This window comes from Actinomadura terrae (assembly GCF_022751215.1).
Classification (GTDB): domain Bacteria; phylum Actinomycetota; class Actinomycetes; order Streptosporangiales; family Streptosporangiaceae; genus Spirillospora; species Spirillospora terrae.
Genome location: NZ_JAICDG010000002.1, coordinates 2,108,288 through 2,162,430 on the forward strand (window position 1 = coordinate 2,108,288; position 54,143 = coordinate 2,162,430).

General features: G+C 72.7%; 46 protein-coding genes, 2 tRNA genes and 1 rRNA gene (1 of these 49 cut by a window edge). 35 read left to right on the top strand and 14 right to left on the bottom strand.

What is annotated here, in order from left to right:
- On the bottom strand, positions 1 to 71 hold the 5' end (the start) of the coding sequence (locus K2F47_RS19630; RefSeq protein WP_242905789.1) for a MarR family winged helix-turn-helix transcriptional regulator. 415 nt of this gene lie to the left of the window's left edge; the window shows 71 of its 486 coding nt (coding positions 1-71); the start codon lies at positions 69 to 71; its stop codon lies off the left edge, out of view.
- A 61-nt stretch (positions 72 to 132) separates the two neighbouring features.
- Between K2F47_RS19630 and K2F47_RS19635 the strand changes: the two genes are divergently transcribed.
- Positions 133 to 552: a cupin domain-containing protein gene (locus K2F47_RS19635; protein ID WP_242905790.1), complete on the top strand. Its 420-nt coding sequence runs from the start codon at positions 133 to 135 to the stop codon at positions 550 to 552.
- 7 nt (positions 553 to 559) lie between these two features.
- On the opposite strand, the gene K2F47_RS19640 is transcribed toward K2F47_RS19635, so the two are convergent.
- Both K2F47_RS19640 and K2F47_RS19645 read right to left on the bottom strand, forming a co-directional pair.
- Positions 560 to 1,204 carry a response regulator transcription factor gene (locus tag K2F47_RS19640; RefSeq protein ID WP_242905792.1) on the bottom strand — a complete coding sequence of 215 codons (645 nt, stop codon included), beginning with the start codon at positions 1,202 to 1,204 and terminating at the stop codon, positions 560 to 562.
- The gene (locus tag K2F47_RS19645) at positions 1,156 to 2,457 is read right to left on the bottom strand and encodes a sensor histidine kinase (RefSeq protein ID WP_242905795.1); all 1,302 of its coding nucleotides are present in this window, start codon (positions 2,455 to 2,457) and stop codon (positions 1,156 to 1,158) included. The genes K2F47_RS19640 and K2F47_RS19645 overlap by 49 nt, the downstream gene beginning before the upstream one ends.
- A gap of 336 nt (positions 2,458 to 2,793) precedes the next feature.
- Between K2F47_RS19645 and K2F47_RS19650 the strand changes: the two genes are divergently transcribed.
- From K2F47_RS19650 to clpX, 5 genes are all read left to right on the top strand, one after another.
- Positions 2,794 to 5,316 carry a Tex family protein gene (locus K2F47_RS19650; RefSeq protein ID WP_308198432.1) on the top strand — a complete coding sequence of 841 codons (2,523 nt, stop codon included), beginning with the start codon at positions 2,794 to 2,796 and terminating at the stop codon, positions 5,314 to 5,316.
- A gap of 265 nt (positions 5,317 to 5,581) precedes the next feature.
- Positions 5,582 to 7,090, top strand: coding sequence for a trigger factor (gene tig, locus K2F47_RS19655; RefSeq protein WP_242905799.1), 1,509 nt, complete (start codon positions 5,582 to 5,584; stop codon positions 7,088 to 7,090).
- 312 nt (positions 7,091 to 7,402) lie between these two features.
- Positions 7,403 to 8,035 (top strand): ClpP family protease, encoded by a 633-nt coding sequence (locus tag K2F47_RS19660; RefSeq protein WP_067461358.1) that lies wholly within the window; start codon positions 7,403 to 7,405, stop codon positions 8,033 to 8,035.
- Positions 8,036 to 8,112: 77 nt separating this feature from the next.
- Positions 8,113 to 8,760: an ATP-dependent Clp protease proteolytic subunit gene (locus tag K2F47_RS19665; protein ID WP_242906018.1), complete on the top strand. Its 648-nt coding sequence runs from the start codon at positions 8,113 to 8,115 to the stop codon at positions 8,758 to 8,760.
- Positions 8,761 to 8,935: 175 nt separating this feature from the next.
- Positions 8,936 to 10,210, top strand: a complete 1,275-nt coding sequence (gene clpX / locus K2F47_RS19670) for an ATP-dependent Clp protease ATP-binding subunit ClpX (protein WP_214620631.1) — start codon at positions 8,936 to 8,938, stop codon at positions 10,208 to 10,210.
- Between the two features lie 235 nt (positions 10,211 to 10,445).
- Here clpX and K2F47_RS19675 read toward each other — a convergent pair whose 3' ends face one another.
- Positions 10,446 to 11,105: a response regulator gene (locus K2F47_RS19675; protein ID WP_214620632.1), complete on the bottom strand. Its 660-nt coding sequence runs from the start codon at positions 11,103 to 11,105 to the stop codon at positions 10,446 to 10,448.
- The gene (locus K2F47_RS19680; protein ID WP_242905803.1) at positions 11,095 to 11,940 is read right to left on the bottom strand and encodes a sensor histidine kinase; all 846 of its coding nucleotides are present in this window, start codon (positions 11,938 to 11,940) and stop codon (positions 11,095 to 11,097) included. Before K2F47_RS19680 ends, K2F47_RS19675 begins: the two co-directional genes overlap by 11 nt.
- Before the next feature lie 192 nt (positions 11,941 to 12,132).
- On the opposite strand from K2F47_RS19680, the gene K2F47_RS19685 reads away from it, so the two are divergent.
- Both K2F47_RS19685 and K2F47_RS19690 read left to right on the top strand, forming a co-directional pair.
- A complete protein-coding gene (locus K2F47_RS19685; protein WP_242905806.1) occupies positions 12,133 to 14,754 on the top strand; it encodes a valine--tRNA ligase in 2,622 nt (873 codons plus the stop codon).
- A gap of 75 nt (positions 14,755 to 14,829) precedes the next feature.
- On the top strand, positions 14,830 to 15,834 hold the full coding sequence (locus K2F47_RS19690; RefSeq protein WP_242905808.1) for a hypothetical protein: 1,005 nt from the start codon (positions 14,830 to 14,832) through the stop codon (positions 15,832 to 15,834).
- On the opposite strand, the gene K2F47_RS19695 is transcribed toward K2F47_RS19690, so the two are convergent.
- Positions 15,779 to 17,017 (bottom strand): folylpolyglutamate synthase/dihydrofolate synthase family protein, encoded by a 1,239-nt coding sequence (locus K2F47_RS19695; RefSeq protein WP_242905810.1) that lies wholly within the window; start codon positions 17,015 to 17,017, stop codon positions 15,779 to 15,781. The two genes, K2F47_RS19690 and K2F47_RS19695, sit on opposite strands and share 56 nt — an antisense overlap.
- 142 nt (positions 17,018 to 17,159) lie before the next feature.
- Here K2F47_RS19695 and K2F47_RS19700 point away from each other — a divergent pair, with 142 nt between their 5' ends.
- From K2F47_RS19700 to K2F47_RS19780, 17 genes are all read left to right on the top strand, one after another.
- Positions 17,160 to 18,527 (top strand): bifunctional folylpolyglutamate synthase/dihydrofolate synthase, encoded by a 1,368-nt coding sequence (locus tag K2F47_RS19700; protein ID WP_242906020.1) that lies wholly within the window; start codon positions 17,160 to 17,162, stop codon positions 18,525 to 18,527.
- A 5-nt stretch (positions 18,528 to 18,532) separates the two neighbouring features.
- Complete coding sequence (locus K2F47_RS19705; protein WP_242905811.1) at positions 18,533 to 18,940, top strand: DUF4233 domain-containing protein; 408 nt, start codon at positions 18,533 to 18,535, stop codon at positions 18,938 to 18,940.
- Positions 18,941 to 19,060: 120 nt separating this feature from the next.
- The gene (locus K2F47_RS19710; protein ID WP_242905813.1) at positions 19,061 to 20,629 is read left to right on the top strand and encodes a hypothetical protein; all 1,569 of its coding nucleotides are present in this window, start codon (positions 19,061 to 19,063) and stop codon (positions 20,627 to 20,629) included.
- 107 nt (positions 20,630 to 20,736) lie between these two features.
- The gene (gene ndk, locus K2F47_RS19715) at positions 20,737 to 21,147 is read left to right on the top strand and encodes a nucleoside-diphosphate kinase (protein WP_242905815.1); all 411 of its coding nucleotides are present in this window, start codon (positions 20,737 to 20,739) and stop codon (positions 21,145 to 21,147) included.
- 205 nt (positions 21,148 to 21,352) lie between these two features.
- Entirely contained in the window at positions 21,353 to 22,387 is a 1,035-nt protein-coding gene (locus K2F47_RS19720) for a rod shape-determining protein (RefSeq protein ID WP_067461266.1), read from the top strand.
- A gap of 37 nt (positions 22,388 to 22,424) precedes the next feature.
- Positions 22,425 to 23,444 carry a rod shape-determining protein MreC gene (mreC, locus tag K2F47_RS19725; protein WP_242905817.1) on the top strand — a complete coding sequence of 340 codons (1,020 nt, stop codon included), beginning with the start codon at positions 22,425 to 22,427 and terminating at the stop codon, positions 23,442 to 23,444.
- Position 23,445: 1 nt separating this feature from the next.
- Positions 23,446 to 24,045: a rod shape-determining protein MreD gene (gene mreD, locus K2F47_RS19730; protein ID WP_242905819.1), complete on the top strand. Its 600-nt coding sequence runs from the start codon at positions 23,446 to 23,448 to the stop codon at positions 24,043 to 24,045.
- A complete protein-coding gene (gene mrdA, locus K2F47_RS19735; protein ID WP_242905820.1) occupies positions 24,042 to 26,114 on the top strand; it encodes a penicillin-binding protein 2 in 2,073 nt (690 codons plus the stop codon). The genes mreD and mrdA overlap by 4 nt, the downstream gene beginning before the upstream one ends.
- Positions 26,111 to 27,292, top strand: coding sequence for a rod shape-determining protein RodA (gene rodA, locus K2F47_RS19740; protein WP_242905822.1), 1,182 nt, complete (start codon positions 26,111 to 26,113; stop codon positions 27,290 to 27,292). Before mrdA ends, rodA begins: the two co-directional genes overlap by 4 nt.
- 80 nt (positions 27,293 to 27,372) lie before the next feature.
- Positions 27,373 to 29,295: a TIGR03960 family B12-binding radical SAM protein gene (locus K2F47_RS19745; protein ID WP_242905824.1), complete on the top strand. Its 1,923-nt coding sequence runs from the start codon at positions 27,373 to 27,375 to the stop codon at positions 29,293 to 29,295.
- A 222-nt stretch (positions 29,296 to 29,517) separates the two neighbouring features.
- Positions 29,518 to 30,393 carry a TIGR03936 family radical SAM-associated protein gene (locus K2F47_RS19750; RefSeq protein ID WP_242905827.1) on the top strand — a complete coding sequence of 292 codons (876 nt, stop codon included), beginning with the start codon at positions 29,518 to 29,520 and terminating at the stop codon, positions 30,391 to 30,393.
- A 206-nt stretch (positions 30,394 to 30,599) separates the two neighbouring features.
- A complete protein-coding gene (locus K2F47_RS19755; RefSeq protein WP_242905828.1) occupies positions 30,600 to 33,842 on the top strand; it encodes an Rne/Rng family ribonuclease in 3,243 nt (1,080 codons plus the stop codon).
- A gap of 307 nt (positions 33,843 to 34,149) precedes the next feature.
- Positions 34,150 to 34,464, top strand: a complete 315-nt coding sequence (gene rplU / locus K2F47_RS19760; RefSeq protein ID WP_214620644.1) for a 50S ribosomal protein L21 — start codon at positions 34,150 to 34,152, stop codon at positions 34,462 to 34,464.
- Positions 34,465 to 34,476: 12 nt separating this feature from the next.
- Entirely contained in the window at positions 34,477 to 34,734 is a 258-nt protein-coding gene (gene rpmA, locus K2F47_RS19765; RefSeq protein WP_242905838.1) for a 50S ribosomal protein L27, read from the top strand.
- Positions 34,735 to 34,836: 102 nt separating this feature from the next.
- On the top strand, positions 34,837 to 36,234 hold the full coding sequence (gene obgE, locus K2F47_RS19770) for a GTPase ObgE (protein WP_242905840.1): 1,398 nt from the start codon (positions 34,837 to 34,839) through the stop codon (positions 36,232 to 36,234).
- A gap of 20 nt (positions 36,235 to 36,254) precedes the next feature.
- Positions 36,255 to 37,382: a glutamate 5-kinase gene (gene proB, locus K2F47_RS19775; protein ID WP_242905842.1), complete on the top strand. Its 1,128-nt coding sequence runs from the start codon at positions 36,255 to 36,257 to the stop codon at positions 37,380 to 37,382.
- Entirely contained in the window at positions 37,375 to 38,631 is a 1,257-nt protein-coding gene (locus K2F47_RS19780; protein WP_242905849.1) for a glutamate-5-semialdehyde dehydrogenase, read from the top strand. Before proB ends, K2F47_RS19780 begins: the two co-directional genes overlap by 8 nt.
- A gap of 196 nt (positions 38,632 to 38,827) precedes the next feature.
- On the opposite strand, the gene K2F47_RS19785 is transcribed toward K2F47_RS19780, so the two are convergent.
- Positions 38,828 to 39,865: a M48 family metallopeptidase gene (locus K2F47_RS19785; protein ID WP_242905850.1), complete on the bottom strand. Its 1,038-nt coding sequence runs from the start codon at positions 39,863 to 39,865 to the stop codon at positions 38,828 to 38,830.
- Between the two features lie 183 nt (positions 39,866 to 40,048).
- Here K2F47_RS19785 and K2F47_RS19790 point away from each other — a divergent pair, with 183 nt between their 5' ends.
- The 5 genes from K2F47_RS19790 (at position 40,049) to K2F47_RS19810 (ending at position 43,392) form a co-directional block, all read left to right on the top strand.
- Positions 40,049 to 41,338: a phenylacetate--CoA ligase family protein gene (locus K2F47_RS19790; RefSeq protein ID WP_242905851.1), complete on the top strand. Its 1,290-nt coding sequence runs from the start codon at positions 40,049 to 40,051 to the stop codon at positions 41,336 to 41,338.
- A 60-nt stretch (positions 41,339 to 41,398) separates the two neighbouring features.
- Complete coding sequence (gene nadD, locus K2F47_RS19795; RefSeq protein ID WP_242905852.1) at positions 41,399 to 42,001, top strand: nicotinate-nucleotide adenylyltransferase; 603 nt, start codon at positions 41,399 to 41,401, stop codon at positions 41,999 to 42,001.
- A 168-nt stretch (positions 42,002 to 42,169) separates the two neighbouring features.
- Positions 42,170 to 42,583 carry a ribosome silencing factor gene (gene rsfS / locus K2F47_RS19800; protein WP_242905853.1) on the top strand — a complete coding sequence of 138 codons (414 nt, stop codon included), beginning with the start codon at positions 42,170 to 42,172 and terminating at the stop codon, positions 42,581 to 42,583.
- Positions 42,576 to 43,238, top strand: a complete 663-nt coding sequence (locus tag K2F47_RS19805; protein ID WP_242905854.1) for a histidine phosphatase family protein — start codon at positions 42,576 to 42,578, stop codon at positions 43,236 to 43,238. The genes rsfS and K2F47_RS19805 overlap by 8 nt, the downstream gene beginning before the upstream one ends.
- Positions 43,239 to 43,319: 81 nt before the next feature.
- Positions 43,320 to 43,392: transfer RNA gene (locus K2F47_RS19810), tRNA-Ala, on the top strand.
- 183 nt (positions 43,393 to 43,575) lie between these two features.
- Here the strand turns inward: K2F47_RS19810 and K2F47_RS19815 are convergent.
- Entirely contained in the window at positions 43,576 to 44,151 is a 576-nt protein-coding gene (locus K2F47_RS19815; RefSeq protein WP_242905855.1) for a peptidoglycan-binding domain-containing protein, read from the bottom strand.
- Between the two features lie 210 nt (positions 44,152 to 44,361).
- Here K2F47_RS19815 and K2F47_RS19820 point away from each other — a divergent pair, with 210 nt between their 5' ends.
- From K2F47_RS19820 to K2F47_RS19830, 3 genes are all read left to right on the top strand, one after another.
- Positions 44,362 to 44,592 (top strand): hypothetical protein, encoded by a 231-nt coding sequence (locus K2F47_RS19820; protein WP_242905856.1) that lies wholly within the window; start codon positions 44,362 to 44,364, stop codon positions 44,590 to 44,592.
- Between the two features lie 111 nt (positions 44,593 to 44,703).
- On the top strand, positions 44,704 to 45,087 hold the full coding sequence (locus K2F47_RS19825) for a hypothetical protein (protein ID WP_242905858.1): 384 nt from the start codon (positions 44,704 to 44,706) through the stop codon (positions 45,085 to 45,087).
- Positions 45,088 to 45,176: 89 nt separating this feature from the next.
- Positions 45,177 to 45,249 (top strand) — tRNA-Ala (locus K2F47_RS19830).
- A 45-nt stretch (positions 45,250 to 45,294) separates the two neighbouring features.
- Here the strand turns inward: K2F47_RS19830 and K2F47_RS19835 are convergent.
- From K2F47_RS19835 to K2F47_RS19850, 4 genes are read right to left on the bottom strand one after another with little or no spacing between them, the layout of a single operon-like run.
- Entirely contained in the window at positions 45,295 to 46,392 is a 1,098-nt protein-coding gene (locus K2F47_RS19835; protein ID WP_242905860.1) for a baeRF2 domain-containing protein, read from the bottom strand.
- 57 nt (positions 46,393 to 46,449) lie between these two features.
- A complete protein-coding gene (locus tag K2F47_RS19840; RefSeq protein WP_242905862.1) occupies positions 46,450 to 46,797 on the bottom strand; it encodes a VOC family protein in 348 nt (115 codons plus the stop codon).
- Positions 46,797 to 47,054: a DUF7218 family protein gene (locus K2F47_RS19845; RefSeq protein ID WP_242905864.1), complete on the bottom strand. Its 258-nt coding sequence runs from the start codon at positions 47,052 to 47,054 to the stop codon at positions 46,797 to 46,799. The genes K2F47_RS19840 and K2F47_RS19845 overlap by 1 nt, the downstream gene beginning before the upstream one ends.
- Before the next feature lie 9 nt (positions 47,055 to 47,063).
- Complete coding sequence (locus tag K2F47_RS19850; RefSeq protein ID WP_242905865.1) at positions 47,064 to 47,888, bottom strand: MBL fold metallo-hydrolase; 825 nt, start codon at positions 47,886 to 47,888, stop codon at positions 47,064 to 47,066.
- Positions 47,889 to 47,947: 59 nt separating this feature from the next.
- Between K2F47_RS19850 and K2F47_RS19855 the strand changes: the two genes are divergently transcribed.
- On the top strand, positions 47,948 to 51,172 hold the full coding sequence (locus tag K2F47_RS19855) for an AfsR/SARP family transcriptional regulator (RefSeq protein ID WP_242905866.1): 3,225 nt from the start codon (positions 47,948 to 47,950) through the stop codon (positions 51,170 to 51,172).
- A gap of 327 nt (positions 51,173 to 51,499) precedes the next feature.
- Here the strand turns inward: K2F47_RS19855 and K2F47_RS19860 are convergent, their stop codons facing one another.
- Both K2F47_RS19860 and K2F47_RS19865 read right to left on the bottom strand, forming a co-directional pair.
- On the bottom strand, positions 51,500 to 52,318 hold the full coding sequence (locus tag K2F47_RS19860) for an ABC transporter permease (RefSeq protein WP_242905867.1): 819 nt from the start codon (positions 52,316 to 52,318) through the stop codon (positions 51,500 to 51,502).
- Positions 52,315 to 53,292 (bottom strand): ATP-binding cassette domain-containing protein, encoded by a 978-nt coding sequence (locus K2F47_RS19865; RefSeq protein WP_242905869.1) that lies wholly within the window; start codon positions 53,290 to 53,292, stop codon positions 52,315 to 52,317. The genes K2F47_RS19860 and K2F47_RS19865 overlap by 4 nt, the downstream gene beginning before the upstream one ends.
- A 760-nt stretch (positions 53,293 to 54,052) precedes the next feature.
- Between K2F47_RS19865 and K2F47_RS19870 the strand changes: the two genes are divergently transcribed.
- Positions 54,053 to 54,143 (top strand): 16S ribosomal RNA (locus K2F47_RS19870); the annotation flags it as partial.

A 54,143-nucleotide genomic window follows, 5' to 3' on the forward strand; every position in this document is an offset into this window, starting at 1 on the left:
CGGAACGCCAGGAAGAGCCGGAGCGGCAGCTCGAAGCCGGGCGGGTCATCGCCGGAGGGATCACTTGACATGAAAGACAACCTCATTGACTATATGGACAACCACATTGTCTAACTTAGGGGATTGAGAGCCATGACACTCGTCCGCGCCGCCGAGAGCCGCCGCACCGACACGCCGAACGGGACCATGACCACCTTCGCCACGCCGACCCAGGGCGGCGCGTCCGGCCTCGCCGTCTGGCGGGTCGACATGCTCGCGGGCAGGACGGGACCCCGGCACGCGTTCGACACCGAGCAGGTGTGGACTTTCCTGGAGGGCACCGCGACCATCGACCTGGACGGCCGCACGCTGGAGGCCGGGCCCGGCGACACCGTCGTGCTGCCCGCCGGCGCGCCGCGCCAGATGACCTCCCGGCCCGACGCCGGATTCACCGCCGTCGTCTCCGCGCCCGCCGGATGCCTCGCCTACGACCCCGACGCCGTCGTCGACCCGGACAAGTGCGACCTCGCGCCGCAGGGCGCCGAGCAGATCGTTCCACTCTGGGCGCGGTAGCGGTCGGTCAGGTGCCGAGGTAGGCGAGCACGGCCAGCACCCGGCGGTTGTCGTCCTCGGACGGGGGCAGTCCGAGCTTGCCGAAGATGCTGTTGGTGTGCTTGCTGATCGCCTTCTCGGTGACGAACAGCTGCCCGGCGATCGCGGCGTTCGAGCGGCCCTCGGCCATCAGCCCGAGCACCTCGCGCTCGCGGGGGGTCAGCGCCTGGAGCGGCTCCTCGCGGGCGTGCCGGGTGAGCAGCTGGGACACCACGTCCGGGTCGAGGGCCGTGCCGCCGCCCGCGACCCGGCGCACCGCGTCGACGAACTGCGCGACGTCGGACACGCGGTCCTTCAGCAGGTAGCCGATGCCGCCCGAGCTGTCGGACAGCAGCTCGCGCGCGTAGAGCTGCTCGACGTGCTGCGAGAGCACCAGCACCGGCAGCCCCGGCACCTGCTTGCGCGCCTCCAGCGCGGCGCGCAGGCCCTCGTCGGTGAAGGTCGGCGGGAGCCGGACGTCCACGACCGCGACGTCCGGACGGTGCGTGGTGAGCGCCCGCAGCAGCGACGGCCCGTTGTCCACGGCCTCGACGACCTCGAACCCGAACGCGCCCAGCAGGCGGATCAGCCCGTCTCGGAGGAGGGCAAGGTCTTCGGCGATGACAACGCGCACGGCAGCTCCATGGTCACGATGGTCGGCCCGCCAACGGGACTCGTGACCGCCATCGTCCCATCGAACGCCCCCAGCCTGCGCTCGATACCGCGCATGCCGCTGCCCTCGCCGGGATCGGCGCCGCCGGTCCCGTCGTCCCCGACGATCATCAGCAGCCGGTCGGAGGCGTACTCGATCTGGACCCAGGCGCGCGCCGCGCCCGAGTGCTTGACGACGTTCGCGAGGATCTCCGCGACCGCGAAGTAGGCCGCCGACTCGACCGGAGCGTCCGCCCGTCCCGGCAGGTCGATCCGCACGTCGACCGGCAGCGGGAGCGACAGCGCCAGCGCGCGGACGGCGCCGTCCAGGCCCCGCTCGGCCAGCACCGGCGGATGGATGCCCCGCACCAGGTCGCGCAGCTCGGTCAGCGCCGTGCCGCTGGACGCGCGCGCCTCGGCCATCAGCCGCCGCGCGGTCTCGGGGTCGTGCTTCATCATCTCCTCGGCGAGCCCGATGCTCATGCTCAGCGCCACCAGCCGCGCCTGCGCGCCGTCGTGCAGGTCGCGCTCGATCCGGCGCAGCTCGGCGGCCGAGGCGTCCACCGTCTCCGACCGGGACTCCGAGAGCTGGCGCACCCGCTCGGTCAGCGCGCCCTTCGTCGGCGCCAGCAGCGACTGCGTGAACAGCGCGTGCGCCTTCAGGACCATCCCGCCGAGCGGCACCGACGCCACCGTGAGCGCGGCGCCCAGCACGACCGCGCCGACGACGCCGAGCACGCCGTAGTCGTTCACCATCCAGAACGGGCCCCAGCCGTACTCGGTGATCAGCGTCAGCCAGGGCGCCACGAACACGCCCTCCAGCCCGTACAGGGTCATGCCGCCCGCGAGCACACCCGCGACCAGCCCGAGCGGGACGTTGAGGATCACCCACAGCAGGTCGCGCCAGGTCGCCGGGTCGGTGAGCACCCAACGCAGGCGTCCGAACAGGCCGAGGCCCCCGGCCGGCTCGGGACGGTAGGGGACCGGGATCTGCACGCCCGACCACTCCGCCGCCCACGCGCGCTGCTGGTTCGCCACGCCGCGGATGCCCTGGATCGCGACCGGCGCCATCACGATCCCGAACCCGAGCGGGATGAACGCGATCGACAGCACGGTCAGGATGAACAGCGGCAGGTTCGCCGCGTACGCCACGACGATCTGGATCAGGCTGCGGACGAAGTTGACGAGCGCCGTCCGCGCGCCCTCCGCGACGCGGTCGCCGAAACCCTCGCTCACCTGGCTCCTCCTCCGGCCGCCAAGGGCCACCCCCATCCCAGTGTGCCCTTGCCCACCATTGTGGGTGCCGCTCGGACGCCGGGCGGTGGGCCTAGGCCCCCGCTTTCGCAGGGATCATGGGGGAGTTAACCCCACCACCGATGAAGTCCGTCGTCCGGGAGTGACAAGACAAGCGGCCCCGTTCCCTGGACAATGCTCAGCGATATCCAGGGGAGAAAGCGAATCCACGTTGTGACAGCCAGCACCAGCCAGACCGCGACCGACCAGACCGCCGCGAGCGGCCCGACCACGGGGGACGAGGTCGTGGGGGACAAGCCCGTCGCAGGGGACAAGACCATCGAGGGGCCGCCGCCGATCACGCAGCGGATCGCCGGGGAGCTCGGCGTCCGCGAGGGGCAGGTGCGGGTCGCCGTCGACCTGCTCGACGGCGGGTCGACCGTCCCGTTCATCGCCCGCTACCGCAAGGAGGCGACCGGCGCCCTCGACGACGCGCAGCTCCGCGCGCTGGAGGAGCGCCTGCGCTACCTCCGCGAGCTGGACGAGCGGCGCGCCGCGATCCTGGAGTCGATCGAGTCCCAGGGCAAGCTGACCGACGAGCTGCGCGCCCAGATCATGGCGGCCGACGCCAAGGCCCGGCTGGAGGACATCTACCTCCCGTACAAGCCCAAGCGGCGCACCAAGGCGCAGATCGCCCGCGAGGCCGGCCTCGAACCGCTCGCCGACCTGCTGCTGGGCGACCCGTCGCACGACCCGCACGAGGCCGCCGCGCCCTACGTCGACGCCGAGAAGGGCGTCGCCGACGCGGCCGCCGCGCTGGAGGGCGCCCGCGCCATCCTCGTCGAGCGCTTCGCCGAGGACGCCGACCTCATCGGCGCGCTCCGCGAGCGCATGTGGAAGCAGGGCCGGGTGGTCTCGCGGGTCCGCGAGGGCAAGGAGGAGACCGGCGCCAAGTTCGCCGACTACTTCGCCTTCGCCGAGCCGTTCGCGAAGCTGCCCTCGCACCGCGTCCTCGCGCTGTTCCGCGGCGAGAAGGAGGAGGTGCTCGACCTGGACCTGGAGCCCGAGGAGGCCCCGGACGAGGCCGGCGCCGCCGACCCGTCGGCGCGCAGCTCCTACGAGGTCGAGATCGCGCGCCGCTTCGACGTCGTCGACCAGGGGCGCCCGGCCGACAAGTGGCTGCGCGACGCCGTCCGGTGGGCCTGGCGCACGCGCATCCTCGTCCACCTCGGCATCGACATGCGCACCCGGCTCCGGCAGGAGGCCGAGGACGAGGCGGTCCGCGTGTTCGCCGCCAACCTCCGCGACCTGCTGCTCGCCGCGCCCGCCGGGACCCGCGCCACGATGGGCCTCGACCCCGGCCTGCGCACCGGCGTGAAGGTCGCCGTCGTGGACGCCACCGGCAAGGTCGTCGCGACCGACACGATCTACCCGCACGAGCCGCGCCGCAAGTGGGACGAGTCGATCGAGACGCTCGCCCGCCTCGCCCGCCAGCACAAGGTCGACCTCGTCTCGATCGGCAACGGCACCGCCTCCCGCGAGACCGACAAGCTCGCCGCCGACCTCATGGCCCGGCACCCCGACCTCGGGCTCACCAAGATCATGGTGTCGGAGGCGGGGGCGTCGGTGTACTCGGCGTCGGAGTACGCGGGACGCGAGCTGCCCGGCATGGACGTCTCGCTGCGCGGCGCCGTCTCCATCGCCCGCCGCCTCCAGGACCCGCTCGCCGAGCTCGTCAAGATCGACCCCAAGTCGATCGGCGTCGGCCAGTACCAGCACGACATCTCCGAGGTGAAGCTGTCGCGCTCGCTCGACGCCGTCGTGGAGGACTGCGTCAACGCGGTCGGCGTGGACGTCAACACCGCGTCCGCGCCGCTGCTCACGCGCGTGTCGGGCATCGGCGAGGGCCTCGCCGAGAACATCGTCGCGCACCGCGACGCCAACGGCCCGTTCCGCAGCCGCGGCGGCCTCAAGGACGTGCCGCGGCTCGGCCCGAAGGCGTTCGAGCAGTGCGCGGGCTTCCTGCGCATCCCCGGCGGCGACGACCCGCTGGACGCCTCCAGCGTGCACCCCGAGTCCTACCCGGTCGTCCGCCGCATCCTGGACGCGGCGGGCAACGACATCCGGGGCCTGATCGGCAACACCGCCGTGCTGCGCGGGCTCAAGCCCGCCGAGTTCGTGGACGACACGTTCGGGCTGCCGACCGTCACCGACATCCTCGCCGAGCTGGAGAAGCCCGGCCGCGACCCGCGTCCGGCGTTCCGCACGGCGACGTTCAAGGAGGGCGTGGACAAGCTCTCCGACCTCGAACCCGGCATGGTGCTGGAGGGCGTCGTCACCAACGTGGCGGCGTTCGGCGCGTTCGTGGACGTCGGCGTCCACCAGGACGGGCTGGTGCACATCTCCGCGATGTCCAGCAAGTTCGTGTCCGACCCGCGCGAGGTCGTGAAGCCGGGCGACATCGTCCGCGTCAAGGTCCTGGACGTCGACCTCCAGCGCAAGCGCATCTCCCTCACCCTCCGCCTGGACGAGGAGCGGAACCAGGGCGGCGATCGCAACCAGCCGTCCAACCGGGGCGGCGGACGCGGCAACGGCCGGGCCAACCAGAACGGCAACCAGAACGGCGGCGGCCAGCGCCGCAAGGGCGGACGAAGCGGCCAGGGCGGCCAAGGCGGTCAGGGTGGCCAAAGCGGCCAAGGCGGCCAGGGTGGCCAGGGCGGCCAGGGCGGACGAAATGGCCGGGGAGGACAAGGAGGTCAGCGCGGCCAAGGTGGCGGCCGTGGTGGAGGGGGCGGCGCGATGGCCGACGCGCTCCGCCGTGCCGGGCTCGACAAGGGCCTTCCGCCCAAAAAGAAGCGGTAACCCGCCTGCACCGCATTGTCGACATGAAAACGACTGTTCTGTCCTCTGCCGGCCGTCTCGTGGCGCGATCGCGTCGCCGCGAGGCGGGTTTCTCGGGCGTTGTGCCCCACCGATGTCCGCAGACGTTGCCGGTACCCCATAGACTTGGCCGCGCGAAGGCGCGGAGCCGCATTTCGGCATGCCCGCGCCACCTGAGAGACTGACTGGCTGAGCACGCGTCGAACGCCGCGGCCGAGACAGCGCCCGATCAAGGAGACCTACCCCAGTGAAGACCGATGTCGAGGAGCTGACCCCCACGCGGGTCAAGCTCACCGTCGAGGTTCCGTTCGACGAGCTCAAGCCGAACCTCGACAAGGCGTACAAGGAGATCTCGCAGCAGGTGCGGATCAAGGGCTTCCGGCCCGGCAAGGTCCCCGCCCCGCTGATCGACAAGTACGTCGGCCGGGGTGCGGTCCTGCAGGAGGCCGTCAACGACGCGCTTCCCGAGCTGTACGGACGCGCCGTCGAGGAGACCGAGATCTTCGTGCTCGGCCAGCCGGACGTCGAGGTCACCGAGCTCGACGACGGCAACCAGTTCGCCTTCACCGCCGAGGTGGACATCCGGCCCAAGTTCGAGGTGCCCGACTACGACGGCCTGGAGGTCGTCGTCGAGGACGCCGAGGTCACCGACGAGCAGGTCGAGGAGACCGTCGGCAACCTGCGCGAGCGGTTCGCCTCGCTGACGACCGCCGAGCGGCCCGTCGAGGAGGGCGACTTCGCGACCGTCGACCTCGTCGCCGTGATCGACGGCGAGCGGGTCGAGGACGCCTCCACCTCCGGCTACTCCTACGAGGTCGGCAGCGGGTCCGCCGTCGAGGGCCTGGACGAGGCGCTCACCGGCCTGTCCGCCGGCGAGGAGAAGACCTTCACCAGCACCCTGGCCGGCGGCGAGCACGCCGGCGAGGAGGCCGAGATCACGGTCACCGTGCAGAGCGTCAAGGTCAAGAACCTCCCCGACCTCGACGACGAGTTCGCGCAGCTCGCCAGCGAGTTCGACACGCTCGAGGAGCTGCGCGGGGACGTCCGCACCCGGCTCGGCCGCCAGGTCCGGCTCCAGCAGCTCTCCGACGCCCGCGACAAGGCGCTGGAGGCCCTGCTGGAGAAGGTCGACATCCCGCTCCCCGACAAGGTCGTGGAGGAGGAGGTCGGCCGCCGCAACCAGCAGCTCGAGCAGCAGTTGCAGATGGCGGGCATGACCCGGGCCGACTACCTCAAGGACGAGGAGAAGACCGAGGAGGAGTTCGACGCCGAGGTCGCCGACGCCGCGCGGCTCGCGGTCAAGGGCGGGTTCGTGCTCGACCAGCTCGCCGTCCAGGAGGAGCTGGGCGTCGAGAACGAGGAGCTCAGCGAGTACGTCGTCTCGCAGGCCATGCAGATGGGCGTGCAGCCGCAGCAGCTGGCCGAGTACCTCACCCAGAACAACCAGCTTCCCGCGATCGTCTCGGAGGTGCTGCGCAGCAAGGCGCTGAACCTCGTGGTCGAGCACGTCACGGTGAAGGACGAGTCCGGCAACGAGATCGACGTCGAGGCCGTCCAGCGGGAGCTGAACGGCGAGACGGGCGAGACCGTGGCCGCCGAGGACGCCGACACCGCCGAGTCCGCTGAGGTCGCCGAGGACGCTGAGGCTCCGGCGGCGGAGGAGTCCTCCACGGAGGAGGCCCCCGCCGCGGCTGAGGCCGCCGCTGAGGAGGCCCCGGCCGACAAGTCGGGCGATGAGGAGAAGAAGGACGCCTGACGTCTTCTCCGCCCGTTCCAGGGCATCGGACACGCCCCGCATCCGGACTCCGGATGCGGGGCGTTCCCGTGTCCCGCCCCGTCCCGCACCCGTCCCGCGCCTGACTCGGGCGGGTCGCGGACAGAACACAGACAGGTCCGGGGCGTGTCGCGGGTGTGTCGCGCCCGCGTCCGGGGAGATCGTGACGGGGCGGGTGCCGCCCGGATACGCCCCTGGCGAAAAGGCGGCCCCACGGGCTTGGCCAGGCCCCTGAGCGCGTTAATGTCCAATCATCCGAACCGATTAAAAGGACCGGAGGAACACCCGGTGAGCATGCCTCCGACTTTCGACGAGTCGTCGCGGATCCAGGCGCGGGTCGCCGAGGCGCCCCTGTTGCCTCTGGGCGACCAGCTGTTCCAGCGGCTGCTGCGCGAGCGCATCGTCTTCCTCGGCCAGCAGGTCGACGACGACATCGCCAACCGCATCTGCGCCGAGCTTCTGCTGCTGTCGGCCGAGGACGGCCGCCGCGACATCACGATCTACATCAACTCGCCCGGCGGCTCGGTCACGGCCGGCATGGCGATCTACGACATCATGCAGTACGTCCCGAACGACATCGTCACGGTCGGGATGGGTCTGGCCGCGTCGATGGGCCAGTTCCTGCTCTGCGCGGGGACCACCGGCAAGCGCTACGCGCTGCCGCACGCGCGCATCATGATGCACCAGCCGTCCGGCGGCATCGGCGGCACGGCCTCCGACATCAAGATCCAGGCCGAGCAGATGCTGTACGTCAAGAAGACGCTCGCCGAGAAGATCGCCGAACACACCGGCCAGCCGCTCGACCAGATCGAGCGCGACTCCGACCGGGACCGCTGGTTCACCGCCGACGAGGCCAAGGACTACGGGTTCGTTGACCACGTGGTGCTCAGTGCCACCCAGGTGCCCTCCGAGGGCACCGTCTCCTGACGACCCGAACCACCAATCGGAGGCACACAGTGAGCGACCTCATCCGACCCGGTTACACCGATCTCACCCGGCCGGGCATCCAGGCGGGCGGGAGCCCGACCCCGGTCGACAACCGCTACATCATCCCGTCCTTCGTCGAGCGCACCACGTACGGGGTCAAGGAGATGAACCCGTACAACAAGCTCTTCGAGGAGCGGATCATCTTCCTCGGCGTGCAGATCGACGACGCGTCCGCCAACGACGTGATGGCCCAGCTGATCACGCTGGAGTCGATCGACCCGGACCGCGACATCAGCATCTACATCAACTCGCCCGGCGGCTCGTTCACGGCGATGACGGCGATCTACGACACGATGCAGTTCGTCAAGCCCGACGTGCAGACGGTGTGCATCGGCCAGGCCGCCTCCGCCGCCGCGGTGCTGCTGGCCGCCGGCACGAAGGGCAAGCGGGCGGCGCTGCCGAACTCGCGGATCCTGATCCACCAGCCCGCCACCGAGGGCACCTACGGGCAGTCCAGCGACATCGAGATCCAGGCGCGCGAGATCATGCGGATCCGCGAACTGCTGGAGAGCATCCTCGCCGAGCACAGCGGCAGGAGCATCGACGACGTCCGCCGCGATATCGAGCGCGACAAGATCCTGACGGCGGACGAGGCGAAGGACTACGGTCTGATCGACGATGTCTTCGTCAGCAGGAAGCGCAAGGCCGAGGTAGTGTCGTCCTGAGACGACACGAGGACGAGGGAGTCCCCCAGCCCGGTCGCGTCATACTTCCGGGCGAGGGGCTCACCTAGTCCGTTGGAGGCGGTAACGTCGAGTCCAACGTCGAGAGCCTTCGGGACGCAACCGAGCTGCGCCGCATCCTCTCAGGCGCGCGGCCCCACGAAAAGGAGACAGTTGGGTGGCACGCATCGGCGACGGTGGTGACCTGCTCAAGTGCTCGTTCTGCGGCAAGAGCCAGAAGCAGGTCAAAAAGCTCATCGCGGGTCCGGGCGTGTACATCTGCGACGAGTGCATCGATCTCTGCAACGAGATCATCGAGGAGGAGCTCTCCGAGACCTCCGACCTCAAGTGGGACAACCTGCCGAAGCCGCGGGAGATCTACGAGTTCCTCGATTCCTACGTCATCGGCCAGGAGACGGCGAAGAAGGCACTCTCGGTCGCCGTCTACAACCACTACAAGCGGATCCAGTCGGGTGACACCGGCAGGGACGACCCGGTCGAGCTGGGCAAGTCCAACATTCTGCTGCTGGGCCCCACCGGATCGGGCAAGACGCTGCTCGCGCAGACGCTCGCCAAACTCCTCAACGTCCCGTTCGCCATCGCGGACGCCACGGCGCTGACGGAGGCCGGATACGTGGGCGAGGATGTCGAGAACATCCTGCTCAAACTGATCCAGGCGGCCGACTACGACGTCAAGAAGGCCGAGACCGGGATCATCTACATCGACGAGGTCGACAAGATCGCCCGCAAGAGCGAGAACCCGTCGATCACCAGGGACGTCTCGGGGGAGGGCGTCCAGCAGGCGCTGCTGAAGATCCTGGAGGGCACCACCGCGAGCGTCCCGCCGCAGGGCGGCCGCAAGCACCCGCACCAGGAGTTCATCCAGATCGACACCACGAACGTGCTGTTCATCTGCGGCGGCGCGTTCGCGGGCCTGGAGAAGATCGTGGAGTCCCGGGTCGGCAAGCAGGGGATGGGCTTCGGCGCCCAGATCCGCTCCAAGTCCGACTTCGAGGACGCCTCGGCCGTCCTGGGTGATGTGATGCCCGAGGACCTGCTGAAGTTCGGGATGATCCCCGAGTTCATCGGCCGGCTGCCCTCGATCACCTCCGTCCACAACCTGGACCGCGAGGCCCTGATCAACATCCTCACCGAGCCGAAGAACGCGCTGGTGCGCCAGTACCACCGCCTGTTCGAGCTGGACGGTGTCGACCTGGAGTTCACCGACGACGCGCTGGAGGCCATCGCCGACCAGGCCATCCTGCGCGGCACCGGCGCCCGCGGCCTCCGCGCGATCATGGAGGAGGTGCTCCTGTCGGTGATGTACGAGGTCCCGAGCCGCCACGACGTGGCGCGCGTCGTGATCACGCGCGAGGCCGTCCTGGAGCACGTCAACCCCACCCTGGTCCCGCGCGACCGGCCCAAGCGCGAACCCCGCGAGAAGTCCGCCTGACGCAGGCCTCACCGCCCCGCAGGCTCACGGCAGGAGCGCGCCCGCGATCATCGCGGGCGCGCTTCCGCGTTCACGGCTTCCGTGTTCACGGCTTCCGCGTTCACGGCTTCCGTGTTCACGGCATCCGCGTTCACGCATCCGTGTTTCACGGTGAAGGGCTCGGCGGAGCGCGGCGACACGCCGACCGGATTCGATTCCGAGTCGGCGTGGAGCGTCGACGAGGGGGAGCGCGGGATCAGCGGGGGGTGGACTCGCCCAAGCCCGCCTCGCGGGCCAGGACGATCGCCTGGGCGCGGTCGGCGACGTGCAGCTTCATGAAGATGTTCGAGACGTGGTTGCGGACGGTCTTCTGGCTGAGGAAGAGCGTCCCGGCGATCTCGGCGTTGCTGCGGCCCTGCGCGATCAGTTCGAGGACCTCGCGCTCGCGCTCGGTCAGTTCGGGGAAGGCGGCCTGGCGCGGGTCGGGCATGTCGGTGAAGTAGGTCAGGACGCGGCGCGCGATCTCCGGGCCGTAGATGGCCTCGCCCGCGGCGACGGCCTTGACGGCGCGGGCGATCTCCTCGGCGCCCGACTCCTTCAGCAGGTAGCCGCGGGCCCCGGCGCGCATCGCCGCGAACACCGAGTCGTCGTCGCGGAACATCGTGAGGACGAGGACGCCGATGCGGGGGCTCGTGCGGGTGATGGTCCGGGTGGCCTCGATGCCGTTGCCGCCGGGCATGTGCAGGTCCATCACGACGACGTCGGGTTGCAGTTCGGCGGCCATCCGCACGGCGTCGGGGCCGCACTCGGCCTCGCCGACGACGTCCACCCCGAGCGCCTGGAGCAGGCCCTTGAGGCCCTGCCGGAACACCGGGTGATCATCGGTGATCAGTACGCGGATGGACTCAGTGCCCACTGCCTCGCCTCCGCTCGGCGGTTCGGGCGCTCTCGGGCGCCGGGTTCCGTGGTCGCGTCGCAGGGCGATGGTACCCGGAGGCCGCCTCGGCCACCGTGAGCGGAAGATGGGCGGTGACGACGGTCCCGCCGCCCGTCCGGGACGCGACCGAGCAGCCGCCGCCGAGCTCGGCCGCCCACTCCTTCATCGCGGCGAGGCCGCGGCGCGACTTCGGCCGGCCGCCGCCCCGGGTCGTCTCGGGCAGGCCGGGGCCGGTGTCGGCCACCAGCAGGTGGAGTTCGGCGTCGCGGGTGAGCAGCACCAGCACCGTACTGCCGGGGGCGTGCAGGCGGACGTTCGTCAGCGCCTCCTGCGCGATCCGGTACGCGGCGACCTCCACGGCGGCGGGCAGCCCCGCGGGGTCGCCGTCGAAGCGGACGACGACCCGGTCGCAGCAGCCCTCGGCGTAGGACTGGATGGCGCCGACGAGGCCGAGGTCGTCCAGCGCGGGGGGCCGCAGCCCGTGCGCCATGTCGCGGATCTCCCCGACGACGATCGCGAGCCGGTCCCGGACGTCCGAGAGCAGCGGCTCCATCCGCTCGGGCTCGCAGGCGAGCGTGAGGCGCGCCGCGTCCAGCGACATCGCGAGGCTCGCCAGCGTCGGCCCGAGCCCGTCGTGCAGGTCGTGCCGCAGCCTGCGGCGCTCCTCCTCCCGGCTGGCGAGGATGCGCTCTCTGGAACGTTGCAGCTCGGAGGTGAGACGGAGGAGGTGGGGGATGCCCGCGGCATGCGCCACCGCGGCCCCCGCGGCGAACGCGCCGGCCAGGGCGGCGGTGCGTGCCAGTACCGCTCGCATCCCGTCCCAACCCCTCTCGCTCCGCGGCCCGTGGACTCCCGCCCCGCGCACGCGGGCGTTCGCCGTCAAGCCTTGCGGGCGGGACGACCCGGTGTCAGGTGACCTGTGTCCCGACCGCGGCGGGAAAGGCCGGGCCCCCGCACCGGCGCCGCCCGGCGTTCCACCCCCGGTGGGCCCGTAGAATCGTCGGTCGTGACACAGCCCAGCAATGAGCGCGGCCAGGAGGCCGGCGCGGACGTCGACCTGCCCACCCAGTACCGACCGGCCGATGTCGAGGGCCGGTTGTACGAGCGCTGGGTATCGGCGGGGCTGTTCACCGCCGACCCGGAACGCGACCCCTCCCGCCCCGCCTTCTCGATCGTGATCCCGCCGCCGAACGTCACCGGTTCGCTGCACATGGGGCACGCGCTCGACCACTCGATCCAGGACACGCTCGTCCGGCGCAACCGGATGCGGGGCCGGGAGGTCGTGTGGGTGCCCGGCATGGACCACGCGGGCATCGCCACCCAGAACGTGGTGGAGCGCGAGCTGGCCAAGGAGGGCCTGTCCCGGCACGACCTCGGCCGCGAGGCGTTCGTGGAGCGCGTCTGGAAGTGGAAGGGCGAGTCCGGCGGCCGCATCCTCGGCCAGATGCGCCGGCTGGGCGACAGCGTCGACTGGACGCGCGAGGCGTTCACGATGGACGAGGACCGCGCCCGCGCCGTCCGGACGATCTTCAAGCGGCTGTTCGACGACGGTCTGATCTACCGCGCCGAGCGCATCATCAACTGGTGCCCGCGCTGCCTGACCGCGTTGTCGGACATCGAGGTCGAGCACGCCGACCGCGAGGGCGAGCTGGTGTCGATCCGGTACGGGTCGGGCGAGGACGAGATCGTCGTCGCCACGACGCGGGCGGAGACGATGCTCGGCGACACCGCCGTCGCCGTCCACCCCGAGGACGAGCGGTACCGGCACCTGGTGGGCCGCGAGATCGAGCTGCCGCTGACCGGCCGCCGCATCCCGGTCGTCGCCGACGAGCACGTCGACCCCGCGTTCGGCACCGGCGCGGTCAAGGTGACCCCGGCGCACGACCCGAACGACTTCGAGATCGGCCGCCGCCACGGCCTGCCGTCGCTGACCGTCCTGGACGAGCGGGGCGTCGTCACCGCGCACGGCCCGTTCGAGGGTTTGGATCGTTTCGAGGCCCGGCCCGCGGTGGTCGCGGCGCTGCGCGAGCAGGGGCGGATCGTCAAGGAGGTCCGCCCGTACGAGCACTCGGTGGGGCACTGCCAGCGCTGCGCCACGGTCGTCGAGCCGCGCGTGTCGCTCCAGTGGTTCGTGAAGGTCGGGCCGCTGGCGCGGGCGGCGGGCGACGCCGTCCGGGACGGGCGGGTCGCGGTGCATCCGCCGGAGATGGCGGCCCGCTACTTCGAGTGGGTCGACAACATGCACGACTGGTGCATCAGCCGCCAGCTGTGGTGGGGGCACCGCATCCCCGTCTGGTACGGGCCGGACGGCGAGGTCGTCTGCCCCGGCCCGGGCGAGGAGGCGCCCAAGGGCTGGACGCAGGACACCGACGTCCTCGACACGTGGTTCTCCTCGGCGCTGTGGCCGTTCTCGACGCTCGGCTGGCCCGCGAAGACGCCCGAGCTGGAGCGCTTCTACCCGACGTCGGTGCTGGTCACCGGCTACGACATCCTGTTCTTCTGGGTCGCGCGGATGATGATGTTCGGCCTGTACGCGATGGACGGCGTGGTGCCGTTCAAGGAGATCGCGCTGCACGGCATGGTCCGCGACCAGCACGGCAAGAAGATGTCGAAGTCGTTCGGCAACGTCGTCGACCCGCTCGACTGGATCGACCGGTACGGCGCCGACGCGACCCGCTTCACGCTGCTGCGCGGCGCGAACCCGGGCGGCGACGTCCCGGTCGCGGAGGACTGGGCGCAGGGCTCGCGCAACTTCTGCAACAAGCTGTGGAACGCGACGCGCTTCGCGCTCATCAACGGCGCGCACGTGCGGGGCGAGATGCCCGCCGAGCTGTCGACCGTGGACGCGTGGGTGCTCTCGCGCCTGCACACCGTCATCGCCGAGGTGGACGCGCACCTCGACTCCTACGACTTCGCCAAGGCGTGCGAGACGCTCTACCACTTCGCGTGGGACGAGGTCTGCGACTGGTACGTGGAGCTGGCCAAGGTCCAGCTCGCGGACGAGCGGGCCGAGGCGACGCGCCGCGTCCTCGGCGAGGTGCTCGACAACCTGCTGCGGCTGCTCCACCCGGTCGTCCCGTTCGTCACCGAGGAACTGTGGACGTCGCTGACCGGTGAGGCGACGGTCGTCACCGCGCCCTGGCCCGCGGCGGACGCCGGACGCGCCGACCGCGCCGCCGAGGCGACGGTCGAGTCGTTGCAGCGGCTGGTCACCGAGGTCCGCCGGTTCCGCGCCGACCAGGGCCTCAAGCCGGGCCAGCGGGTCGCCGCCGAACTCGCCTGGGACGGCTCGCCGCTCGCCGCACACGAGGAGGGCGTCCGCGCGCTGCTGCGGCTGACGGCGCCCGGCGAGGCGTTCACGGCGACCGCGTCCCTGCCGGTCGAGGGGGTGACGGTCCGGCTCGACACGGCGGGCGTCATCGACGTCGCCGCCGAGCGCAAGCGGCTGGAGAAGGACCTCGCCGCCGCCCGCAAGGAGGCCGGGCAGGCGCGCGGCAAGCTCGGCAACGAGGCGTTCATGGCCAAGGCGCCCGAGGCGGTCGTCGCGAAGAACCGCGACCGGCTGGGCCAGGCCGAGGCCGCCATCGAGCGGCTCGAGGCGCAGCTCGCGGCCCTTCCGGCGGGTTGATCCAGGCTACGATCCGTCTCGTCCGCGGGCCGTGGGGGGTGTCCCGGCGCGGGCAAGGGAATCTTCGGGAGTGCAATGGCCGGTTCACCTTCTCCGTCCGACGCGCCGGACGTCCCGTCCGGTGACGACGCGACCGTGCCGCGGGCCGACGCCGACCCGCAGACGCCGCCCCCGGCCGAGCCCGAGCCCGAGGCCGAGCCGGGCGCGGCGCCGGACCCGTGGGGGGCCTCGCTGCCGTGGTGGTCGGTGGAGCAGGGCGGCGGCACGGGCCCGCAGCAGGTCCCGAACGGCACGGGCCCTCATGCGGCGCCTCCCGCGCCGAACGGCACCGGGCCGCTCCCGGTGGCGCCGCAGCCTCCGGCGGCCGGGTCGGGCGAGCGCAAGCCGGTCCCGAGGCTGCTGCTGGGCGCGGGCGTCGGCGCGCTCCTCGTCGTGGTGCTCATGGCGGCCGTGCTGGCGGTCCGCTCGGACGGCGGGAAGAAGACCGGATCGGCGGTCACCGCGTCCAAGCGGAAGATCACGGCGGTCGCGGTCGCGGGCGGGCTGCACCGGGACGGCACCACGCCGCCGGTGACGAGCGCGGCGTACCCGTTCATCGCGGCAGCGATCAAGGCGGGCGGCGTCCCGGTGAGCAAGGACGGCGTGGCCGTCTACGCCGCCGACGTGGCCGGCGGGCCGGGCGCGCCGCTGAACGTGCTGTTCATGGGCGGGACGGGCGCGGTCGGCGACCCGGTGGCCTTCCTGCGGACGATCCGCCCGGCGACGTTCATCGCCGCGCAGGACACCGGCGCGGGCAAGGACGGCGGGCGCGCGCTGTGCGGGTCGTTCGCCGTGCTGGCGGAAGTGCACGTCTACTGCGCGTGGGCGACGAAGGACTCCTACGGCGTGGTCGCGTCCAACACCGCCGTGCGCGCAGCCGCGGCCGCGGCGACCGCGACGAACACGTTGGACGCCGTGGAGTCCCCGGGCACCGCGCACGACGTGACGGCGGCGGCGAACCAGGAGATCCCGGTGGTGGCCGACCTCATGCGCCGGATCCGCCAGGACGTGGAGAAGCCGCGGGAGAAGCCCCGGCGTTGAACAGCCGCCTCGTGCGGGCGCCCACCGCGTCGAGGACGAGGGCGGTGAAGTAGACCGTCCCGACGGCGACGATGTGGTGCCCGAGGGTGGCGAGCGACGCGGGCGTGACGGCGTCCGCGTCGACGACGTCCCAGGACGGCGGGAGCGCGCGGGTGAAGCGCAGGTGCGCCGCCGGGAGCCGGACGAACGTCACGGGCAGGCCGCCGAGCGCGGCGACCGCGCCGTCCAGGTCCTTGTGGTCGGGCAGGCAGACGACGGCGTGGTCGACGGCGCCCCAGCGGGAGCGGGCGGCGGTGAGCGCGGCGGTGACACCGGTCCGGTCGACGGCGGAGTCGACGAGCACGGTCGTCGCCGACCCGGGGACGCGGTGCCATGACAGCCGTCCCGGCAGGACGATCGACGCCAGCACGGCCGCCGTCCGCCCGGCGGAGGGCTCGGCCGCGCCGGGCATGCGCCGCGCGGCGGCGACGCCGAGTTCGGCGCTGATCCGGCCGAGCCCGGCGGGCAGCAGGCCGGGGGCGAGGCCGCTGCCGCCGGGCTCCACGTACTCGACGCGTCCCGCCAGCGCGTCCGCGACCTCGGCGGACTGCGGCGCGGACAGCAGGGCCCGCGTCCGCGGCCCCGCCACGCCGAGCTTGTCGAGCGCGATCTCCGCGGCCGTGGCGCCGAGGACGCCGATGTGCTCGGGGAAGACGGGGGTGAGGGCGGCGACGTCGGGCGGGAACAGGCTGACCTCGTCCGAGCGTCCGCCCATGCCCGCCTCCAGGACGAGCACGTCCGCGCCCGCGTCCCGTGCGTGCAGGACGCCCGCGAGCGTGAAAAGCCCGGCGGGGGACAGGTAGCCGTCCGAGGGGGCCAGCGCGGCGATGCCGTCGCTGAGCCGCCGTCCCAGGGAGGCGAGTTCGTCCTCCGACACGGCCTGCCCGTCGATCCGTATCCGGTCGCGGTTGTCGCGCAGGCCGGGACTCGTCACCGTGCACACGCGCATGCCCGCCGCCGCCAGGAACGCCGACGCGTAGGTCGCCGCCGTGCCCTTCCCCTTGGAGCCCACGACGGTCAGGAGCGGAATGTCCAGGGAAAGGACGTCGAGGGCCTGCGCCAGCGCGCGCGCACGGGCGAGGCTGCGCTTCGCCCCGGCGGCGCGCCGTTCCCACTCGTGGAAGAAGACCTCGTCGGCGCCCATGCGTCCCATGCTCGCAGCGCCCGGGCCGGGACATGCCGCGCGGCGGTGCCGAGTAGGCTCTGAGGGTCACTTTCCGCAGTCATGGAGCATCGTGAGCCAGCCAACCGAGCCGCTCGACTACCGGGGCGCCATCGGCGCGATCATGAGCCGCGGCGTCGAGTGGGAGATCGACCCCACGCTCGACCGCGTCCGCGACCTGGTCGACGTCCTGGGCGACCCCCACCGCGCCTACCCCGTCATCCACGTGGCCGGGACGAACGGCAAGACCAGCACCGCCCGGCTCATCGAGGCGCTGCTGCGCGAGCGGGGGCTGCGCACCGGCCTCTACACCAGCCCGGAGACGACCACGCTGCGGGAGCGGATCGCGATCGACGGGGAGCCGATCAGCGAGGAGCGGTTCGTCGAGACGCTGCGCGACGTGCTGCCCTACGTCCAGATGATCGACGGCAAGCACCCGGTGCCGCTGTCGTTCTTCGAGGTCCTCACGGGGATGGCGTACGCGGCGTTCGCCGACGCGCCGGTCGACGTCGCGGTCGTCGAGACCGGGATGGGCGGCACCTGGGACGCCACCAACGTCGCCGACGGCGCGGTCGCCGTGATCACCCCGATCGGCCTGGACCACACCCGCTACCTCGGCGACACCGTCGAGGAGATCGCGGGCGAGAAGGCCGGGATCATCAAGCCCGGCGCGGTCGTGGTGCTCGCGCAGCAGCCGGTCGAGGCGGCCGAGGTGCTGCTGCGGCGGGTCGTGGAGGCCGGCGCGTCGGCGGCCCGCGAGGGCATCGAGTTCGGCGTGCTCGGCCGCGAGGTCGCGGTCGGCGGCCAGGTGCTGCGCCTCCAGGGGCTGCACGGGATCTACGACGAGGTCTTCCTGCCGCTGTTCGGCGATCACCAGGCGGGCAACGCCGCGACCGCGCTCGCCGCCGTCGAGGCGTTCGCGGGCGGCGCGGCGAGTACGGGCGAGGCGGGCCTTGAGGCCGCGACCCGCATCGCGCCTGGCGAGACCTACATCGGCGGCGACGACCGGCTCGACCCGGCCCTGGTGCGCAGCGGGTTCGCCAAGGCCGCGTCGCCGGGGCGGCTGGAGGTCGTCCGGACCGGCCCGACCGTCCTGCTGGACGCGGCGCACAACCCCGCAGGGATGGCCGCGAGCGTCGCGACCGTCACCGAGTCGTTCGGCTTCACGCGGCTCGTCGGGGTGCTCGCCGCCGCCGCCGACAAGGACGTCGCGGGCATGCTCGACCAGCTCGAACCCGTCCTCGCCGAGCTGGTCGTGACCCGCAACAGCTCGCCGCGCTCGCTGCCGCCCGAGGAGCTGGCCGAGATCGCCGAGGGCGTCTTCGGGCCCGAGCGGGTGCACATCGCCGACCGGCTGGACGACGCCATCGACCGGGCCGTCGGCCTGGCCGAGGAGACCGGCGAGTACCAGGGCGCGGGCGTCCTGATCACCGGATCGGTGGTCACGGCGGGCGACGCCAGGACGCTGCTACGCGTAGGGGAGGGCCGGTGACGGCCATGGACGCATCCAGCACGGGCACCGGCACGGGCGCGGGCTCGGAATCGGGCGAGGCGGGAGCCTCCCGGGCGCGTCCCGCCGGGGACCCGGTGCGGCGGCTGCTGGCCACGGTGCTGGCCTGCGAGGCCGTCGTGATCGCCCTCGCGATCCCGGTGGCGGTGGCCGTCCTGGACGTGAGCGGCGGCACGGCGGGCGCGGTGTGCGGGGGGCTGGCGGTCGTCTGCCTGCTGATGGCGGGGCTGCTGCGGTTCTCGTGGGCGGTGCCGGTGGGGACGGTCCTCCAGGTGCTCGTCATCGCGACCGGGTTCATGGTGCCGACCATGTTCTTCCTCGGTGCCCTGTTCGGGGCGCTCTGGGGAACGGCGATTTGGATGGGACGCAAGGCGCGGGAAGCGGCGGCGCGCTAAATTCGCGGGACGGCGCCCATTCCCGTCCGCCTGCCCTTTCCCTTGTCGGTCAATTCCGACATCTTTCTCTTTTGGGAAATGTTGGACGTTGGTGGACGGCGACCTCCGGAGGAGAAGGTCGTGTCCACCCGCACATCCGAACACCCGCCCCGCACGGCGGCATGGCGGGGCCGGGCGGCCGCCGTCACCGCCGCGTCCGGCGCGCTGGCGATGGCCGCGACCGTGCTGCCCGCCGCCGTCATGACCGTCCCCGACACCACCGCGAACGTCGCCCCCGCCGCGGCCGAGGCGCTGGGCCTCGGGACGGGCGACCTCCCCGACCTGCTGCGCGCGACCGGCCTGTCGCTGCCCGCGCTGCTGCTCGCGGTGCCGCTCGCCGCCGTCGCGGCGCGCCGGTTCTCCGCGTGCTCGGTGGCCGCGTCCGGGCTGCTCGTGCTGCTCGCCGGGATCGGCGCGGCGCGGCTCGCCGGGTCGGTGGCGCAGGCGGGGCTCGTGCGCGCGATGGAGGGCGCCGGGGCGGGCGTCGTGCTGCCCGCCTCGCTCGTCCTGATCTGGGAGCGGCGCAGCCGCGCGCTCGCCGCGCTCTGGGCGGGCGGCCTGGTCTGCGCGCTGCTCATGGCGATGCCGGTCGCGCTGCGCCTCGTCCCGGTGTCCGGCGGGACGGCGGCGGGCGGTGCCGGCTGGCGCGCCGCGCTCGCCCCCACCCCGTGGCCCGCGATCGCCGCCATTGCCGCCGTCGCGCTGTTCCTCTTCCTGCGCGGGCGCGGGCCGTGGCGGCTGCCCGCGCCGCGCCACAGCGAGCGCGGCCGGCTCGTGCTGCCGCTCGTCCCGGCGGCGGGGTTCGCGTTCCTCGCCGTCATCGCGGCGGACGCGTGGTCCCCGGGCGCGCGCCTGGCCGTCGGCGCGCTCGCGCTGCCCGCCCTGGTCGCCCTCGCGCTCGCGGGCGGCGCGGACCCGGCGGCGGGCAGCCCGCACGGCTGCGCGGTCGTCATGATCGCGGTCGGGCTGCTCGGCTACCCGGTCGCCGCGCCGCTGGCGGGGCTCGCCGCCGTGGACGCCCACGCGCGCGGCGCCGCCGGGGCATCGCTGCTGCCGTTCGCGCTCGCCGGTGCCGCCGCGATCGCGGGCGCGCTGGCGTCCGTGCGGGCGCGGCCGAGGGCGGCCGTCCTGACCGGGTACTGCCTGATGCTCGCCGCCCCGCTGCTCGGCCTCGCGGCCGATCACACGTTCGGCGGCTTGGCCGGGCGGGCGGGACTGCTCGCCGTCCTGATCCCGCTCGGCGCCGGGGCGGGCCTGGCGCTGGCCGCCTCGCTGCGGGACGCGGGCGCCGGCGCGGCGCTGTTCGGGCTGGCGCTGCTCTTCCCCGCCGTCCTCGCGGGCCAGCTCATGGTGCTGTCGCTCCAGACGTCCTGGCTCGTGCGGGCGCGTCCGGTGACGCAGGCGCAGCAACTGGACGCGCTGACCGGCGGCTACCAGGCCTGGCTCGGCCTCGCGGCCGCGTCCGCCGTGCTGCTCGCCGCCGTGACGGCACGCGCGGGCGCCCGCGCCGCCGACCGGTCCGCGCGGGCCGACGCCCAGGCCACCGGCCGCGCCCTCGCGGGGAGCAACCCGGCCCTCACGGCGGCCGACCCGGCCCTCGGCACCGCCGCCGGAGGAGCCGAGGCCGCCGCGGGCCCCGGCGCCGGGTAGGATTCGCGCGCAGTGGTGCGCGGGCCGCGGCGTGACCGGTCACGCCGGGCCGACCCCGTCGGACGGGGCGGCGCCACCCCGATCCGAACTTCCTGAGGAGAGACTCCGTGTCCGAGCGCACTCTTGTCCTGGTCAAGCCCGACGGTGTCCGCCGCGGCGTCGTCGGCGAGGTGATCGCGCGGATCGAGCGCAAGGGCCTCACGCTCGCCGCGCTCGAACTGCGCACGCTCGCGCGCGAGACCGCCGAGGCGCACTACGAGGAGCACGCCAGCAAGCCGTTCTTCGGCGAGCTGGTCGAGTTCATCACCGGCGGCCCGCTGGTCGCGATGGTGGTCGAGGGCCCGCGCGCCATCGAGGCGTTCCGCGCCCTCGCCGGCGCCACCGACCCGGTGAGCGCCGCCCCCGGCACGATCCGCGGCGACTTCGCGCTGGAGATCGGCGAGAACATCGTGCACGGCTCCGACTCCACCTACTCCGCCGAGCGCGAGATCAAGCTGTTCTTCCCCGAACTGGGCTGACCCCACCGGACGACGCGCACGCGCGCACATCGACACACGCGGGCCGGCCGACCGGCCCGCGTTGTGTTTTAACTAAAACCACCCTGCTCAGCACACGAATTTTTGGCGACGCGCGCGTCAGGGGTGACTGCCCGCTGGCGTGTGAGCACGTTACGATGGACAGGCCGCTATACACGCCCGTCAACATGAAGGGCTCCCTTTCTTCATGGGTAACAAGCTGTCGTTTCTTGGCCGTGACATGGCGGTCGATCTTGGCACTGCCAACACGCTGGTGTACGTGCGCGGGCGTGGCATCGTCCTGAACGAACCCTCGGTGGTGGCGATCAACACCAACACCGGGAAGATCGTCGCGGTGGGCATCGAGGCGAAGCGGATGATCGGCCGCACACCCGGCAACATCGTCGCCGTCCGCCCGCTCAAGGACGGCGTGATCGCCGACTTCGACGTCACCGAGCGGATGCTCCGCTACTTCATCCAGAAGGTGCACAAGCGCCGGCACTTCGCCAAACCGCGCATCGTGGTGGCGGTGCCGAGCGGCATCACCGGCGTGGAGCAGCGGGCCGTCAAGGAGGCCGGGTACCAGGCCGGCGCCCGCCGCGTCTACATCATCGAGGAGCCCATGGCCGCCGCGATCGGCGCCGGGCTGCCCGTCTACGAGCCCACCGGCAACATGGTCGTCGACATCGGCGGCGGTACCACCGAGGTCGCGATCATCTCGCTCGGCGGCATCGTCACGAGCCAGTCGGTCCGCGTCGGCGGCGACGAACTCGACCAGGCGGTCATCTCCTTCTCCAAGAAGGAGTACTCGCTGATGCTCGGGGAACGGACCGCCGAGGAGATCAAGATGGCGATCGGTTCCGCCTATCCGGGCGGGGACGAGGAGCCGCACGCCGAGATCCGCGGCCGCGACCTGGTGAGCGGGCTGCCGAAGACCGTCGTGATCTCCGCCGAGGAGGTGCGGCGCGCGATCGAGGAGCCGGTCAACTCCATCGTGGACGCGGTGAAGACCACGCTCGACAAGTGCCCGCCCGAGCTGTCGGGCGACATCATGGACCGCGGGATCGCCCTCACCGGCGGCGGAGCGCTGCTGAAGAACCTCGACGAGCGGCTCCGCGAGGAGACCGGCATGCCGATCCACCTCGTGGACAACCCGCTCGACTCGGTCGTCCTCGGCACCGGCAAGTGCGTCGAGGACTTCGAGTCGCTCCGGCAGGTGCTCGTCCCGGAGCCGCGGCACTGAGCTCCCGGCGAAACCAGGAGAAACGGGAGGTCGGTGGGTGAAGGACACCCGGCGGACCCGCGTGGTCCTCGGCGCGCTGATCGTCACGGCGCTCGCGATGATCACCGTGGACTACCGCGGCGGGGAGCACTCCCCGCTGAGCGGGCTGCGCGACGTCGGCGCGACGGTGTTCGGCCCGGTCGAGCGGGCCTCGGCGTCGGTCGTGCGGCCGGTCGGCGACACCTTCGACGCCGTCACCGACGCGCCGGGCGAGCGCCGCCGCGCCGACCGGCTCGAACGCGAGAACCAGCGGCTGCGCGAGCAGCTGCGCGCGGGCCGCCTCGACCAGGACCGCTCCGCCCAGCTCCGGCAGCTGCTCGGCACCGCCGGGACCGGCGGCTACAAGATCCGCGCCGCGCAGGTGATCTCCGCCGGGCAGGGCTTCGAGGACACCGTCACGATCGACGTCGGCAGCCGGGCGGGCATCAGGCCCGACATGACCGTGATGAGCGCCCAGGGGCTCGTCGGCCGCGTCACCCGCGTCGGCCCCGCCACCGCGACCGTGCTGCTCGCCACCGACCAGACGTCCTCGATCGGCTCCCGCCTGGAGGACTCCAAGGAGATCGGGATCGTGCAGGGCCGGGGCCGCCGCGGCCTCGGCAACGGCGGAACCCCGCTGCGCTTCCAGCTGCTGGACGCGGCGGCGCCGATGCGCGTCGGGCAGCGCGTCGTCACGCTCGGGTCGCAGGGCGAGCGGCCCTACGTGCCGGGCGTCCCGATCGGCGTCGTCGAGCGCATCGACAACTCCAGCGGCGGGCTGACCCGCACCGCCTACATCCGCCCGTTCGTCCGCTTCACCAGCCTGGACGTGGTCGCCGTGGTCGTCGCGCCGCCGAGGCGCGACCCGGGCGACGCGGTGCTGCCGCCGAAGCCGACCCCGCCGCCGTCCCCGAGCCCGGCGCCGAGCGGGAAGCCGAGCGGGAAGCCGAGCCCGGGCGCGACGCCGTCCGGGGACCCGGGGAAGGCCAGGCCGCGCGGCACCAAGAGTCCGGCCACGAGACCGACCGCAGAGGACTGACGTGCTGAACGTGCCGGAGAAGTCGCAGACCGGGCGCCGGGTGATCACCGTCCTGGTGGTCGCGGCCGCGCTGATCCTCCAGGTGTCGGTGGCCAACCGGCTGCCGACGCCCGGCGGTGTGCAGCCCGACCTCGTCCTGCTGGCCGTCGTGGCGCTCGCCCTGGTCAGCGGGTCGATGACCGGGATGGTCACCGGGTTCCTGGCGGGCCTCGCCGCCGACATCGTCCCGCCCGCCGACCACACGCTCGGGCGCTACGCCCTCGTCTACTGCCTCATCGGCTACCTGTGCGGGATCGCCTCCGCCGAGATGGACCGCCAGTCGGTCGTCCCGTTCTTCGCCGTCGCCGCCGGGGCCCTCGCGGGCACCGTGCTGTACGCGGCGACCGGGATGATCCTCGGCGACCCGCGCGCCGAGTGGGGCACGGTGTCGCGGATGGTGCCGCTCCAGGTCGTCTACGACGTGGTCGCCAGCCCGTTCGTCGTGTGGGCGGTGCTGCGCGTCACCCGCAAGTTCGAGCGCGGCGAACGCGCGCGCGGCGACCGGTTCTCGGTGCCCGCCGCCCGCTACCGCGCGATGTCGGGGCGGAGCGCGCGGCTGTGAATCCGAGGACGCACTTCCGGCTCGTGGTGCTGTACGTCCTCGTCGGGGCGCTGCTGCTGGTGCTGGTCGGGCGGCTGTGGTCGCTCCAGGTGCTGTCGGGCACGCACTACCGGCAGGTCGCCGCGCAGAACCGCACCCGCGACATCGTCGTCCCCGCGATCCGCGGCATGATCCTGGACGGCCAGGGCCGCCCGCTGGTCCGCAACCGCAGCGCCCTCGTCGTCTCCGTCGACCGCACGTCGCTGTCGCGGCAGAAGGACCACGGCACCTCCGTCCTGAGGCGGCTCGCCGGGGTCCTCGGCACGAGCCAGGACGAGATCGAGAAGCGGATCCGGCTGTGCGGCCCCGGCATCAAGCGGCCGTGCTGGCCGGGCTCCCCGTACCAGCCGATTCCCGTGGACGACCGCGTCGACCCCCGCCGCGCGTTGCAGATCATGGAGCGGCAGGAGGACTTCCCCGGCGTCACCGCGCAGGTGCAGGCGATCCGCGACTACCCGCGTCCCGAGGGCGCGGGCGCCGCGCAGGCGCTCGGCTACCTCCAGCCGATCACCCAGGAGGAGCTCGACAAGCGCAAGGGCCTGAAGGTCACCGGGTACAGCGGCGTCGACCTGATCGGGCGCGCGGGCCTTGAGGCGCAGTACGACGCCGAGCTGCGCGGCGAGCCCGGGTACCGCAAGGTGCTCGTCGACAGCCAGGGCCGCGTCACCGGGACCGCCGCCGAGAAGGCGCCGGTCGTCGGCGGCAACCTCGTCACCAGCCTCGACGCGGGCGTGCAGGGCGCGGCCGAGAAGGCGCTCCAGGCCGCGGTCGATGGCGCGCGAAAGGCGGGCCGCAAGGCCGACGCCGGCGCCGCCGTGGTGATGGACGTGCAGACCGGCAAGATGGTCGCGATGGCCAGCTACCCCACCTACGACCCGGGCATCTGGACCGGCGGCATCTCCCAGGACGAGTACGACGGGCTGCTCGGCAAGAAGAAGGGCGAGCCGCTGACCTCGCGCGTCACGCAGGGCCAGTTCGCCCCGGGCTCCACGTTCAAGATCTCCTCGGTGGCGGCGGCGGTCAAGGACGGGTACTCGCTGAACGGCATCTACCCGTGCCCCGGCTCCTACAACGTCGGCAGCCGCGCGTTCACGAACTTCGAGGGCCAGGGCCACGGGAGCATGAACCTGCACGAGGCGCTGGTCGTCTCCTGCGACACGATCTTCTACAAGTTCGCCTACGAGGAGTGGCTGCGCGACGGGGGCATGAAGCCGAAGAAGAACCCGTCCGACCCGATGGTGGGCATGGCGCGCGCCTTCGGGTTCGGCGCCCGCACCGGCATCGACCTGCCGAGCGAGACGCCCGGCCGCATCCCCGACCGGTCCTGGAAGCGCTCCTACTGGGAGGCGACCAGGAAGGCCGACTGCAAGGGCGCCAAGGAGGGCTACCCGAGCGTCGCCAAGACCGACCCGGCCCGCGCTGCCTACCTGCGCTCGATCGCGTCCGAGAACTGCACCGAGGGCTTCGTCTGGCGCGCGGGCGACGCCGCGAACTTCTCCGTCGGGCAGGGCGACGTGCTGGTCACGCCGCTCCAGCTCGCCCGCGCCTACGCGGCGCTCGCCAACGGCGGACGCCTGGTCACGCCCCACCTCGGCGTCGCGCTGATGCGGCCGGACGGCTCGCTCCTGCGCCGCATCCCGCAGCAGCCCGAGCAGAGGCTGCCGGTGGACGGCAAGGTCCTCAAGTACGTCCGCGGCGGCCTCACCGACGTGACCAAGAAGGGCACCGCCGCCGGCGCGTTCTCCGGCTTCGACTTCGACCGCGTCGACGTCGCCGGGAAGACCGGGACCGCCGAGGTCTACGGCAAGGACGACACATCCTGGTTCGCCTCGTTCGGGCCGGCGGGCAAGCCCCGCTTCGCGGTGATCGCGATGATCTCCCAGGGCGGCACGGGCGCGTCCACCGCGGCCCCCGCCGTCCGCGCGATCTGGGAGGCCATGTACGGGACGAAGGACAAGAAGCCCCTCCTGAAGGACGGCAGGCTCCCGTCCGAGCTACCGAAGCCCCCGGCCGATGGAGCGTCGCCGTGAACGAGGCGAATGTCGGGTCTGTCGGCGGGTATCGCGACCGGGCGCTGTGGCAGAACGCGGTCGCCGGGCTGCGCCGGCTCGACTGGACGCTGTGCCTGACCGTGCTCGTGCTGTCGCTGATCGGCGCGCTGCTGGTCCGCTCGGCGACGTTCCAGCTGATGACCGACCAGGGCAAGGACCCGGAGGGCTTCCTCAAGCGGCACATGCTGAACCTGCTGATCGGGTTCGCGCTCGGCGGCCTCGTGACCGTGCTCGACTACCGGCTGCTGCGCGCCTACGTCCCGATCCTGTACGGGCTGGCCTGCGTGGGGCTGGTCGCCGTGCTCACCCCGCTCGGCTCGACGATCAACGGCTCGCACTCGTGGATCGTGGTCGGCGGCGGGTTCCAGGTGCAGCCGTCGGAGTTCGCCAAGGTCGGGCTCGTCGTGCTGCTCGCGATGATCCTCGGCGAGCCGCGCGACGGCGAGATCGGCCCGGGCCGCCGCGACGTGCTGCTCGCGCTCGCGCTCGCGGGCGTCCCGGCGGCGCTGATCATGCTCCAGCCCGACCTCGGCACGACGCTGGTGTTCACCGCCGTGGTGCTCGGCATGCTGGCGGTCTCGGGCGCCCGCAAGCGCTGGCTCGTCGGACTGGTCGGCGGCGGCCTCGCCGCGGGCTTCGCGGTGTGGTTCTTCGGCCTGCTCAAGCCCTACCAGCTCGACCGGTTCACCGCGTTCATGGACCCCTCCGCCGACCCGCGCGGTGCCGGGTACAACGCCCAGCAGGCGCGGATCGCGATCGGCTCCGGCGGGACGTTCGGCAAGGGCCTGTTCAACGGCGAGCAGACCGGCGGGCACTTCGTCCCCGAGCAGCAGACCGACTTCATCTTCACGGTCGCGGGGGAGGAGCTCGGCTTCGTCGGCGCCGCCGTGATCATCCTTCTGCTCGGCGTCGTGCTGTGGCGCGGGCTGCGCATCGCGTCCCAGGCCGCCGACCTGTTCGGCACGCTGGTCGCGACCGGGGTGGTGTGCTGGCTGGCGTTCCAGACGTTCGAGAACGTCGGGATGACGGTCGGGATCATGCCGATCACCGGGTTGCCGCTGCCGTTCGTGTCCTACGGCGGCTCCGCCACGTTCGCGAACATGATCGCCTTCGGGCTGCTCCAGGCGGTACACGTCCGCCGCAGGCCCTTCGACTGACCGGCCGGACGGGGCGGGTGCCCGCCCGCGCGGCGGTAGGCTGGACGTTCGCCCATGGCCCCACCACGGAGGACACCGCCATGCCCGTCCAGTCGATCTTCCCGCGACTGGAGCCGCTGCTCCCGCGCGTGCAAAAGCCGATCCAGTACGTCGGTGGGGAGTTGAACTCCCAGGTCAAGGACTGGGACGAGGCCGAGGTCCGGTGGGCGCTGATGTACCCGGACGCCTACGAGGTCGGGCTGCCGAACCAGGGCGTCCAGATCCTCTACGAGATCCTCAACGAGCGCGACGGCGTCCTCGCGGAGCGGACCTACTCGGTCTGGCCCGACATGGAGGCCGTCATGCGCGAGCACGGCCTCCCGCAGTTCACCGTGGACGCGCACCGTCCGGTCGCGGCGTTCGACGTGTTCGGCGTGTCGTTCTCCACCGAGCTCGGCTACACCAACCTGCTGACCGCGCTCGACCTCGCCGGTATCCCGCTGCGCGCCGCCGACCGGGGCGAGGAGCACCCGATCGTGCTGGCGGGCGGGCACGCCGCGTTCAACCCCGAGCCGATCGCCGACTTCCTCGACGCCGCCGTCCTGGGCGATGGCGAGGAGGTCGCGCTGGCGATCACCGAAGTGATCCGCGAGTGGAAGGCCGAGGGCCGCCCCGACGGGCGGGACGGGCTGCTGCTGCGCCTCGCCGCGTCCGGCGGCGTGTACGTGCCGCGCTTCTACGACGTGACCTACCTGCCGGACGGGCGGATCCAGCGGGTCGCGCCGAACCGTCCGGGCGTGCCGTGGCGGGTCGAGAAGCACACGGTCATGGACCTCGACCAGTGGCCCTACCCGAGGAAGCCGCTGGTCCCGCTCGCCGAGACCGTGCACGAGCGGTTCAGCGTCGAGATCTTCCGCGGCTGCACCCGGGGCTGCCGGTTCTGCCAGGCCGGGATGATCACCCGTCCGGTGCGGGAGCGGTCGATCACCACGATCGGCGCGATGGTCGAGCAGGGCCTGTCGGAGTCGGGCTTCCAGGAGGTCGGGCTGCTCAGCCTGTCCAGCGCCGACCACAGCGAGATCGGCGAGGTCGCCAAGGGGCTCGCCGACCGCTACGAGGGCACCAACACCTCGCTCTCGCTCCCCTCCACCCGCGTGGACGCCTTCAACATCACGCTCGCCAACGAGTTCTCGCGCGGCGGGCGGCGCTCCGGGCTGACGTTCGCGCCCGAGGGCGGCTCCGAGCGGATGCGCAAGGTGATCAACAAGATGGTCACCGAGGACGACCTGATCCGCACCGTCGGCACCGCCTACGCCAACGGCTGGCGGCAGGTCAAGCTGTACTTCATGTGCGGGCTGCCCACCGAGGAGGACGAGGACGTCCTCGCGATCGCCGGGATGGCCCGCCGCGTCATCCAGGCCGGGCGCGAGGCCACCGGCCGCAAGGACATCCGCTGCACGGTGTCCATCGGCGGGTTCGTCCCGAAGCCGCACACCCCCTTCCAGTGGGCCGCCCAGTGCGACCACGAGACCGTCGACCGCCGCCTGCACGCGCTCAAGGACGCCCTGCGCGCCGACCGCGAGTACGGCCGCGCGATCGGGCTGCGCTACCACGACGGCCGCCCGTCCATCGTCGAGGGCCTGCTCTCGCGCGGCGACCGGCGGGTCGGCGAGGTCATCCGCGCCGTCTGGGAGGACGGCGGCCGCTTCGACGGCTGGAGCGAGCACTTCTCCTACGAGCGCTGGACGGCCGCCGCCGCCAAGGTCTTCGCCGGTCAGCCCGTCGACCTCGACTGGTACACGGTCCGCGAGCGCGACGAGGTCGAAGTGCTCCCGTGGGACCACCTCGACGCCGGGCTCGACCGCGAGTGGCTCTGGCAGGACTGGCAGGACGCGGTCGAGGAGACCGAGGTCGAGGACTGCCGCTGGACGCCCTGCTACGACTGCGGCGTCTGCCCGACGATGGGCACCGAGATCCAGATCGGCCCCACGGGCAAGAAGCTGCTGCCGCTGTCGGTCGTCTGAAACCGGACGCGGAGGGCGCCCGGAGGGCGGCTCCGCCTCGCGTATGCCCAGGCCGAACGGGATTCGACCGGGCCTGAACCGGCCGCGCGGAACGCCCTGAGCTGCGGGGCTTGCGCCCGACCGGCCCCGGCCGGGGGCGAAACGGCGCGCCGGGCCCCGTACTCTATAGGGAGACGTTTTCGACTCGACCACGAGTAGGAAGGACGAAGAGCCCTGGCACCCATGCCGGAGGGACCGGCCCCGGTCCCCGTGATCCAGCGCCTTCGGGTCCGCTACGCCAAGCGGGGCAGGCTGCGGTTCACGAGCCACCGCGACATCTCCCGGGCCGTGGAACGCGCCGTGCGGCGTGCCGGGATACCTGTCGCGTTCAGCGCCGGATTCACCCCCCACCCGAAGATCTCGTACGCGGGTGCGGCGGCGACGGGGGTGGCCAGCGAGGCCGAGTACCTTGAGATCGGGCTCACCGAGACCCGCGACCCTGCGCGGGTGCGGGACGAGCTCGACGCCGCACTGCCCGCCGGGCTCGACATCCTGGATGTCGTACCGGTCCGGGCGGGACGCGCCGGGGACGCGCCGGTCAAACCGGGCGCGTTCGCCGATCGGCTCCAGGCGTCCCGGTGGCGGATCCGGCTGGACGGGGTGTCGCACGACGACGCCGCCGCGGCCGTCGCCGCCTTCCTGGACGCCGGCGAGATCGAGGTGGAGCGCCTCACCAAGAAGGGGCGGCGCCGGTTCGACGTGCGCGCCGCCGTCCACGCGCTGGAGGCACAGTCCCCGGAGCTGGACCGGCGCGCCGCGGAGGCGGCGGATGCCCCTTGTGCGATACTTCGAATGGTTGTTCGGCATTCCACACCCGCCGTACGACCCGACGACATCCTCACCGGACTGCGCCAGGTCGCCGACCTCGCGCCGCCGTCACCGCCACTGGTGACCAGGCTGGCGCAGGGGCCCCTCGACGCGGCCACCGGTGGCCTCGCGGATCCCCTGGATCCCGACCGGGAGAACGGCCTGCCGTCCGGCGACGACGCCGAGACGGCGCGCGACCGCGCGCGGCCGCAGCCCGGGGACGCCGCGAGCGCGGATGCCGTCAGCGCCTGACCGTGGGACCGAAGCCGTGGCGACACGGAACCGGGCCGCAGGGGACGGTCGGCGCACCCCCGACGACTTCGTCGTCACCACCGGGCGACCGTCCGGCAGTGGCGACACCGACGACTGACGGAGCGCTCCCGCGCGGCGCACCGCCCCGATCCGCCCCCTGGCGGAACAGGCGGTCGCGCCCGGGAGCCTGACGGGAGATTGCCCGGATGCTAGACAACGAAGCCGATTCGGCGACCGATAACGAGACCACCGACACCACCGCGCCCAGCGTGACCACGCGTACCCGGCGGCGCGCGAGCCGTCCCGCGGGGCCCCCGCCGGACGTGGAGGACACGCCCGCGCAGGCCAAGACGGGGGAGCCCGCTCCCAGCGGCACCGGCTCCGCCCCGTCCGCCGACGCGGGGGGCGAGCCCGAGGCGGGACGGCAGGTGACGCGCGGGCGGCGCACCTCCGCGGCGCGGGCGAGCGCCGCCACCGCGACCGAGGCCACCGTGCCTGAGGCCGCCGCATCCGACGCCGCCGCATCCGACGCCGCCGCGCCCGAGGCCGCCGCGCCCGAGGCCTCCGCGCCCGAGCAGGGCGAGGAGGCGGCGCCGGTGAAGAAGACCACGCGGACGCGGACCCGCGCCAAGAGCGGCGCGGCCAAGGCCGAGGAGACCGGCAAGGGCGAGGAGACCGCCGAGCCGGTGCCGCTGACCGGGGCCGAGACGTCCCCGGCCGCCGAGACGCCGAAGGGCGAAGCGCCGGAGGCCCCGGCGGAGAAGGCTGAGAAGCCGGAGAAGACGTCCACCACCCGGACGCGGACGCGCCGCCGCACGAGCGCCGCCGCCCCGCCCGTCACCCCCGACGAGCCGGACGTGCCCGCCGCGCCGATCGTGCCGGAGGTCCCGGCCGTGCCGGGCACCGGCGGCGAGCCGGACGCGTCCCGGGTGTCGGAGACCGAGCCCGCGAGCGGCGTCGGCGTGCCCGGCGTGATGTTCCAGCCGCCGATGGTCGTGTTCCAGCCGCCGCAGCCGAAGGCCGAGACGCCCGTGCGGCCCAAGGACGAGCCGAAGGCCGAGGAGCCCGCGGCCGACCAGGCCGAGCCCGGGCCGGCCGGGCCCGACGACGAGGACGACGGCGAGGACCGCCCGTCCCGGCGCCGCCGCCGCAGGGGCGGCCGCGGCCGCGGCCGTGGCCGGGACGGCCTCGAGGACGACGCGCACGCCGACGACGGCGCCGAGGCCGAGGACGCGGGCGAACCCCGCGACTCCCGCGAGTCCAAGGACGCCAAGGACGGCAAGGACGCCAAGGACGAGCAGCCCGCCAAGGCACCGAAGACGACCAAGGCCGCGAAGGCCAAGGCCGCCAAGGAGGCCAAGGACGCGGCGAAGGAGGCCGCCAAGGCCGAGCAGGACGAGGCGGACGACGACGAGGGCGACGGCCAGGGCGCGACGAGCCGCCGGCGCCGCCGCCGCAGGCGCCGGTCCGGCGCCGACGGCGAGGCCGGGGTGCAGGACGACCCGCCGAACACCGTCGTGCACGTCCGCGACGCCCGCGCGGTCGAGGACGAGGTCCAGTCCGTCCGGGGCTCGACCCGGCTGGAGGCCAAGAAGCAGCGTCGCCGCGAGGGCCGCGAGCAGGGCCGCCGCCGCCCGCCGGTGATCACCGAGGCCGAGTTCCTGGCGCGCCGCGAGTCGGTCGAGCGGGTCATGGTGGTGCGGCAGGAGGGCGAGCGCACGCAGATCGCCGTCCTGGAGGACGACGTCCTCGTCGAGCACTACGTCAACCGCGCGACCCACCAGTCGTACGTGGGCAACGTCTACCTCGGCAAGGTCCAGAACGTGCTGCCGTCGATGGAGGCGGCGTTCGTCGACATCGGCAAGGGCCGCAACGCGGTCCTGTACGCGGGCGAGGTCAACTGGGACGTCGCCGGCCTGGAGGGCCAGCCGCGCCGCATCGAGTCCGCGCTGAAGTCGGGCCAGTCGGTGCTCGTGCAGGTCACCAAGGACCCGCTCGGCCACAAGGGCGCCCGGCTGACCAGCCAGGTCTCGCTGCCCGGCCGCTACCTGGTCTACGTCCCCGACGGTTCGATGACCGGCATCAGCCGCAAGCTCCCCGACAAGGAGCGCAGCCGCCTCAAGTCGATCCTGAAGAAGGTCATGCCGGAGAACGCGGGCGTGATCGTCCGCACGGCGGCCGAGGGCGCGACCGAGGAGGAGCTGGCCCGGGACGTCTCGCGCCTCGCCGCGCAGTGGGACAACATCCAGAAGAAGGTCAAGGGCGCGTCGGCGCCGTCGCTGCTGTACGGGGAGCCCGACCTCACGATCCGCGTCGTCCGCGACATCTTCAACGAGGACTTCACCAAGCTCGTGGTGTCCGGCGGCGACGCCTGGGACACGGTCTCGGACTACGTCCAGTACGTCGCGCCGCACCTCGCCGACCGGGTCGAGCGGTGGGACGGCGCGCAGGACGTCCTCGGCGCGTTCCGCGTGGACGAGCAGATCGCCAAGGCGCTGGACCGCAAGGTCTGGCTGCCCTCGGGCGGCTCGCTGGTGATCGACCGGACCGAGGCGATGACGGTCATCGACGTCAACACCGGCAAGTTCACCGGGCAGGGCGGCAACCTGGAGGAGACCGTCACCCGCAACAACCTGGAGGCGGCGGAGGAGATCGTCCGCCAGCTCCGGCTGCGCGATATCGGCGGCATCGTCGTGATCGACTTCATCGACATGGTGCTGGAGAACAACCGCGACCTGGTGCTGCGCCGGCTCGTGGAGTGCCTGTCGCGCGACCGCACCAAGCACCAGGTCGCCGAGGTCACCTCGCTCGGCCTGGTCCAGATGACCCGCAAGCGCGTCGGGCAGGGCCTGCTGGAGGCGTTCTCGGAGACCTGCGAGTCGTGCAACGGGCGCGGCATCCACGTCCACCTGTCGCCGGTCGAGCCGAAGCCCGACAAGGCGGCGGGCAAGGAGACCGGGCGTCGCCGCAAGCGCAAGGGCGAGGTCGAGCGGGCCGTCGAGGAGAAGCTCGCCAAGCACGACGCGAAGGCCGAGCCGAAGGCCGAGGACGAGCCGGAGCAGCGCGAGGAGCCGGAGGCGGCGCGTCCGGCGCGGGCGCGGGCGAAGAAGTCCGGCCCCGCCAAGCGGCCCGCCGGCCCGCCGCCCGACGTCGACGCCGAGGAGGCCCCGGCGCAGGCCGCCGTGGAGGCCGCCCAGGCTGCGGCGGAGGCGGCCGACGCCCCGCCCGGCACCCTGGACGCGGCGGAGCCGGTCACGGTCAACGGGGCGGCGCCCGCCGCCGAGTCGAACGGCGTGGACGCGAACGGCGCGGCCCCCGCGGCGTCCGCTTCCGCTTCGGACGAGGCCGCCGACGGCGCCGAGGAGGGCGCCGGCACACGGCGCCGCCGCACCCGCCGTCCCCGCGCCACCGCGCAGGCCGCCGCCGAGTCCGGGGACGCCGACGCCTGACCCCGGGAGCCCTGGCCGGACGCGTTCGCGTTCCGGTCAGGGCATCCGGTAGGCTTGTGGTTCGGCGCGCCGTGGGCGCGCCAGCCGACCATGCACCGCGAGCCCCCCTCCGGGGCACGTCCGGTGCGCCCCGCCGATCCGGTAGGGACGAGCGGGGACAAGCAGGGATGAGCAGAGAGCGCCAGGGGTCTCCTCTGGTGTGCCGCCTCCGGCACCGCTGCCGGGGGTAGGCCCCCATCCGGGGGCTGGTGAGCCACGCGCGGGACCGGTTCAGTCCGGAAGCGCGCGCAGACGAAGGGTTTCCGCGGTGTACGCGATTGTCCGCGCAGGCGGCAGGCAGGAGAGGGTCGCGGTCGACGACGTGCTGACCGTCGACAAGCTGGCCGGTGAGGTCGGCTCGACCGTCACGTTCCCGGCCGTGCTGGTCGTGGACGGCGACGACGTCGTCAGCGGCTCGGCCGACCTCGCGCGCTACGAGGTGACCGCCGAGATCCTCGGGGCCGTCAAGGGCCCGAAGATCAACATCATGCACTACCGGAACAAGACCGGGTACAAGCGGCGGATGGGTCACCGCCAGCCCTACACCGAGGTCAAGATCACCGGTATCAAGGCCGGGAAGTAAGGGAGCGGTCAGATGGCACACAAGAAGGGCGCGTCGTCCAGCCGTAACGGCCGCGACTCCAACGCCAAGCGCCTCGGCGTCAAGCGCTACGGCGGCCAGCTCGTCAACGCCGGCGAGATCATCGTCCGGCAGCGCGGCACCCACTTCCACCCCGGCCCCGGTGTCGGGCGCGGCGGCGACGACACGCTGTTCGCGCTGGTCGCGGGCGCGGTCGAGTTCCGCCGCTACCGCGGCCGCAACGCGGTCGCGATCGTGCCGCCGGCGGAGTAGTCCGCCTGCACGAGACGTTCACCGAAGGGGCGGGCCGGAGACGGTCCGCCCCTTCGCCTTTTCACCGACTGATCGAGTCGCCCTGCACCGAGGAGAGTCACCGTGGCCGCTGGAGCGGGATCGGGCGCGCAGTTCGTCGACCGGGTGGTGCTGCACGCCGCCGCCGGTAACGGCGGCAACGGCTGCGCGTCGGTCCACCGGGAGAAGTTCAAGCCGCTCGGCGGGCCGGACGGCGCGAACGGCGGGCGCGGCGGCGACGTGGTGCTGGTGGTCGACAAGAACGCGGCGAGCCTGCTGGAGTACCACCGGCGGCCGCACCGCAAGGCCGGCAACGGCAGGCCGGGGCAGGGCAGCCTGCGCACCGGCGCGGACGGCGCGGACGTGATCCTGCCCGTCCCCGACGGCACGGTCGTGAAGGCGGGCGACGAGGTCCTCGCCGACCTGGTCGGCGAGGGCACCCGGTACGTGGTGGCGCAGGGCGGGCGCGGCGGGCTCGGGAACGCGGCGCTCGCGACCGCCAAGCGCAAGGCGCCCGGGTTCGCGCTGCTCGGCGAGCCCGGCGACGAGCGCGACGTGGTGCTGGAGCTGAAGAGCGTCGCGGACGTGGCGCTCGTCGGCTTCCCGAGCGCGGGCAAGTCCTCGCTGATCGCGGCGCTGTCGGCGGCCAAGCCGAAGATCGCCGACTATCCGTTCACGACGCTGGTGCCGAACCTCGGCGTGGTGGGCGCGGGCGACACGACGTTCACGGTCGCCGACGTCCCGGGGCTGATCGAGGGCGCGAGCGAGGGCCGGGGCCTCGGCCTTGAGTTCCTGCGGCACATCGAGCGGTCCTCGACGCTCGCGCACGTCCTGGACTGCGCCACGATGGAGCCGGGCCGCGACCCCGTCAGCGACTTCGAGGTGATCGAGCGGGAGCTGCGGGCCTACGACCGGGTGCTCGGCGACCGCCCGCTGTCGGACCGGCCGCGTATCGTCGTGCTCAACAAGGTGGACGTGCCCGACGCCCGCGACCTCGCCGAGATGGTCCGCCCCGAGTTCGAGGCGCGCGGCCTCGCGGTGTTCGAGGTGTCGGCGGCCTCGCACGAGGGGCTGCGGGAGCTGTCGTTCGCGATGGCGGCGATGGTCGGCGAGTACCGCGCGTCGCTGCCCGCCGTCGAGCCCACCCGTACCGTGATCCGGCCCGAGCCGGTCGGCGGCGACGCCGGCTTCGAGGTCAGACCGATGGGCGAGAACACGTTCCTGATCACCGGGTCGAAGCCCGTCCGGTGGCTGCGGCAGACCGACTTCGCCAACGAGGAGGCCGTCGGCTACCTCGCCGACCGCCTCGCGCGGCTCGGCGTGGAGCAGGCGCTCGCCGAGGCGGGCGCCGCCCGGGGCGCCACGGTGATGATCGGCACGGCCGACGACTCGGTCGTCTTCGACTGGGAGCCCGAGATCGTCGCGGGCCAGGCCGCGCCGGCCCCCCGCGGCACCGACCGCCGCCTCGACGGATACCGCTAGCCCCCGGAGGAGATGGCTCGATGAGCGAGCGCGAGGCGATCGCGAAGGCCCGGCGGATCGTGGTGAAGGCGGGGTCCTCCTCGCTCACCACTCCGGAGGGGACGATCGACGCCGCGCGCATCGACGCGCTCGTCGACGTCCTCGCGGCGCGGCGCGGCGCGGGCACCGAGATCGTGTTCGTGTCGTCGGGGGCGATCGCGGCGGGGCTCGGGCCGCTCGGGCTCGTCCGCCGCCCGCCCGACCTCGCGACGCAGCAGGCGGCGGCGAGCGTCGGGCAGGGCCTGCTGTTCGCGCGCTACACCTCGGCGTTCACCCGGCACGGCGTGACGGTCGGGCAGGTGCTGCTGACCGCCGACGACATGATGCGCCGCTCCCACCACCGCAACGCGCAGCGGACGCTCGCGCAGCTGCTCGCGCTCGGCGTGCTGCCGATCGTGAACGAGAACGACACCGTCGCCACCGACGAGATCCGGTTCGGCGACAACGACCGGCTCGCCGCGCTCGTCGCGCACCTGACCCGCGCGGACGCGCTGATCCTGCTCTCCGACGTCGACGCCCTCTACACCGGCGACCCGCGCCGGCCGGGCGCGCGCCGCATCGCGGACGTGCGCGGCCCGGCCGACCTCGCGGGGGTCGAGCTGGGCGGCTCCGGGCGGGTCGGCACCGGCGGCATGGTCACGAAGGTGGAGGCGGCGCGGATCGCGGGCGTCCCGGTCGTGCTGACCAACGCCGCGTCCGCCGCGCAGGCCCTCGCGGGCGACCCCGCCGGCACCCTCTTCCACCCGGCGGACGGGCGGCGCCGCTCCACCCGGCACCTCTGGCTCGCCCACGCCACCACCGGCGCCGGTCGCGTCATGCTGGACGCGGGCGCCGTCGACGCCGTCGTACGGCGCCGCAAGTCGCTGCTGCCCGCGGGCGTCACCGGCGTCGAGGGCGACTTCGCGGCCGGCGACCCGGTCGACCTGTGCGACCCGGCGGGCCGCGTCGTCGCGCGCGGGCTCGTGAACTACGACGCGGCCGAGGTCCCGGAGCTGATGGGCCGCTCCACCCGCTGGCTGGCCCGCGAGCTCGGGCCCGAGTACGAGCGCGAGATAATCCACCGCGACGACCTGGTCGTGCTGGCCGACGAAGGAGGACGTGATGAGTGAGCGCGAGGAGTTCCTGCGGGTGGCCCGGCGCGCCGGGGACGCCGCGTCCGAGCTGGCCCCGCTGCCGCGCGCGGCCAAGGACGCGGCGCTGCACGCGATCGCCGACGCGCTGGTCGAGGCCGCACCGGAGATCGTCAAGGCGAACGGGGCCGATGTCGCGCGGGCGCGCGAGGCCGGCACGTCCGAGTACATGATCGACCGGCTGAGCCTGACCGTCGAGCGGATCGCGGCGATCGCCGCGGCCGCCCGCAAGGTCGCGGCGCTGCCCGACCCGGTGGGGGAGTCGGTGCGCGGCGGCGTGCTGCCGAACGGGCTGGAGCTGCGGCAGGTGCGGGTGCCGCTCGGCGTGGTCGGGATCATCTACGAGGGCCGCCCGAACGTGACCGTGGACGCGGCGGCGTTGTGCCTGAAGAGCGGCAACGCGGCGCTGCTGCGCGGCTCGTCCTCGGCCTACGACTCCAACACGGCGCTGGTCGGCGTCATGCAGGCCGCGCTGGAGGGCACCGACGTCCCGGCGGACGCGGTGCAGCTCGTCCCGGGCACCTCCCGCGAGTCGGTGAAGCACCTGATGCGGGCGCGCGGCCTCGTGGACGTGCTGATCCCACGCGGCGGCGCCTCGCTGATCAACTCGGTGGTCGAGGAGTCCACGGTCCCGGTGATCGAGACCGGCGTCGGGAACTGCGCGGTGTACGTGGACGCGTCCGCCGACATCGCCATGGCAGTGGACATCCTGTTGAACGCCAAGACGCAGCGCCCGTCGGTGTGCAACGCGGCCGAGACGTTCCTGGTGCACGCCGACATCGCGGACGCGTTCGTCCCGCGCGCGCTTGAGGCGCTCCGGAAGGCCGGCGTCACCGTCCACGGCGACGAGCGCGTCCGCTCCTACGGCGACGACGTCGTGCCCGCCACCGAGGACGACTGGTACGCCGAGTACCTCTCGCTGGACATCGCCGCACGCGTCGTCGACTCCCTCGACGACGCCGTCGCCCACATCCGCGCCTACGGTTCGGGCCACACCGAGGCGATCGTCACGACGTCCCAGCCCGCCGCGAAGCGGTTCGTCGCCCGGGTGGACTCGGCGGCCGTGATCGTGAACGCCTCGACCCGCTTCACCGACGGCGAGGAGTTCGGCTTCGGCGCCGAGATCGGCATCTCGACGCAGAAGCTCCACGCGCGCGGCCCGATGGGCCTGCCGGAGCTGACCTCGACCAAGTACGTGGTCACCGGCGAGGGCCACCTACGAGGCTGAGTTCATGAAGTCCCGGCCCACGTCCCTTGGCGGGCGCGGAATCGCTTCGCGATCTTCCCGGTGAGGCCTCGCCTCCGGCGTCGCCCCACCGCTCAGCTACGTGCCCGCGTGAGCGCTGAGGCCGCTCTGAGGGCTCGGGGCACGGAAAAGGGCCGCCGCGTCCGTGTCGCGGCGGCCCCGCTGTGGGGTTCCGGGCTCAGTTGGAGCTGTCGGTCGGCCCGGGGTCGCGGCGGGTGAAGCGGTCGAACAGGCCGCCCGCGGCGCCCGCCGCCGCGTCCGCCATGTCGCGGACCTTGCCGACGAACGGGTCGGCGGTGCGCTCCCACGACTCGCGGTAGGACTTGGCGGCGTTGCGGACCTCCTCGGAGACCGAGGCGCCGTCGTCGTCCTCGCGGCGCGGGTAGTCGCCCGCCATGATCCGCTCGTACTCGCCCTCGCGCGCCCACCGGTCGATCTCGGCGAACCGGATCACCGCGTAGGGGTGCGACTGCGGCAGCAGGTTCAGGAACTTCAGCAGCCCGTCCCGGACGTCGCCGGCCGCGTCGTACTCGCGGGCCTGCTCCAGGAACGCCTCGCTGCTCATCTCCGTCAGCCGGGTACCGCCGGCGAGCTTCATCATCGTGCGCTTGGCGGCGTCGAGGTCCTGCCCGGCCAGCAGCCCCGCCCGGTCGGAGGACAGCTCGGCCTTGCGGAACCACTCCCGCAGTCCGATGATGATCGCCGCGATGCCGATGTTCCCGAGCGGCAGCCAGGCCAGCCGGGAGCCGAGTTGCAGCAGGATCTGCATCATCGTCTGGTACACCGCGTGCCCGGACAGGATGTGCCCGACCTCGTGGCCGATGACGAAGCGCAGCTCCTCGTCGTCCAGCAGGTCGATCAGGCCGGTGTTGAGCACGATGAACGGGTGGTCGGAGCCGATCGCCATCGCGTTCGGCGTCGGGTCCTGCCGGACGTACAGGTCGGGAATCTCCTGGAGATCCAGGATGTAGGCGGCGTCGCGCACCATGTCGTGGATGTTGCGGAACTGGTCCTCGCCCACCCGGACCGTTCCGCCGAGGAACATCAGGCGCAGCGCCCGCTCGTTCACCAGCCCGGACAGCTTGCGCAGGACGACGTCGAACCCCGACAGGGAGCGCAGCGCGACCAGCGCCGACCGGTCCGCCGGGTGTTCGTAGGCCCGGGAGCTGATCCCGGGGAATCGGGTCCGGGCCCGGTCTGGCGCGTTCTCCGTCATGCGTGGTCTCCTGAGGCGTGTAGTGCCCCGCCTTCTGGCGGGCGGAAGGCGGCGTCGAGCCGTCGCGGGCTGGGACGAACGGACGTGGACGACGCCAGGTCTGGCATGGTAGTTCCGACGAACCACCATGCCGCAGGGTTCCCCGGCGCGGCATGACGTCCGGCTCCGGCCCCGGGAGGCCCGATGTTCGATCCGCAGGCCGAGACGATGTCCGTCGACGAGCGTGCTGCGCTCCAGCGCGACCGGCTGCGGGGGCTGGTCGACCGGCTGCTCGCGGCCGATGGGGTGCAGGGGCGGCGGCTACGGGACGCGGGCGTCACCGGCGGCTCCGACGTCGCCCTCGCCGACCTGGCAGAACTCCCGTTCACCACCAAGCAGGATCTCTGGGACCACTACCCGTTCGGGATGCTCGCGGTCCCGCGCGAGCGGGTCGCCGCCGTGCACGGGTCCAGCGGGACGCGCGGCCGCCCCACCCTCGTCGCCTACACCAAGGCCGACCTCGACCTGTGGGCCGCGATGTGCGCGCGCTCGCTCGCGTGCGCGGGCGCCGCGCCGGGCAGCATCGTCCACAACGCCTACGGCTACGGGCTGTTCACCGGCGGCATCGGCGTCCACCAGGGCGCGGTGGCGCTCGGCGCGACCGTGGTGCCGATGTCGGGCGGGATGACCGCCCGGCAGGTGCGGATGCTCGCCGACCTGCGTCCCGACATCCTGACCTGCACGCCCGCGTACGCGCTGCGGCTCGGCGAGGCCGCCGCCGAGGCCGGGGTGGAGCCGGCCTCGCTGCGGGCGGGCCTGTTCGGCGCCGAGCCGTGGTCGGAGGGGATGCGCGGCGCCATCGAACGCGTCCTGCCGATCAAGGCCCTGGACATCTACGGCCTCTCGGAGGTCATCGGCCCCGGCGTCGCCACCGAGTGCCTCGAACAGGACGGCCTGCACGTCAACGAGGACCACTTCATCGTCGAGGCCGTCGACCCCTCCTCCGGCGACCCCGTCGCCGACGGCACGCCCGGCGAGCTGGTGTTCACCACCCCGACCAAGCAGGCGTTCCCCCTCGTGCGCTACCGGACCGGCGACATCGCCTCCCTCGACCGCCGCCCCTGCCCCTGCGGCCGCACGCTCGTCCGAATGAGCAAGGTCGTCGGGCGCGCCGACGACATGATCGTCGTCCGGGGCGTCAACGTGTACCCGAGCGAGGTCGAGCGCGCCCTGCTCGCGACCGGGCTCGTCACGCCGCACTACCAGCTCGTCGTGGACCGGCGCGGGCCCGCCGTCCGGCTCCTGGTCGCCTGCGAGGCGCTCGCGGACGACGACCCGCGCGAAGAGCTCGCCCGCGCCCTGCACGAGGCCCTCGGCTTCACCGCCGAGGTCTTCCCGCTCCCCGGCGGGACCGTTCCGAGGGTCGAGGTCGGCAAGGCCGTCCGCGTCGTGACCTGGGACGAGGGCGCCCCACCGCTCCCCGGTCTGAGCTGAGCCCGGGCCCCGAGGGGGCGGACGTTCCGGGCATCGCGCCCGCTGGCTATTCTCGTCGGCATGACGCAAAAGCGGCGGCTGGGGATCATGGGCGGCACCTTCGACCCGATCCACCACGGCCACCTCGTGGCCGCGAGCGAGGTGGCCCACTACTACTCGCTCGACGAGGTCGTGTTCGTGCCCACCGGCCTGTCGTCCCACAAGCAGACGAGCAAGATCGCCGCCGCCGAGGACCGCTACCTCATGACCGTGATCGCCACCGCGTCCAACCCCCGCTTCTCCGTCAGCCGCATCGACATCGACCGGCCCGGCCCCACCTACACCGTCGACACCCTGCGCGACATGCGCGAACTCCAGGGCCCCGAGACCGAGCTGTTCTTCATCACCGGCGCGGACGCCCTGGAGAAGATGCTCACCTGGCACGACACGGCCGAACTGGTCGAACTCGCCCACTTCGTCGGCGTCACCCGCCCCGGCCACCGCCTCGCCGATCCCGGCCTGCCCAACGGCCGCGTCTCGCTGATGGAGGTCCCGGCCCTGTCGATCTCCTCCACCGAGTGCCGCGACCGCGTCGGCTCCGGCGAACCGATCTGGTACCTCGTCCCGGACGGGATCGTCCAGTACATCAACAAACGCGGCCTCTACCGCGCCCCGGCCGCCTGAGCGGGAACGATCTGGCCCTCCGGCCACATACCCTGGGGAGGGAAAGGGTCACCGGGCGACCCCGGCCGAAGGTAAAGGGATGCCAATGGAAATGCACAGGCCGGTGGCGGTCTCCCATGAGAAGGTGGACCCGGAGATGACCCCTACAGGGAGGATCGCGAGCGCATCGTGACCGCATCGGACAGGGCGGCGACGCTGGTCCGCATCGCCGCCGAGGCGGCGGGCGACAAGCTGGCCGACGACATTCTTGCCTACGACGTGAGCGAGCAGCTCGTCATCACCGACGCGTTCCTGCTCTGCTCCGCGCCCAACGACCGCCAGGTTCGCGCCATCGTCGACGAGATCGAGAAGCGGCTGCGCGAGGAGGCGGGCGCCAAACCCGTCCGCCGCGAGGGCGAGCGCGAGGGCCGCTGGGTGCTGCTGGACTACGCCGACATCATCGTCCACATCCAGCACGAGGAAGACCGCCTGTTCTACGCCCTCGAACGCCTCTGGAAGGACTGCCCGATCATCGGGCTCCCCGAGAGCGTCACGGCCCACCAGGCGCAGCGTGCCCGCACCGTCGGGAGCGCGAGTGAGTGACGCCCGCCCCGCCCGCGAACCGGGCGAGCGGCGGCTGGTGCTCTGGCGGCACGGCCGGACGGCCTGGAACCTGGAGAACCGCTTCCAGGGCAAGACCGACATCCCGCTCGACGACACCGGCGTGCGGCAGGCCCACCGCGCCGCGCGGCTCCTCGCCGGCCTCCAGCCCACCCACCTGCTCGCCTCCCCCCTCCGCCGCGCCGCCGACACCGCCGAGGCGCTCGCCGCCGTCACCGGGCTCCCCGTCCGCACCGACGCCGACCTCACCGAACGCGACGGCGGCGCCTGGGAAGGCCTCACCTCCCGGGAGATCCGCGAACGCTACCCCGAGGAGCACAAGGCCTGGCAGCCGCCCGGCGGCGAGACCAGCGCGCAGGTCGCCAAACGCGTCGCCGCCGCCCTGGAACGCGCCGCCGACGCACTGCCCCCCACCGGCCGGCTCGTCGTCGCCTCCCACGGCGCCGCGCTCCGGCTCGGCATGTCCGCGCTCCTCGGCCTCCCCGAGGACGTCTGGAAGCACATCGGCGGCCTGTCCAACTGCTGCTGGTCCGTCCTCACCGAACTCCGCGACGGGGGCTGGCGCCTCGCCGAGCACAACGCCGGAACCCTCCCCGAACCCGTCCTCGGCGACGACCGCACCGACAACGGCGCCTGACCCCCCAAACGATTCGAGACCAGCCCCCACCGTCCTATACACTGGCGACGCGCCACCGGATGAACGTCCACGTGGCCGCGCGGGGCTATGGCGCAGTTGGTAGCGCGCCTCCATGGCATGGAGGAGGTCTGGGGTTCGAATCCCCATAGCTCCACGAGTCGGGCCTTGGTGCTCGCCGAGCTTTGCTCGGCGAGCACCAAGGCCCGCAGTGTTTTCCCGGGGGGACGACCCCCCGGACCCCCCGATGTGGGGGGCTCCGCCCCCCACACCCCCCGTCGCGCGCTGCGCGCTCTTTTTTGGGGCTCCGCCCCTTGCCCCCGGCGGCTGGGGTTGGTGGTTATCTGGTTGGGGTGTGCTTGGTTTCGGCGCCTTCTGCGAAGGCGGCCCGGAAGGTGCGGGGGCCGAAGATGCCGTCGGCGCCGATTCCCTTGCGCTTCTGGAATGCGGTGACGGCCTTCACGGTGTCGGGGCCGTACAGGCCGTCGGGCTTCAGGGCGGGGGCCTGAAGCTTCTTCATCGCGTACTGGATGCCCTTCACCTGGTTCTTGCGGGTGTCGTTCCTGCCCGTGTTTCCGAGCCGGTTGCGGAGGGCGCCCCAGGTCTCGACGTCGATCCTGCCGGTGGTCGGCAGGTCGGAGGCGCCCTGGAAGCGCTTGACCGGCTGGACCAAGTCCTGCGTGAACACGTCGCCGGCGTCGCAGTGGTTGTAGTAGCCGAGCTGCGTCAGGAAGCAGCGGACGGACGTGACGCGGTAGTCGCGGTCGCCCACTTCCAGTTCGACCCACTGCTGCGACTCGATGGCGCGGACGATCGCGGGGCTGGTGCCCGCGCCGTCGGCGTGGGCGGTGGCCGTATAGGTGGTGGCGGTGAGGGCGAGGGCCGTGGCCGTCAGGCCCAGCGTCGTTCGTCGCATGGATTTCATGTGGAACCCCCGAGTTCCGTTGGCTGATCCTGCTATGGAGTGAGATGCCGGGTGATGGTTAATGGTTCTCAGGATCGCCGGGAATTGTTCGGCGTTAAAGGTTCGCGTGGTTTCTGGCTCTTGGGTGGGCCGGGGCGGGCGAGTAGAGATCGTTCTGGTGAACGGTTCGAACAGTCGGGCCGGGATGGTTTCATGCGTGGTATGGGAAGACATCGCAGAGGTGCGACGCGCGAGGTCACCGTGGCGGACCTCATCGACGAGCTGCGCCGGTTCGACCCCGGGATGGAGGTGCGGCTCGCGATCCAGCCGAGGATGCCCCAGGAGCACGCGGTCGGGGCGGTGGCGGAGGCGGACGGGATGGTCTGGATCGGCGAGGCCGGGCAGCGCGGCTACGCGCCCGACGAGGTCGGCGAGCAGCTCGGCTGGCTCTGACGCAAAGCCTTCGCCATGGCGGCGGCTACCTTTCGCCGTGTCGGGCTTCGCAATCTTGATCATGCGGAACAGCCACGGAAGTGGCGATGTGATCGAGATGAGGACGACCCAATGAGAAAACGGATCACCGGCAGGCGGCTCGTTCCGGTGGCGCTCGCCGCCGCATCCGTCCTGGCCATGGCGGCGCCCGCGACCGCGGCGCCGCCGGACCCGCTCGATCAGGGCGAGGTGAGCCGCGATGACTGTCTGCGGGCGCTGAAGGTGCTGTCGATCCTGCACCTGCTCCCGGACGACAAACCGGGGCTCGGCGACGCCCTGTGCGACGACAGGAAGCCGAAGGGCGCCGGCAAGGAGGCCGACGCCGACGCCGAGAAGGGCTCCGAGCAGGAGGCCCAGGGGGCGGCGCGGGACGGGCAGCAGCAGCTCTTCGGTATCCCGGAACTGCCCAAAAGCCTCACGATCCGCATCCCGGGCCTCGCCCGCCAGCAGCACTGACGCGCGCTTGGGCCGCGGAGGGCATGCCCTCCGCGGCCCAAGCCGCTCCCAACGTGCACTAAGCTCATCCTCGGCCGGTTCGCCGGCGCGGGGCTATGGCGCAGTTGGTAGCGCGCCTCCATGGCATGGAGGAGGTCTGGGGTTCGAATCCCCATAGCTCCACTCGTACGGGTGGTGCGGTTGACCGCACCACCTTTTTTGTTGTCCCTACGCCGTGAAGCGCAGGACGGCGCCCACGTGCAGGCCGGGGTTGCCTTCCGCGGGCAGGACGACCAGGTCCCCGTCCGTGGCCGCCACCGCCCGGACCAGGGCGGCGTCCGCGCGGTCCTCGCGGGGGGCGTCCACGCCGAACTCCTCGCGGAGCTCCTCGGGGGACGCGGCGACCTGGGCTGGGTCGGGACCCACCCACAGCCGGGCGGGGGAGTCGGGGTCGTCGTCCAGCAGCAGGGTCTCGACCTGGCCGTTGCGGACGGCCTCGACCGTCGCGGGGAGCCCGGCGACGGCGCGCTGGCCGTTGGCGAGTTCGCGGTCGAAGCGCTCGGCGACGGCCATCACGCGCTCGGTGCTCTTCAGCCGCAGGACGCGGTCGAGCTCCGCGCCGAGGTCGGGGTCGTTCATGTCGATGTTGCGGTCGGACTCGACGGTGTGCGCCAGCACGTTGTCGGAGACCTCCTCCAGGACGGCGGTCCGGGCGCGGGTGTCACCGGCGATCACGATGGCCTCGGCGCCGCAGCGTTCGGCGGCGCGGTCGATCTCGTGCGCGACCTTCTTGGCGTTGGCCTTCCAGACGTTCTCCGAGGAGCGCTGGAACCGGGACTGGTTCCAGTCGCCCGCCTTGGTCTTGCGGATCGGGTAGTCCTCGTCCCCGCGCACGTCGATGTGGCGGTGCTTGCCGGAGGCGGTCACGCAGTCGATGGCGCCGCCCCGGCGGTCCACGACGGCGACCAGGTGCGAGAACCGCTCGCCGCGTTCGGCGAGGTAGGGCAGGACGTGGGGGAGCGGGGCGACGCGGGCCTGGGGGGCGCGGGGGGCGGTGGGGAGCCGCTCGGTGTGCAGCACCTCGCCGTCCGCCGCGAAGATCACCAGGCCCTCGGACCTGCGGAGGCCCATCTCCTCGTCGATGGCCTGTTCGACGGCGCGGAGCGTCCCCTTCGGGGCGTGCTGGGCCTCCAGGTCCGCGCGCAGCGCCCGCCACCGGAGTTCGGCGGCCTTGGACGCGTCCTCGGTGGTCCGGGTGAGGTCGGCGTAGACCGACGCGTAGGGGCCCGGGCGTTGGTACAGCGTTTTGAGGAATGCCAGATCCATGGAATGGCCCTACCCGCCCCGGCTGGGGCAAACGTAAACAATCGGGGCGGGTGGGGCTCACGCCGGGGGACGGATCAGGCAGAACTCGTTGTCCTCCGGGTCGGTGAGGACCGTGGTCGTCCAGCCATCGTCGTCGAACGGGCCGCGGACCACCCGGGCGCCGAGCGCGGTGACGCGGGCCAGCTCGGCGTCCATGTCGGTGATCCGCAGATCCGGGTGCATCCGGTTCTTGGTGGCCTTGTGCTCGGGGACGCCTTGCAGGAGCAGTGTCGGCCGCCTGCCGTCCGGGTCCGTGAGGCGGACGTAGGGCGGGTCGTAGGGGCCGCGCTCGTAGCCGAGGGCGGCCGCCCAGAACTCCGCCAGCGCGTCGGGGTGGAGGCAGTCCAGGACGAAGACCAGCTCCATCAGTGGTTGCGCAGGGCGTCGATCAGTTCCGACTTGTTCATGGACGAGCGGCCCTCGACACCGATCTCGCGGGCGCGCTTCAGGAGGTCCTCCTTCGTCCAGTCGTCGTAGGCCGGGCTCTTGCCGCCCTTGCGTCCGACCTTGCGCTTCCCCTGGCCCGCCGACGCGTTCGCGATCCGCGCGGCCTTCTCCTTGCTCTCGCCCTGGTCCCGGAGCTTCTGGTACATCTTCTCGTTCTTGATCTGTGCTCTAGGCATACAGAACCCCTACCCGTTGTGCGCGGCCCACACTTGTGGGACGGGGACGAACGGCTCGGGAAGATGGGGCGCGGCGAGCACGCCGCCGCGTTCGCGGACGCGCGCCAGGATCGCCGTCCTCGTGGTGGCGGCCCTCGCGGAGTCCTCGTCGTAGAGGTAGGTGACCGAGGGGTCGGCGAGCTGGACGGGGTGCAGGACGACGTCGCCCGCCACCAGCAGATCCATGTCTCCGACGACGACCGACTGGTGGCCGGGCGTGTGGCCCGGGGTCGGGACTATGGCCGTGTTCGGCGCGAGGGTTCGCTCGCCGGTGACCGTGTCCAGGAGTGGGGTCAGGGGGCCCACGACCTCGTCCAGGACGGGGCCGCCGTTGCCCTTCAGCCAGTCCAGTTCGTCCGTCTGGACGAGGTGGCGCGCGTTGGGGAACACCGGCTCGCCGTTCAGGACCGCGCCGCTCGCGTGGTCGCTGTGCAGGTGGGTGAGGACGACGACGTCGACCTCCTCCGGGGTGAGGCCGATTCCGGCCATCGCCCCGAGCAGGCCGCCGGGCACCGGCGTCCAGAACGCGGCGGGGGAGTCCTCCGCGCCGATCCCCGTGTCGACCAGGATCGTCGGCCCCTGCGGCTGACGCAGCACGAAGCAGTGGAAATGCAGGACCCACTCGCCCTGGGGGCCGAACGCCTCCGGAACCTCGCGGCGGAGCCGGTCCCAATGCGGGTCGGCCCCCGGGAACGTCTCCGGCAGGGGACGGCGCAGGGATTCGCCCATCGGCCCGATCGCGTCGCACAGCGCGACGACCTCGATCCCTGACACGATCGCGGATTGCTGGTGCATGTCCTCAGGATCCCAGGCGAGGGCGTCATCGGGGACAATGGCATCCGGAGAGGGGAAACGTGCGCATCTGCATCCTGGGCCCGCTCGACGTGCGGGACGAGGCGGGCCGTCCCGTCGAGGTCGGCGGCCCGCGGCTGCGCGCGCTCCTGGTCCGGCTGGCCGCCGAGGGCGGCCGTCCCGTGTCGGCCGGGCGGCTCCTGGACGACCTGTGGGACGACCCGCCCGGCGGCAACGCGCTCCAGGCCCTCGTCTCGCGGCTGCGCGCGGTCGCGGGCCGCGACCTGGTCGGGCACGGGCCCGGCGGCTACCGGCTCGCCATCGACCCGGGCGAGGTGGACGCGTTCGCGTTCGAGCGGGCCGTCGCGTCCGCCCGCGCCGAGCCCGACCCGGCCCGCCGCGCCGACGCGCTGCGCCGCGCCCTGGACCTGTGGCGCGGGCCCGCGCTCGCCGACGTCGCCGACGCCGATTACGCGCTCGCCGCGATCGCGCGGCTCGGGGAGCTGCGGCTCGCCGCCTACGAGGACCTAGCGGACGCCGAACTCGCCGCCGGGCGGCCCGCGCCGTCCGCCGCCGAGCTCGAACCGCTCGCCGCCGCGCACCCGCTGCGGGAACGGCTGCGCGGCCACTACATGCGCGCCCTGTACGCGGCGGGACGCCAGGCCGACGCCCTGGAGGTCTACGAGGAGACCCGCCGGGCGCTCGCCGACCGGCTCGGCGTCGACCCGTCCGACGAGCTGGCCGCCGTCCACCTGGCGATCCTGCGCCGCGCCGACGACCTCGGCGGCGGCCCGTCCGCCGAGCTCCCCGCCGCCGAGCCCCCGCCGGCGCGACGGGCGCGCACCAACCTGCCCGCGCCGCTCACCAGCTTCGTCGGACGCGAGGAGGAGGCGCGCCGCGTCGGTAAGCTGCTGCGCGAGAGCCGCCTGGTCACCCTCACCGGCTCCGGCGGGGCGGGCAAGACGCGGCTCGCCGGGGAGAGCGCCGCCGCGTTCCTCGACGAGATGCCCGACGGCGTCTGGTTCGTGCCGCTCGCCCCGGTCAGCGACCCCGGCGACGTGGTCCAGGCCGTGCTGTCCGCGCTCGGCGTCCCCGAGACGCTGCGTCCCGCCGAGCGCACCGCCGCGCGCCCGCTGGACCGGCTGGCCGACTTCCTCGCCACCAAACAGATGATCATCGTGTTGGACAACTGCGAGCATCTGGTGGAGGCCGCCGCCGGGCTCGTCGACCGCGTCCTCGGGCTGGCCGCCGGGGTCCGCGTCCTCGCCACCAGCCGCGAGCCGCTCGGCATCACCGGCGAGTCGCTGTGCCCGGTGCCCTCCCTGCCGCTGCCGCGCGAGGACGAGACCGACCCCGGCGAGGCGATGCGCCATGGAGCGGTCCGGCTGTTCGCCGACCGCGCCGCCGCCGTCCGCCCCGGCTTCGCCGTGGACGCCGAGACCGTCGCCGACGTCGTCGCGATCTGCCGCGCCCTCGACGGCATCCCGCTCGCGATCGAACTCGCCGCCGCCCGGCTGCGCTCCCTCACCCCCGGCCAGGTCGCCGCCCGGCTCGGCGACCGGTTCCGGCTGCTCGGCGCGGGCTCCCGCGCCGCCCTGCCCCGGCACCGCACGCTGCGCGCCGTCGTCGACTGGAGCTGGGACCTCCTCGACGACGTCGAGCGCGCCGTCCTGCGCAGGCTCTCGGTGTTCGCCGGCGGCGCGACACCGGCCGCCGCCGTCCGCGTCTGCGGGCTCCCCGCGCCGGACGCGCCCGACCCCGGCGACGTCATCGACGTGATCGCCGCGCTGGTCGACAAGTCCCTCGTGATGGCCGAGGGCGACCCGGACGTCCGCTACCGGCTGCTGGAGACCGTCCGCGTCTACGCCGGGGAACGGCTGGAGCAGGCGGGCGAGGCCCGCCGCGTCCGCGACGAGCACGCCGCGTACTGCATTTGGCTGGCCGAGCGCGCCGAACCCGAGATGCGCGGCCCCGACCAGCTCCTGTGGGCCGACCGGCTCGGCGCCGAGCGCGGCAACTTCGCCGCCGCGTTCCGCCACATCGGCGACACCGGCGCCGCCGTGAGCGGGCTGCGGCTCGTCGCCGGGCTGGTGTGGTACTGGCTCATCCGCGACCTGGAGGTCGAGGCCAGCGGGTTCGCCGAGATGGCCCGCCGGCTGGCCGGCGACACCCCGCCGCCCGGCCTGCGCGAGGAGTACGCGATCTGCATCGCCTCCGCCGACCTCGTCGCCGAGATGACCTCCGACCGCGGTCCGACGGCGGAGTCCCTGCGCACGACGTTCGAGCACGCGCTGTCGTTCGTGCCCGAGGTGCCCCGCCACCCCGTGCTCGTCCTCATCCGCGCCGGCAGCCACCTGTTCGCGGGCGACCTGGAGAGCACCCGCCGCGCGGTGGAGTCCTTCTCGGAGCACGACGACCCGTGGGTGCGCGCCGCCGTCCGCGTCCTGCTCGGACACCTCGCGATGAACAGCGGCCGAGTCGAGGACGCCGCGCACGTCACCGCCGAGGGCCACGCGATGTTCGAGGAGATCGGCGACCGCTTCGGCCTCATCCTCGGCCTCGGCGGGCTCGCCCAGGTCGCCTTCGCGCGCGGCGACGCCGCCGAGGCCGTCCGCCTCGGCGAGGAGGCCTACGGGTACGCGACGATGGGCGTCAGCCCCGACCAGGGCTCGGCGATGCTCATCGAACTCGCCCGCGCCCGCGTCCACCTCGGCGACCTCGAACAGGCACGCCGGGACATCGAGAAGGCCGCGTCCGTCGCGGCGCGCATCGGCGAGTTCAACGACGCCTCGGCCGCCCTCCTGCTGCAATCGGAGCTGTGCCTGCGGGAGGGCGACCTGGCGGGCGCCCGCGCCCACGCCGAACGCGCCCACGCCTGGACGGAGCCCCGCCGCCACCGCCCCGACTTCACCCAGGTCTGCCGCCGCACCTACAGCCGCCTCGGCGTCCTCGCCGAACTGGACGGCGACCTGCCCGCCGCCGCCCGCTGGCACGCCCGCGCCTTCGAGCGCATCGAGGAGGACACCTTCGCCGGCAACCCCCTCATCGCCATGCTGGTCGAGGGCCTCGCCGCCTACGCCACGGCCCGGGGCGAGCACACCCGCGCCGCCGAACTCCTCGGCACCGCCCACCACCTGCGCGGCTTCCGCGACCGCTCCTCCTACGACGGCACCCGCACGGCCGCCGCCGCCGGACTCGCCCTGGGCGCGGACGCCTTCACCGCCGCCTACGAGCGGGGCCGCGCCGTAACACGAGGCCAGGTCATCGCCGCCGCAGTGTCTATTTAAGTCTCGGCCCAAGGGGGCTTGCCTGGCGGCAGTGTTTAGTGCAATCTCGGCCCAGCGTGCTCGCCTGGCGGCTCGCACGCTGACCGATCCTGTGCGGGCGCGGATCGCTTCGCGATCTTCGCGGTGGGGCCTCGCCTCCGGCTTCGGCCCCACCGCTCAGCTACGCGCCCGCGTGACGGCTGAGGTCGCTGCGGGGCGCAGGCGACGTGTGCCGAACGCGCGATGCCGACCCGGGCTCGGCCTCGGGTCGGCATCGCGCGTCTCGTCCAGGAGGGTCGTCTCGCTCACTCCTTGAGCGACAGGCTCACGGCTCTGCGGGCGGACGGCTCACGCCTTGCGCGCATACATCCGCATCGCCAGCGGGAATGTGACCACGACGATCCCTGCCGCCCATGCCAGCGTGTACCAGGCGTGGTTCCCGATCGGGCCGCCGACCGTGAGCGCTCGCACCGAGTCCGCGAGGTGCGTGACGGGGTTGATGTCCGTCCACTTCTGCAACCATCCCGGCATCGTGGACGTGTCCGACACCAGCACACTGCTCCCGAACGTCAGCGGCATCACCCAGAGGAACGCGAGCCCCTGCACGGTCTGCGGCGACGGCGCGAGCAGGCCGACCAGCACCGACACCCAGCTCACCGACAGATAGAACACGTACGCCAGCGCGAACGCCGCCAGCACCGACAGCGGGTCGGTGTGGAACCGGAACCCCAGCAGCGAACCGAACGACATCAGGATCGTCATGACGGTGATGAACCGGACCGTGTCGCCGAGGACCGTCCCGATCAACGGCGCCGACCGCGCGATCGGCAGGCTACGGAACCGGTCGAACACGCCCTTGTGAATGTCCTCGTTCAGCGCCGTCCCGAGCCCCATCGTCGCGAACATTGCCATCTGCGCGACCAGACCCGGCAGCAACTGCTGGAGGTAGGCGTGGGTGCTCCCCGCCACCGCCCCACCGAACACATACAGGAACAGCAGCAGGAAGATGATCGGCATCAGCGTCGTGTCCAGCAGCTTCTCCGGCGAGTGCTTCAGCTGCGAGATGTTGCGCCACGCGAGCGTCAACCCGTGGCGCAGCGTCCGGCGCGGGCTGATGCGCGCGGGCGGCTCGTCGATCGGACGCACTCCTGCGATCGTCGCGGTCATGCCACGCTCCCCTCGGTGACGAGATCGTTCTGCTGCTCTTCGGCCGGGTGCCCGGTCAGGGTGAGGAAGACCTCGTCCAGGCTCGGCATCCGCACCGCCAGCTCCGCCGCCACGATGGACGCCTCGTCCAGCCGCCGGACCAGCGCCGACACCACTCCGGGATCCGCGATGCCCACCGTCACCAGGCCCGTCGTCTCCTGCACGTCCGGGCGCTCCCCGGTCACCTCGCCGACGATCGTGGTCAGCTGCGCCACCCGGTACCGCTCCTTCGCGCGGACGCTGAGCGTCAGCCTTCCGACCTGCGACTTCAGATCGTCGGACGTCCCCTCCGCGATCACCCGGCCGTGGTCGAACACCACGATCCGGTCGGCGAGCGCGTCGGCCTCCTCCAGGTACTGCGTCGTGAGCAGGACCGTCCCGCCCTCCGCCGCGACCTCGCGGACCGTGTCCCACACCTCGTTGCGCGCCCGCGGGTCGAGCCCGGTCGTCGGCTCGTCCAGGTAGATGACCTCCGGGTGGTTGATCAGGCTCGCCGCCAGGTCCAGCCGCCGCCGCATCCCGCCCGAGTACGTCTTCACCGCGCGCGACCCGGCGTCGGTGAGCCGGAACCGGTCAAGCAGCTGCCGCGCCCGCGCTTTCGCCTCCGCCCGGCCGAAGTCGAGCAGCCGCGCGATCATCACGAGGTTCTCCATGCCGGTCAGCTCCTCGTCGACCGACGCGTACTGCCCGGTGAGCCCGATCAGGGCGCGCACCCGCACCGCGTCCTTGCGGACGTCGTAGCCGCAGATCTCGGCCCGTCCGCTGTCCGGCTTGAGGAGCGTCGCCAGGATCCGGACGGCGGTGGTCTTCCCCGCGCCGTTCGGCCCCAGCACCCCCAGCACCGTGCCCCGCTTCACCTCGAGGTCCACGCCGTCCAGGGCCTGTGTGCTCCCGAACCGCTTTCGCAGGCCCTCGGCCTGGATCACGTGGTTCATGTCGTCCTTCCGACGTTCTTCGTTCGTGCCGGACACCACGGTCGGGGACGTCGCTGACACGCACCGCACATCCGCCCACGTCCGCTGACGCCGCACTGACGCGGACCTGACAGCGGAACACTGAAGGCACCGTGACCAGGGGGTTTCCGGGAGTGAACGAAGACCTGGACGCGCTGATTTGACGGACCGTCCAGGGCTGCCTAATGTTCTTCCTGCCCCAAGGGGATGCGGGACGCCGGGAAGGCGGACGGCCCCAGGGGATCCACCGGAGAAAACGGTTCGAAGCTCGCTTCGCACCGAGGTACTCTGGAGTGGACAGCCCGGACGGGACGCAGGACGCCGCAAGGTGGCCGGCCTCGGGAACTCCTCGAAGATCACTCACAGCCGACTCCCGTCGGTTGCGATGACACGCGGGGGCGGGCGACGAACCCAAGATCGACTCTACGGAGTGGGTTGACAGGCTCGAAGATTCCGGTAAGTTAGAAGGGTTGCCCCGGAGCGGGGCTCGCGGAAGCGGGTTCGGCGCGGTGGGTGTCCGTTTCTTGAGAACTCAACAGCGTGTTAAAAGCCAGTGCCTTTATCGGCCCGGCCGTGATGCGGTCGGGTCGCCCCGTGGCTCTGAACTCCTTTTTCGGAGGGTGGTTGAGGGCTGGGGATTTCTTTGAGGCAATATGCCGACCCTTTTGTGGGTTGGTGTTTGCTGGGATTTTCTTCTGAGGTTTGGCTGTCTGGGGTTCGCCCCCTGGGTGGTCGTGTGGCCTTGATGGAGAGTTTGATCCTGGCTCAGGACGAACGCTGGCGGCGTGCTTAACACATGCAAGTCGAGCGGAAAGGCCCCTTCGGGGGTACTC

What these genes read in the sequence shown, in the direction of transcription:
- K2F47_RS19750 (WP_242905827.1), top strand. Translation starts at nt 29,518, where the DNA reads ATGCCGGAGGGACCGGCCCCGGTCCCCGTGATCCAGCGCCTTCGGGTC.
- K2F47_RS19845 (WP_242905864.1), bottom strand. Translation starts at nt 47,054, where the DNA reads ATGCCTAGAGCACAGATCAAGAACGAGAAGATGTACCAGAAGCTCCGG.
- K2F47_RS19700 (WP_242906020.1), top strand. Translation starts at nt 17,160, where the DNA reads ATGAGCCGCGGCGTCGAGTGGGAGATCGACCCCACGCTCGACCGCGTC.
- K2F47_RS19815 (WP_242905855.1), bottom strand. Translation starts at nt 44,151, where the DNA reads ATGCGACGAACGACGCTGGGCCTGACGGCCACGGCCCTCGCCCTCACC.
- K2F47_RS19755 (WP_242905828.1), top strand. Translation starts at nt 30,600, where the DNA reads ATGCTAGACAACGAAGCCGATTCGGCGACCGATAACGAGACCACCGAC.
- K2F47_RS19865 (WP_242905869.1), bottom strand. Translation starts at nt 53,292, where the DNA reads ATGAACCACGTGATCCAGGCCGAGGGCCTGCGAAAGCGGTTCGGGAGC.
- proB (WP_242905842.1), top strand. Translation starts at nt 36,255, where the DNA reads ATGAGCGAGCGCGAGGCGATCGCGAAGGCCCGGCGGATCGTGGTGAAG.
- K2F47_RS19790 (WP_242905851.1), top strand. Translation starts at nt 40,049, where the DNA reads ATGTTCGATCCGCAGGCCGAGACGATGTCCGTCGACGAGCGTGCTGCG.
- K2F47_RS19780 (WP_242905849.1), top strand. Translation starts at nt 37,375, where the DNA reads ATGAGTGAGCGCGAGGAGTTCCTGCGGGTGGCCCGGCGCGCCGGGGAC.
- K2F47_RS19785 (WP_242905850.1), bottom strand. Translation starts at nt 39,865, where the DNA reads ATGACGGAGAACGCGCCAGACCGGGCCCGGACCCGATTCCCCGGGATC.
- K2F47_RS19705 (WP_242905811.1), top strand. Translation starts at nt 18,533, where the DNA reads ATGGACGCATCCAGCACGGGCACCGGCACGGGCGCGGGCTCGGAATCG.
- K2F47_RS19635 (WP_242905790.1), top strand. Translation starts at nt 133, where the DNA reads ATGACACTCGTCCGCGCCGCCGAGAGCCGCCGCACCGACACGCCGAAC.
- K2F47_RS19835 (WP_242905860.1), bottom strand. Translation starts at nt 46,392, where the DNA reads ATGGATCTGGCATTCCTCAAAACGCTGTACCAACGCCCGGGCCCCTAC.
- nadD (WP_242905852.1), top strand. Translation starts at nt 41,399, where the DNA reads ATGACGCAAAAGCGGCGGCTGGGGATCATGGGCGGCACCTTCGACCCG.
- K2F47_RS19695 (WP_242905810.1), bottom strand. Translation starts at nt 17,017, where the DNA reads ATGGGCGCCGACGAGGTCTTCTTCCACGAGTGGGAACGGCGCGCCGCC.
- K2F47_RS19660 (WP_067461358.1), top strand. Translation starts at nt 7,403, where the DNA reads ATGCCTCCGACTTTCGACGAGTCGTCGCGGATCCAGGCGCGGGTCGCC.
- K2F47_RS19860 (WP_242905867.1), bottom strand. Translation starts at nt 52,318, where the DNA reads ATGACCGCGACGATCGCAGGAGTGCGTCCGATCGACGAGCCGCCCGCG.
- K2F47_RS19820 (WP_242905856.1), top strand. Translation starts at nt 44,362, where the DNA reads ATGGGAAGACATCGCAGAGGTGCGACGCGCGAGGTCACCGTGGCGGAC.
- K2F47_RS19680 (WP_242905803.1), bottom strand. Translation starts at nt 11,940, where the DNA reads ATGCGAGCGGTACTGGCACGCACCGCCGCCCTGGCCGGCGCGTTCGCC.
- K2F47_RS19840 (WP_242905862.1), bottom strand. Translation starts at nt 46,797, where the DNA reads ATGGAGCTGGTCTTCGTCCTGGACTGCCTCCACCCCGACGCGCTGGCG.
- K2F47_RS19720 (WP_067461266.1), top strand. Translation starts at nt 21,353, where the DNA reads ATGGGTAACAAGCTGTCGTTTCTTGGCCGTGACATGGCGGTCGATCTT.
- K2F47_RS19850 (WP_242905865.1), bottom strand. Translation starts at nt 47,888, where the DNA reads ATGCACCAGCAATCCGCGATCGTGTCAGGGATCGAGGTCGTCGCGCTG.
- K2F47_RS19690 (WP_242905808.1), top strand. Translation starts at nt 14,830, where the DNA reads ATGGCCGGTTCACCTTCTCCGTCCGACGCGCCGGACGTCCCGTCCGGT.
- K2F47_RS19745 (WP_242905824.1), top strand. Translation starts at nt 27,373, where the DNA reads ATGCCCGTCCAGTCGATCTTCCCGCGACTGGAGCCGCTGCTCCCGCGC.
- rpmA (WP_242905838.1), top strand. Translation starts at nt 34,477, where the DNA reads ATGGCACACAAGAAGGGCGCGTCGTCCAGCCGTAACGGCCGCGACTCC.
- K2F47_RS19825 (WP_242905858.1), top strand. Translation starts at nt 44,704, where the DNA reads ATGAGAAAACGGATCACCGGCAGGCGGCTCGTTCCGGTGGCGCTCGCC.